At 56.9% G+C, this 56,387-nt stretch carries 55 protein-coding genes (2 of these 55 cut by a window edge); 17 read left to right on the top strand and 38 right to left on the bottom strand.

The window, feature by feature from the left end:
- On the top strand, positions 1–567 hold the 3' portion of the coding sequence (gene pdxY, locus P346_RS17900) for a pyridoxal kinase PdxY (RefSeq protein ID WP_032657728.1). Its footprint begins 294 nt before the window's first position; the window shows 567 of its 861 coding nt (coding positions 295–861); its start codon lies off the left edge, out of view; it ends in the stop codon at positions 565–567.
- 60 nt (positions 568–627) lie between these two features.
- Here pdxY and gstA read toward each other — a convergent pair whose 3' ends face one another.
- The 12 genes from gstA to blr all read right to left on the bottom strand — a co-directional run bounded on the left by gstA (position 628) and on the right by blr (position 10,809).
- Positions 628–1,233, bottom strand: a complete 606-nt coding sequence (gstA, locus tag P346_RS17905; protein WP_032657725.1) for a glutathione transferase GstA — start codon at positions 1,231–1,233, stop codon at positions 628–630.
- 100 nt (positions 1,234–1,333) lie between these two features.
- A complete protein-coding gene (dtpA, locus tag P346_RS17910; RefSeq protein ID WP_032657721.1) occupies positions 1,334–2,842 on the bottom strand; it encodes a dipeptide/tripeptide permease DtpA in 1,509 nt (502 codons plus the stop codon).
- A 591-nt stretch (positions 2,843–3,433) separates the two neighbouring features.
- Positions 3,434–4,069, bottom strand: a complete 636-nt coding sequence (nth, locus tag P346_RS17915) for an endonuclease III (protein ID WP_008500570.1) — start codon at positions 4,067–4,069, stop codon at positions 3,434–3,436.
- Complete coding sequence (locus tag P346_RS17920; RefSeq protein ID WP_023617347.1) at positions 4,066–4,752, bottom strand: electron transport complex subunit E; 687 nt, start codon at positions 4,750–4,752, stop codon at positions 4,066–4,068. Before P346_RS17920 ends, nth begins: the two co-directional genes overlap by 4 nt.
- 2 nt (positions 4,753–4,754) lie before the next feature.
- Positions 4,755–5,375: an electron transport complex subunit RsxG gene (rsxG, locus tag P346_RS17925; RefSeq protein ID WP_032657718.1), complete on the bottom strand. Its 621-nt coding sequence runs from the start codon at positions 5,373–5,375 to the stop codon at positions 4,755–4,757.
- Between the two features lie 10 nt (positions 5,376–5,385).
- Positions 5,386–6,438 carry an electron transport complex subunit RsxD gene (rsxD, locus tag P346_RS17930; RefSeq protein WP_032651036.1) on the bottom strand — a complete coding sequence of 351 codons (1,053 nt, stop codon included), beginning with the start codon at positions 6,436–6,438 and terminating at the stop codon, positions 5,386–5,388.
- Positions 6,439–8,481, bottom strand: a complete 2,043-nt coding sequence (gene rsxC, locus P346_RS17935) for an electron transport complex subunit RsxC (protein WP_032657715.1) — start codon at positions 8,479–8,481, stop codon at positions 6,439–6,441.
- Positions 8,474–9,052: an electron transport complex subunit RsxB gene (gene rsxB / locus P346_RS17940; protein WP_032657710.1), complete on the bottom strand. Its 579-nt coding sequence runs from the start codon at positions 9,050–9,052 to the stop codon at positions 8,474–8,476. The genes rsxC and rsxB overlap by 8 nt, the downstream gene beginning before the upstream one ends.
- Entirely contained in the window at positions 9,052–9,633 is a 582-nt protein-coding gene (gene rsxA / locus P346_RS17945; protein ID WP_032657707.1) for an electron transport complex subunit RsxA, read from the bottom strand. Before rsxA ends, rsxB begins: the two co-directional genes overlap by 1 nt.
- Positions 9,634–9,709: 76 nt before the next feature.
- Positions 9,710–10,150, bottom strand: a complete 441-nt coding sequence (locus tag P346_RS17950; protein WP_029740310.1) for a DUF2569 domain-containing protein — start codon at positions 10,148–10,150, stop codon at positions 9,710–9,712.
- 86 nt (positions 10,151–10,236) lie between these two features.
- The gene (gene ydgT, locus P346_RS17955) at positions 10,237–10,452 is read right to left on the bottom strand and encodes a transcription modulator YdgT (RefSeq protein WP_013096896.1); all 216 of its coding nucleotides are present in this window, start codon (positions 10,450–10,452) and stop codon (positions 10,237–10,239) included.
- Positions 10,453–10,683: 231 nt separating this feature from the next.
- Positions 10,684–10,809 carry a division septum protein Blr gene (gene blr, locus P346_RS0121440; protein WP_168112406.1) on the bottom strand — a complete coding sequence of 42 codons (126 nt, stop codon included), beginning with the start codon at positions 10,807–10,809 and terminating at the stop codon, positions 10,684–10,686.
- Positions 10,810–11,052: 243 nt separating this feature from the next.
- Here blr and P346_RS17960 point away from each other — a divergent pair, with 243 nt between their 5' ends.
- Positions 11,053–12,093, top strand: coding sequence for an oxidoreductase (locus P346_RS17960; RefSeq protein ID WP_032657704.1), 1,041 nt, complete (start codon positions 11,053–11,055; stop codon positions 12,091–12,093).
- A 50-nt stretch (positions 12,094–12,143) separates the two neighbouring features.
- Here P346_RS17960 and add read toward each other — a convergent pair whose 3' ends face one another.
- The 3 genes from add to malX all read right to left on the bottom strand — a co-directional run bounded on the left by add (position 12,144) and on the right by malX (position 16,055).
- The gene (add, locus tag P346_RS17965; RefSeq protein ID WP_032657701.1) at positions 12,144–13,145 is read right to left on the bottom strand and encodes an adenosine deaminase; all 1,002 of its coding nucleotides are present in this window, start codon (positions 13,143–13,145) and stop codon (positions 12,144–12,146) included.
- Positions 13,146–13,241: 96 nt separating this feature from the next.
- A complete protein-coding gene (locus P346_RS17970) occupies positions 13,242–14,414 on the bottom strand; it encodes a MalY/PatB family protein (protein WP_032657700.1) in 1,173 nt (390 codons plus the stop codon).
- A 48-nt stretch (positions 14,415–14,462) separates the two neighbouring features.
- A complete protein-coding gene (gene malX, locus P346_RS17975) occupies positions 14,463–16,055 on the bottom strand; it encodes a maltose/glucose-specific PTS transporter subunit IIBC (RefSeq protein WP_032657698.1) in 1,593 nt (530 codons plus the stop codon).
- A gap of 177 nt (positions 16,056–16,232) precedes the next feature.
- Here malX and P346_RS17980 point away from each other — a divergent pair, with 177 nt between their 5' ends.
- Entirely contained in the window at positions 16,233–17,261 is a 1,029-nt protein-coding gene (locus P346_RS17980; protein WP_032657695.1) for a Mal regulon transcriptional regulator MalI, read from the top strand.
- Between the two features lie 125 nt (positions 17,262–17,386).
- Here P346_RS17980 and P346_RS17985 read toward each other — a convergent pair whose 3' ends face one another.
- Together P346_RS17985 and manA are read right to left on the bottom strand one after the other, a co-directional pair.
- The gene (locus P346_RS17985; protein WP_032657692.1) at positions 17,387–18,919 is read right to left on the bottom strand and encodes a YdgA family protein; all 1,533 of its coding nucleotides are present in this window, start codon (positions 18,917–18,919) and stop codon (positions 17,387–17,389) included.
- 282 nt (positions 18,920–19,201) lie between these two features.
- Entirely contained in the window at positions 19,202–20,386 is a 1,185-nt protein-coding gene (gene manA / locus P346_RS17990) for a mannose-6-phosphate isomerase (RefSeq protein ID WP_032657690.1), read from the bottom strand.
- 199 nt (positions 20,387–20,585) lie between these two features.
- On the opposite strand from manA, the gene fumA reads away from it, so the two are divergent.
- Positions 20,586–22,232: a class I fumarate hydratase FumA gene (gene fumA, locus P346_RS17995; protein ID WP_032657687.1), complete on the top strand. Its 1,647-nt coding sequence runs from the start codon at positions 20,586–20,588 to the stop codon at positions 22,230–22,232.
- A 182-nt stretch (positions 22,233–22,414) separates the two neighbouring features.
- A complete protein-coding gene (fumC, locus tag P346_RS18000; RefSeq protein WP_032657685.1) occupies positions 22,415–23,809 on the top strand; it encodes a class II fumarate hydratase in 1,395 nt (464 codons plus the stop codon).
- Here the strand turns inward: fumC and tus are convergent, their stop codons facing one another.
- From tus to rstA, 4 genes are all read right to left on the bottom strand, one after another.
- On the bottom strand, positions 23,810–24,739 hold the full coding sequence (gene tus / locus P346_RS18005) for a DNA replication terminus site-binding protein (RefSeq protein ID WP_032657682.1): 930 nt from the start codon (positions 24,737–24,739) through the stop codon (positions 23,810–23,812). It abuts the gene before it with no gap.
- A 73-nt stretch (positions 24,740–24,812) separates the two neighbouring features.
- Positions 24,813–26,111, bottom strand: coding sequence for a two-component system sensor histidine kinase RstB (gene rstB / locus P346_RS18010; RefSeq protein ID WP_032657679.1), 1,299 nt, complete (start codon positions 26,109–26,111; stop codon positions 24,813–24,815).
- Complete coding sequence (locus P346_RS0121435; protein ID WP_443112208.1) at positions 26,108–26,446, bottom strand: hypothetical protein; 339 nt, start codon at positions 26,444–26,446, stop codon at positions 26,108–26,110. Before P346_RS0121435 ends, rstB begins: the two co-directional genes overlap by 4 nt.
- Positions 26,447–26,696: 250 nt before the next feature.
- Complete coding sequence (rstA, locus tag P346_RS18015) at positions 26,697–27,413, bottom strand: two-component system response regulator RstA (protein ID WP_021241154.1); 717 nt, start codon at positions 27,411–27,413, stop codon at positions 26,697–26,699.
- 128 nt (positions 27,414–27,541) lie between these two features.
- Between rstA and P346_RS18020 the strand changes: the two genes are divergently transcribed.
- Positions 27,542–27,877, top strand: a complete 336-nt coding sequence (locus P346_RS18020; protein WP_032657676.1) for a GlpM family protein — start codon at positions 27,542–27,544, stop codon at positions 27,875–27,877.
- On the opposite strand, the gene folM is transcribed toward P346_RS18020, so the two are convergent.
- The 3 genes from folM to ydgH form a co-directional block, all read right to left on the bottom strand.
- Entirely contained in the window at positions 27,874–28,596 is a 723-nt protein-coding gene (gene folM, locus P346_RS18025; RefSeq protein ID WP_032657672.1) for a dihydromonapterin reductase, read from the bottom strand. The two genes, P346_RS18020 and folM, sit on opposite strands and share 4 nt — an antisense overlap.
- A 39-nt stretch (positions 28,597–28,635) precedes the next feature.
- Positions 28,636–30,018, bottom strand: a complete 1,383-nt coding sequence (locus P346_RS18030; protein ID WP_032657670.1) for an amino acid permease — start codon at positions 30,016–30,018, stop codon at positions 28,636–28,638.
- Between the two features lie 185 nt (positions 30,019–30,203).
- The gene (ydgH, locus tag P346_RS18035; RefSeq protein WP_024909331.1) at positions 30,204–31,148 is read right to left on the bottom strand and encodes a DUF1471 family protein YdgH; all 945 of its coding nucleotides are present in this window, start codon (positions 31,146–31,148) and stop codon (positions 30,204–30,206) included.
- A gap of 534 nt (positions 31,149–31,682) precedes the next feature.
- Here ydgH and pntA point away from each other — a divergent pair.
- Both pntA and pntB read left to right on the top strand, forming a co-directional pair.
- Positions 31,683–33,212: a Re/Si-specific NAD(P)(+) transhydrogenase subunit alpha gene (gene pntA, locus P346_RS18040; protein ID WP_032657668.1), complete on the top strand. Its 1,530-nt coding sequence runs from the start codon at positions 31,683–31,685 to the stop codon at positions 33,210–33,212.
- A 10-nt stretch (positions 33,213–33,222) separates the two neighbouring features.
- Positions 33,223–34,611: a Re/Si-specific NAD(P)(+) transhydrogenase subunit beta gene (gene pntB, locus P346_RS18045; RefSeq protein WP_024909329.1), complete on the top strand. Its 1,389-nt coding sequence runs from the start codon at positions 33,223–33,225 to the stop codon at positions 34,609–34,611.
- Positions 34,612–34,733: 122 nt separating this feature from the next.
- On the opposite strand, the gene uspE is transcribed toward pntB, so the two are convergent.
- The 7 genes from uspE to P346_RS18080 all read right to left on the bottom strand — a co-directional run bounded on the left by uspE (position 34,734) and on the right by P346_RS18080 (position 41,908).
- Positions 34,734–35,684: a universal stress protein UspE gene (gene uspE, locus P346_RS18050; RefSeq protein ID WP_023335478.1), complete on the bottom strand. Its 951-nt coding sequence runs from the start codon at positions 35,682–35,684 to the stop codon at positions 34,734–34,736.
- Between the two features lie 109 nt (positions 35,685–35,793).
- The gene (locus tag P346_RS18055; RefSeq protein WP_014883604.1) at positions 35,794–35,976 is read right to left on the bottom strand and encodes a hypothetical protein; all 183 of its coding nucleotides are present in this window, start codon (positions 35,974–35,976) and stop codon (positions 35,794–35,796) included.
- A gap of 146 nt (positions 35,977–36,122) precedes the next feature.
- The gene (fnr, locus tag P346_RS18060; protein ID WP_006174991.1) at positions 36,123–36,875 is read right to left on the bottom strand and encodes a fumarate/nitrate reduction transcriptional regulator Fnr; all 753 of its coding nucleotides are present in this window, start codon (positions 36,873–36,875) and stop codon (positions 36,123–36,125) included.
- 183 nt (positions 36,876–37,058) lie between these two features.
- On the bottom strand, positions 37,059–37,574 hold the full coding sequence (ogt, locus tag P346_RS18065; protein ID WP_023311477.1) for a methylated-DNA--[protein]-cysteine S-methyltransferase: 516 nt from the start codon (positions 37,572–37,574) through the stop codon (positions 37,059–37,061).
- Positions 37,575–37,584: 10 nt separating this feature from the next.
- Complete coding sequence (gene abgT / locus P346_RS18070; protein WP_032657666.1) at positions 37,585–39,111, bottom strand: p-aminobenzoyl-glutamate transporter; 1,527 nt, start codon at positions 39,109–39,111, stop codon at positions 37,585–37,587.
- Between the two features lie 41 nt (positions 39,112–39,152).
- On the bottom strand, positions 39,153–40,598 hold the full coding sequence (locus P346_RS18075) for a M20 family metallopeptidase (RefSeq protein ID WP_032657663.1): 1,446 nt from the start codon (positions 40,596–40,598) through the stop codon (positions 39,153–39,155).
- Positions 40,598–41,908 (bottom strand): M20 family metallo-hydrolase, encoded by a 1,311-nt coding sequence (locus tag P346_RS18080; protein WP_032657661.1) that lies wholly within the window; start codon positions 41,906–41,908, stop codon positions 40,598–40,600. The genes P346_RS18075 and P346_RS18080 overlap by 1 nt, the downstream gene beginning before the upstream one ends.
- Before the next feature lie 175 nt (positions 41,909–42,083).
- Between P346_RS18080 and P346_RS18085 the strand changes: the two genes are divergently transcribed.
- Together P346_RS18085 and smrA are read left to right on the top strand one after the other, a co-directional pair.
- Positions 42,084–42,995 (top strand): LysR family transcriptional regulator, encoded by a 912-nt coding sequence (locus P346_RS18085; RefSeq protein ID WP_032657659.1) that lies wholly within the window; start codon positions 42,084–42,086, stop codon positions 42,993–42,995.
- Positions 42,996–43,349: 354 nt separating this feature from the next.
- Entirely contained in the window at positions 43,350–43,913 is a 564-nt protein-coding gene (gene smrA, locus P346_RS18090; RefSeq protein ID WP_032657658.1) for a DNA endonuclease SmrA, read from the top strand.
- A gap of 27 nt (positions 43,914–43,940) precedes the next feature.
- Here smrA and tcp read toward each other — a convergent pair whose 3' ends face one another.
- A complete protein-coding gene (tcp, locus tag P346_RS18095; protein WP_032657656.1) occupies positions 43,941–45,602 on the bottom strand; it encodes a methyl-accepting chemotaxis citrate transducer in 1,662 nt (553 codons plus the stop codon).
- A gap of 143 nt (positions 45,603–45,745) precedes the next feature.
- Here tcp and P346_RS18100 point away from each other — a divergent pair, with 143 nt between their 5' ends.
- Positions 45,746–46,612 (top strand): aldo/keto reductase family oxidoreductase, encoded by an 867-nt coding sequence (locus P346_RS18100; RefSeq protein WP_032657654.1) that lies wholly within the window; start codon positions 45,746–45,748, stop codon positions 46,610–46,612.
- Positions 46,613–46,657: 45 nt separating this feature from the next.
- Here the strand turns inward: P346_RS18100 and P346_RS18105 are convergent, their stop codons facing one another.
- Entirely contained in the window at positions 46,658–46,858 is a 201-nt protein-coding gene (locus P346_RS18105; RefSeq protein WP_032657653.1) for a hypothetical protein, read from the bottom strand.
- Positions 46,859–47,190: 332 nt separating this feature from the next.
- Between P346_RS18105 and umuD the strand changes: the two genes are divergently transcribed.
- Together umuD and umuC are read left to right on the top strand one after the other, a co-directional pair.
- Complete coding sequence (gene umuD / locus P346_RS18110; RefSeq protein ID WP_032657651.1) at positions 47,191–47,625, top strand: translesion error-prone DNA polymerase V autoproteolytic subunit; 435 nt, start codon at positions 47,191–47,193, stop codon at positions 47,623–47,625.
- The gene (umuC, locus tag P346_RS18115; protein WP_032657649.1) at positions 47,609–48,871 is read left to right on the top strand and encodes a translesion error-prone DNA polymerase V subunit UmuC; all 1,263 of its coding nucleotides are present in this window, start codon (positions 47,609–47,611) and stop codon (positions 48,869–48,871) included. The genes umuD and umuC overlap by 17 nt, the downstream gene beginning before the upstream one ends.
- Before the next feature lie 12 nt (positions 48,872–48,883).
- Here the strand turns inward: umuC and P346_RS18120 are convergent, their stop codons facing one another.
- Positions 48,884–49,153: a hypothetical protein gene (locus P346_RS18120; protein ID WP_032657646.1), complete on the bottom strand. Its 270-nt coding sequence runs from the start codon at positions 49,151–49,153 to the stop codon at positions 48,884–48,886.
- Positions 49,154–49,235: 82 nt separating this feature from the next.
- Positions 49,236–50,123, bottom strand: a complete 888-nt coding sequence (locus P346_RS18125; protein WP_032657645.1) for a LysR family transcriptional regulator — start codon at positions 50,121–50,123, stop codon at positions 49,236–49,238.
- A gap of 97 nt (positions 50,124–50,220) precedes the next feature.
- Between P346_RS18125 and P346_RS18130 the strand changes: the two genes are divergently transcribed.
- On the top strand, positions 50,221–51,276 hold the full coding sequence (locus P346_RS18130; RefSeq protein ID WP_032657642.1) for an SDR family oxidoreductase: 1,056 nt from the start codon (positions 50,221–50,223) through the stop codon (positions 51,274–51,276).
- 75 nt (positions 51,277–51,351) lie between these two features.
- Entirely contained in the window at positions 51,352–51,798 is a 447-nt protein-coding gene (locus P346_RS18135) for a hypothetical protein (RefSeq protein WP_032657639.1), read from the top strand.
- 65 nt (positions 51,799–51,863) lie between these two features.
- Here the strand turns inward: P346_RS18135 and P346_RS18140 are convergent, their stop codons facing one another.
- Complete coding sequence (locus P346_RS18140) at positions 51,864–52,844, bottom strand: NAD(P)H-dependent flavin oxidoreductase (protein WP_032657637.1); 981 nt, start codon at positions 52,842–52,844, stop codon at positions 51,864–51,866.
- 135 nt (positions 52,845–52,979) lie between these two features.
- On the opposite strand from P346_RS18140, the gene P346_RS18145 reads away from it, so the two are divergent.
- Positions 52,980–53,864 (top strand): LysR family transcriptional regulator, encoded by an 885-nt coding sequence (locus P346_RS18145; protein ID WP_032658317.1) that lies wholly within the window; start codon positions 52,980–52,982, stop codon positions 53,862–53,864.
- Here P346_RS18145 and P346_RS18150 read toward each other — a convergent pair.
- Positions 53,836–55,290, bottom strand: a complete 1,455-nt coding sequence (locus P346_RS18150; protein WP_032657635.1) for an aminotransferase-like domain-containing protein — start codon at positions 55,288–55,290, stop codon at positions 53,836–53,838. The two genes, P346_RS18145 and P346_RS18150, sit on opposite strands and share 29 nt — an antisense overlap.
- 96 nt (positions 55,291–55,386) lie before the next feature.
- Here P346_RS18150 and P346_RS18155 point away from each other — a divergent pair, with 96 nt between their 5' ends.
- Positions 55,387–56,154, top strand: coding sequence for an arylamine N-acetyltransferase family protein (locus P346_RS18155; protein ID WP_032657633.1), 768 nt, complete (start codon positions 55,387–55,389; stop codon positions 56,152–56,154).
- A 23-nt stretch (positions 56,155–56,177) separates the two neighbouring features.
- Here the strand turns inward: P346_RS18155 and P346_RS18160 are convergent, their stop codons facing one another.
- Positions 56,178–56,387: the final stretch of an efflux RND transporter permease subunit gene (locus P346_RS18160; protein ID WP_032657631.1), read on the bottom strand. 2,868 nt of this gene lie beyond the right edge of the window; 210 of the gene's 3,078 nt are visible here — the last part of the coding sequence; the start codon falls outside the window, past its right edge; its stop codon occupies positions 56,178–56,180.

Below are 56,387 nucleotides of genomic sequence, written 5' to 3'. Positions count from 1 at the left end.
GTGAAAGCCGCAAACCCGTCGGCAAAATACTTCTGCGACCCCGTCATGGGCCATCCGGAGAAAGGCTGCATCGTGGCGCCAGGCGTTGCAGAGTTTCACGTCCGCCACGCGCTGCCCGCCAGCGATATCATTGCGCCAAACCTGGTCGAACTCGAAATTCTCTGCGAGCGTCCGGTTAACAGCGTAGAAGAGGCGGTAAGCGCGTCTCGTGAGCTGATCGCTCTGGGGCCTGAAGTTGTGCTGGTAAAACATCTCGCCCGCGCAGGGCTGAGCCAGGACCGTTTTGAGATGCTTCTGGTGACGAAAGATGACGCCTGGCATATCAGCCGTCCGCTGGTGGATTTTGGCCTGCGCCAGCCGGTTGGGGTCGGGGATGTCACCAGCGGTCTGCTGCTGGTGAAATTGCTGCAGGGCGCGACGACGCGCGACGCGCTGGAGCACGTTACCGCGGCGGTGTACGAAATCATGATTGCGACGAAAGAGATGCAGGAATATGAACTGCAGGTGGTAGCGGCACAGGATCGTATCGCGAAGCCGGAGCACTATTTCAGCGCCACCCGGTTATAACCGGCCAAAACGTGTAGGCCGGGTAAGCGTTAGCGCCACCCGGCAACACAGGCCGCTCGGTTAATTCAAACCTTCCGCTTTCAGCGCCGCAGCCACTGCAGGACGCTCAGCCACGCGTTTCATATACGATGCGACATGGTCTAACCCTTCCAGGTTCAGCTTAACCGCGCGCGCCCAGCGCAGCACGGTAAACAGATACGCATCGGCAATCGTGAAGCGCGAACCACAAATCCACTGTTCGTCTTTCAGCGATTCGTTAACGTACTGCAGCTTTTTCTCAAGAAGCGCGCGCAGGGTCGGCTTGAACTCCTCTGGCGTATCCGGGCGGAAGAGCGGCGTAAATCCTTTGTGCAGTTCGGTCGCAATGTAGTTGAGCCATTCCAGCGTTTTATAGCGAGAAATGGTACTGACCGGTGCCAGCAGCTGACGATCGGGTACGCTATCGGCCAGGAACTGCATAATCGCGACGCCTTCGGTCAGCAGAGTACCGTCATCCAGCAAGAGCGCCGGAACTTGTCCCTTGGGGTTAATGGCAAGAAAATCATCGCCATTTTCCAGACGCTTTTTCATGAGATCAACGCCATCCAGCGTGAAATCTTTGCCGCTCTCGCGCAGGGTGATATGGGAAGCAAGAGAGCACGCGCCCGGTTTGTAGAACAGTTTCATCGGTAACTCCTTTTTGCTGAGGTTTCAGCTATGTTAGTGCGCCAACGGACAAAAAAAAAGCCGCTAATATGCATTAGCGGCTCGTCGTTTCTCAATAATCTTACGCGGTAGCGGTTTTGGTCGCTTCAGCCGTCTTGTCGTCGTCCTGAGTCATACGATTCAGTTTCGGCGCGGTCAGCAGCATCAGAACGGCAATAACTGCAGTCGCGATACCAATCTGCATGAACACGGTGCCGTACACGTTCAGGGAAAGCAGTGGGTCAGTCACGTTTTCCGGAACCGCCATCAGGTTCGCAATCTTACCTGCAATGATTGCCGCACCGGCAGTGGTCAGGAACCAGCTACCCATAATGAAGCCCATCAGACGCTGCGGCACCAGCTGTGCAACCATTGCCAGGCCCAGACCGGAGATCATTAGTTCGCCGATAGACTGCAGCGCGTAGCTCAGGATCAGCCAGTTAACGGACACGATACCTGCGTCGGTGGCAAATTTGGTACCCAGCGGCAGCACCAGGAAGGCGCAAGAACACAGCACCATGCCCACGGCGAACTTGTGCGGCATTGGCAGACGGTCGCCCATCTTGTTATAGATAGCGGCCAGAATCGGGGAACCAATCATGATCCAGAACGGGTTCAGAGCCTGGAACTGCTCAGGTTCGAACGCGATACCGAGGATTGAATGCTCAACGTTACGGATAGCGAAGAAGTTCAGGGAAGTTGGCATCTGGCTGTACAGCACGAAGAAGATAATCGCTTCCAGCATCAGGATGAACGCCACAATCATCTTACGACGTGCAGCGCCCTGCATAGCGAAGGCTTCTTTCGCAAAGATGACCACGATACCCAGCGCGACCACGCCCAGAACGGCACGGGCGATACCCTGGTTGTGCAGCAGCCAGGTGGCGATTGCCGCGAGGACAACAACGCCCACGATGGTGGCCAGCAGTTTGCCCATATGCACAGGCTCGAAGTCAGGTTTTGAACCGTAGTCTTTAACCCAGCTGCGGCAGAACAGGAAGTTCACCACGGTGATCAGCATGCCCACGAAGCTCAGCGCGAACGCCACGCTCCAGCCGAACTTAGCTGCGAGCCATGGGGTTGCCAGCATCGAGAAGAACGAACCGATGTTGATGGACATGTAGTACATGGTAAATGCACCGTCCAGGCGCGGATCGTCTTTGTTATAGCAGGTAGAAAGCAGGGAGGACGGGTTCGCTTTGAACAGACCGTTACCGACGGCAATCGTCGCCATACCCATATACACGACAGCGGCATCATGCCCTGACCATGCAACCAGACCATAGCCAATCGCCAGGACAATGGCACCCAGCATGATGACACGTTTAGTCCCGAGGACTTTATCACCCAGCCAGCCGCCAATAGCGACCAGACCGTACACCAGAGCACTAAAGGAAGAGAACAGCGTGATGGAATCGGCTTCGGACATACCCAGCTGTTTTACCAGGTAAACCGCCATGATCCCTTGCAGGCCGTAATAACCAAAACGCTCCCATAACTCAATAGAGAAGATGAGATAGAACGCTTTAGGCTGTTTAAAAGCGTTAAGACTCACGCTTTCATCTGTTGGTTTATTGTTTGCAGTAGACACATATACCTCTTTTTTTACATCCCATATTAACGGGGGTGTTCATAGCGTGATGGCCGTAGTCCATACGCCTTATAGTTATATTGGGAGGAGAAACGGCGGGTAATGTTCACTATCCTGCCCCATCTGGCAATACGTTTGTAATAATCTGTTACATATATCTGAAGTGGTATAATCGTCGGTTCATATAAATGTTATTCAGCGTTAAATTTCATACGATGATTAAAGGTAGTTTTTTCGACTGGCAGTAACCCACTTTGACCGGCCTTTGGCGATATGTTCTGCTATTTACCGCTTCGCGCAGTGATATAGCCCATATTCTGAAAAATAGCTGGTCTTATCTTCGGTGATGGAAGGAGAGTATCTTGTCAGACAAAGGGTTTAGGCAGATTTTGACAACAAAAATTCAACATGAAGTTATCAGGGTGATCGCGATCACAGATGTATAGAAATTTTTGGCTATGAAAAAACTATTAACCTGTTTGAGCGTTAAACAACCGAACAAGTGACAGGTCAGGGGGAATGAAAGACGGACAAATAACGGCCAAAAGAAGGGTGCCTGGTAGCCCTTCTTTTGGTAAGGGATTGTGACGATCAGGGATACACTTTTTCTTTGTATTCGCAGAGATCTTCAATAATGCAGGAGCCGCAGCGAGGTTTACGGGCAATGCAGGTATAGCGGCCGTGCAGAATCAGCCAGTGATGGCAATCAACCTTAAATTCGGCCGGAACCACTTTTAACAGCTTCTCTTCGACCTGCTCAACATTTTTCCCCGGCGCGAAGTTAGTCCGGTTAGAGACGCGGAAAATATGCGTATCCACGGCGATGGTCGGCCAGCCAAACGCGGTGTTGAGCACCACGTTTGCAGTCTTACGCCCCACGCCCGGTAAGGCTTCCAGCGCGGCGCGGTCCTCCGGCACTTCGCCCCCGTGCTGTTCCAGCAGGATCCGGCAGGTCTTAATCACATTTTCAGCTTTGCTGTTAAACAGGCCGATGGTTTTGATATAGGACTTCACGCCTTCCACGCCCAGCTCCAGCATGGCTTTCGGCGTATTGGCGACCGGATAGAGCAGGGCAGTGGCTTTATTGACGCTCACATCGGTCGCCTGCGCGGAGAGCAACACGGCGATCAGCAGCTCAAACGGGGAGGTAAAATTCAGCTCCGTCGTCGGGTGCGGGTTCTCGTCCCGCAGACGGGTCAGGATCGCAATGCGCTTTTCTTTATTCATGAAGCCTTCTCGGGTGTCCCTTCCAGAACGCTACGCTCAGCCGCGCGGCGCTTACGTTTCTCATCAATCAGGTATTTTATCGCCAGCATCATGCCAAGGCCAATAAACGCGCCAGGGGGCAGCATTGCCAGCAGGAATGGCGTATCGGTGTGGAACACTTCAACGCGCAGCGCTTTGGCCCAGCCGCCCAGCAGCGCATCTGCGCCGTCAAACAGCGTACCGTTACCGAGGATCTCGCGCAGCGAGCCCAGCACGAACATGGCACAGGTGGCGCCCATTCCAATGGAAAAACCATCCAGCGCCGACATGGCGGGGCTGTTTTTCACCGCGAACGCTTCCGCACGGCCAACGACGATACAGTTGGTGACGATAAGGGGAATAAAGATCCCGAGCGACTGGTACAGGCCAAACGCGTAGGCGTTAATCAGCATCTGGACGATACTGACCACCGACGCAATGATCATGACGTAAATCGGAATACGTATTTCCGACGGCGTCCAGCGGCGCAGGGCGGAGATGGAGAGGTTGGTCAGAGTCAGCACCAGCGTGGTTGCCAGACCCAGACCGAGCGCGTTGGTGGCGGTGGACGTTACCGCCAGCAGGGGGCACATCCCCAGAAGCTGGACCAGCGCGGAGTTGTTCTTCCACAATCCCTGGACGATAACTTCTTTAACCTGGCTCATGATTACTCCCCACAGGCCGGAAGATTGTTGATTTGCGCGGGCAGCGTTTCGGCATACAGCCCGGCTCGTTTTACGGCGTTCACCACGGCGCGCGGCGTGATGGTCGCGCCGGTGAACTGGTCGAAATCGCCGCCGTCTTTCTTCACCGCAAACGCGGTGTCATCTTCGCCATGGATAACTTTACCGGCAAAGTGCAAAATCCAGTCGCTCAGACGGGTTTCAATTTTATCGCCCAGTCCCGGCGTTTCATGATGTTCCGTCACGCGGGTGCCCAGTATCGTGCCGGAGAAATCGCTGCCGACAAGCAGCTGAATGGCGCCGGAATAGCCGTCGGGCGCCGTCGCTTCCATCACTGCGCCTACCGGTTTATCCCCTTTGCGGGCAATAAAGAGGCGGTGCGGGCCTTTCCCAAGCTGCGGCGCGTCTACCACAAAGCAGCTATTTTGCAGGTCATTATCGTAGAAATCTGACGGGATCACCTGATCGAACAGCGCCTTTTGCTGCTTTGAAGCCTGCTCTTCGATGGTCGTTTTGGTTAACCCATTGACCAGGGCCGTCAGCCCGGTCAGGACCGCGGCGAAGACAGCCAGCGTGACGCCGTGTTTTTGCATCGTTTTTAACATGGCGAAACCCTTAGCGATGGCCGTACACGCGCGGACGCGTGTAGTAGTCGATGAGCGGAACGGTAATATTGGCGAGCAGGACGGCGAACGCGACGCCGTCCGGGTAACCGCCAAAGCTGCGGATGAGCCATACCAGCAGGCCCGCCAGCGCGCCGAAGATCAGGCGGCCGCGGTTAGTCGTTGACGCCGTAACCGGATCCGTCAGGATAAAGAAGGCACCCAGCATGGTCGCACCGGAGAGCAAATGCATCTGCGGGCTGGCGAGTGATTCAGGAGAGAAGACCCATCCCAACGTCGCGCAAACTGCCAGCGTAACGAGGAAGCTGACCGGAATATGCCAGCGAATAGCTTTCTGCTGCAGCAGGAACAGGCCGCCCAGCAGATACGCCAGGTTGACCCACTGCCAGCCTGCACCCGCCAGCATGCCGCTATAAATCGCGGATTTCATGATCTGCTCAACGCTGTGCCCGGCGTGCAGGGACGTTTTAAAGGTATCGAGAGGCGTCGCCTGGCTGATACCGTCCACGCCCATGCGCAGCGCGTTCATATCAGCGCCGAGCGCCGTATGGCCGGTAAAGATCACGTGCAGGGCATCCATAAAGCCGGGAACCGTGGCCGCAATCTCATGCGGAGGCAGCCAGCTGGTCATCTGCACCGGGAAGGAGATCAGCAGCACCACGTAGCCAATCATCGCCGGGTTAAAAGGGTTATGGCCGAGCCCACCGTACAGCTGTTTGGCAATGATCACCGCAAACACGGTACCAAGGACCACCATCCACCATGGGGCGAACGGTGGGATACTGATGGCCAGCAACAGGCCGGTCAGCAGCGCGGAGTTGTCGGCAAGAATGCGGGAGACAGCCGCCTTGCGCAGCTTAAGCACAAGGGCTTCCGCCGCCAGGGCGCTGGCACAGCCCAGGATTATCTGGAACAGGGTTCCCCAGCCGAAAAACCAGCACTGAACGGCAATGCCCGGCAGCGCGGCCAGGCAGACCAGCATCATGATACGCGATGTCTGGCGCTGGTTGTGGGTGTAAGGGGAGCTTGCGATTCTGAAAACCATTTAATCCTCGTTAACTGCTTGCTGTGCGGCTTTCTTCGCCTGAACGCGCGCAATGGCGGCGGCGACGGCTGCCTTGCGCGGGTCATCGTTGGCGGCCTGCGGCTGCTCTTCCTGCTGCGCCACCTTACGGGCTTTGGCGCGAGCAATGGCCGCTTCGACTGCGGCTTTGCGCGGGTCGACCGGTGGTACTTCTGCTTCTGATACTGCCGCTGGTGCCTGCTGCGAAGCCTTACGGGCTTTGGCCCGGGCTATCGCCGCTTCAACGGCGGCTTTACGCGGGTCGACCGGTGGTGCTTCTGCTTCTGATACTGCCTCTGGTGCCTGCTGCGCAGCCTTACGGGCTTTGGCCCGGGCTATCGCAGCTTCAACGGCCGCTTTGCGCGGGTCGACCTCATTATCTGCCTGAACCGTTTGCGCTTTTTCCGCCTGACGGGCGCGCGCTGCGGCCTTACGTGCCTCACGCGCGGCGATGGCTTCGCTGTTATCAGGTTTCTCACCCGCCGGGATCACCACAGGCTGTGCCGCGGTCGCTTTTTTCTCACGAACGCGCGCCAGCGCGGCGTTAATGGCATCCTGATCTTTTTCGGCAGGCTGAACGGCGGCCTGCTTATGGCGTTCCTGACGGGCGATTTTTTCGCGCTCCAGTCGCGCCTGACGCGCTTCGAAACGTGCCTTGGCTTCCGCGGCGCGTTTTTCTTCCATGGAAATGGCATAAATCTCAGCCTTCTCCTGGCGGAAATACTGCACCAGCGGGATGTTGCTTGGGCAGACCCAGGCGCAAGCGCCGCATTCGATGCAGTCGGCCAGGTTATGGGCTGTTGCCTTGTCGTGCAGCTGGCCTTTGCTGTACCAGTACAGCTGCTGCGGCAGCAGATCCGCCGGGCAGGCATCGGCACAGGCGCTGCAGCGGATGCAGCCTTTCTCTTCCTGTTCTTCACCCATTTCGGTTGGCGAAGGGGCGAGCAGACAGTTGGTGATTTTCACTACCGGAACATCCAGCCACGGCAGGGTAAAGCCCATCAGCGGGCCGCCCATGATCACCATCTGGTCGCTTCCCGAGCAAAACTCAGCCTGTTCCAGCAGATGGCGCACCGGGGTACCCAGACGCGCCCAGACGTTGCCCGGACGGGAAACCGACTCGCCGGTCAGCGTCACCACGCGCTCGGTCAACGGCTCGCCGTCAATCACCGCGCGTTTCACCGCATAGGCGGTGCCGACGTTTTGCATCAGCACGCCGATATCCGAAGAGCGTCCGCCGTGCGGCACCTGCTTGCCGGTGAGAATTTGCGTCAGCTGTTTTGCGCCGCCAGAAGGGTACTTGGTCGGGATAACGCGCAGGCTAATATCGTGACTGCCCGCCAGCACGGCGCGCAGCATCGAGATGGCCTGCGGTTTATTGTCTTCGATACCAATCAGCACTTCCCGCGGCTGCAGAATGTGCGCCAGGATGCGGATACCTTCCACCACCTGGGCGGCACAGTCCTGCATCAGACGATCGTCTGCGGTGATATACGGCTCGCACTCGGCGGCATTGATAATCAACGTCTGGATGTTATCGCCACCGCCGCGCAGCTTGACGCCGGTCGGGAAACCCGCGCCGCCCAGCCCGGCGACGCCGAACTGATGAATACGTTCGATAAGCGCTTCGCGGCTCTGGCTGCGGTAGTCGCTCCAGCCGTCACGATCGATCCAGCGGTCTTCGCCGTCGGCTTCAATGATCACGCTCAGCTCCGACAGCGCGGACGGATGAGCCACCGTATGAGGAGCAATCGCCACCACTTTACCGGAGGTGGGGGCGTGTATCGGCAGCATACGTCCACGGCCAAAGGTTAGCGGCTGACCGCGCAGAACCGTATCGCCTTCTTTCACGCACAGCTCGCCCTCAGCGCCAATATGCTGCTTGAGCGGCATGACGTAACGCGTCGCCAGCGGAATTTGACGCAGCGGCGTGCCGTTGGACTGGGTTTTCATCTCTGGCGGATGGATACCGCCGTCAAAGTCCCAGATCTTCTCTTTTCTGAAAGCAGAAAATAACTTAAGCATGTTGTTCCACAGGAATATTGCGAACCGGAATGGTTTGAAGATCCCACTTCCAGCTTTCGGTAGTCGTTTCAACCGGGCGCAGCTCGATACATTGCGTCGGGCAGGGGGCCACGCAGAGGTTACAGCCGGTGCACAGATCCGCCACAACGGTATGCATAGCGCGGGTTGCGCCGACAATGGCGTCAACCGGGCAGGCCTGAATACATTTGGTGCAGCCGATGCAGTTGGCTTCGTCGATCACGGCCAGGGCACGGACCGGCTCCTGCACGTCCGCATCGCCGTCAACGGGCTGCGGATCAACGTTGAGCAGGGTCGCGATTTTCAGCATCACCGCTTCGCCGCCGGGGGCGCAGCGGTTAATTTTTTCACCCTGAATCCCTACCGCTTCGGCATAGGGGCGGCAGCCGGGATAGCCGCACTGCCCGCACTGGCTTTGCGGCAGAAGCTCATCAATTTTCTCAACAACAGGATCGTCCTCTACCGCGAAACGGCGGGAGGCGTAACCCAGGATAAGGCCAAACACCAACCCCAGAACGCTGATAGAGGCGATGGCAATCCAGATAGCATTCATTACAACTTCACCAGACCACTAAAGCCCATAAAGGCCAGAGACATTAAACCTGCGGTCACCAGCGCAATCGCGTTACCGCGGAAGGGCGCAGGAATATCCGCTGCTGCCAGGCGCTCGCGAATGGAGGCGAACAGCACCATTACCAGGGAAAAACCGACTGCCGCAGAGAAACCATACAGCGCCGACTGCATAAAGTTATGGCCAAGGTTGATGTTCAGCAGCGCTACGCCGAGAACGGCGCAGTTGGTGGTGATCAGCGGCAGGAAGATGCCCAGCAGGCGATAAAGCGCCGGGCTGGTTTTGCGCACCACCATTTCGGTAAATTGCACAACAACCGCAATGACCAGAATAAAAGCCAGCGTACGAAGATAGATTAACCCCAGCGGGATGAGGATCCAGGTATCAATCAACCACGCGCAGATGGACGCCAGCGTCATGACGAAGGTCGTCGCCAGCCCCATGCCCATCGCTGTTTCCAGCTTTTTGGACACGCCCATAAACGGGCACAGGCCAAGGAACTTCACCAGAACGAAGTTGTTAACCAGCACGGTGCCGACAAAGAGCAGTAAGTAATCGGTCATTATTTAGCCTGAAATAAAAAAGCCGCCTATTATCGGATAAACCAACGCAGGCGACAACAGGTTATCTGTAGGGTTATTACGGGTTCACGAAGGTGTTTTTCACCCGCGTCGAACGCTTGAAATAGGGTACCAGCAGCGCCGCGGCCAGCAACGGGAAAAGCAGCTGACGGACGGCCAGAGCGTCTGAGACGGGCGAAAAAGCAAAGGCTTTCACCGCCAGCAGGACCGAAATCAGCAGCCAGATAATGTAGTGTTTAGGTACACTTTTGCGGCGCTTAAAGAAGGCGATGGTCAACCACAGGGTGTAGTACCACATTCCAATTGCGAAAACGAACGACACAAACCACATCGCAATATTCAGCACGCTTTGCGACATCAGGGTCTGGATGGCGTGAGGGGTAATCAGTGCGGTGGTATACAGCAGCAGCGCAAGCGATGCGCTTAATAAGGCAACCAGCAGCCATGCCAGTGGGGCGATTAACCAGCCTCCAATGCGATCTCCAGGCGTTGCGGTCATGAACTCTCCCATAATCTGCGCGAAATGTTGTACAGCCAGTTTGCAGGGCGGAGAGTATATAACATTTCGCGCGGATGGCTACTTTCTTATAAAACGTAACGCCATACGGACTTAGGCACTTCACCCACGTTGAACAAACGACCTCCGGAAACCAGCTCCGCACGGCGATGGTCAGCGGCGCGATACATATTAATGATGTCCTGATTATCCGACAGGGTGTAGTTCAGATGGTCAAACAGTTTTTCCAGGCTCTCAAGCGAATTGATCTTGCGAAATTTTAATAAATAGTCCTGAACTGTCATATTAATAAGTTTCCATATAAAAGTGAGTAATACCAGTTAAGGTAATTCGTTCGAATAATAAACGGATTAATAAAGACGTAAACAGCCCACTCAGGTAACGCGACGAAATTAGGAGTTTTCTTTGCTGAAATTCAGGCATCAGACGATGCCTGGAAGAGAAGGTTAACCGTGTTCACCAGGGCTGGCAATAAGTAACTGACATATTATGTCACTCTTTATTGCAGTAACCGGTTACTTAGGTTGGGCGACTGTGACAGGCTCCGGCGGCTGGTAGTTATCGATATGGCTGGCAACGCCCAGCAAAATGACCGAAACCCCAAGGACAATCCATCCCGCTAATTCAATGATTCGATTAATAATTGACGTCATGATTCGTAGTTGTACTTTATCCATAAATACAGGTCGCAAATGTTACAGCGACGTTTCCCCGACGGCAAGCGCTTTGGGAACGGTTCCCTTAAACAAAATCAGTGGGTTAATACTATGTAACAAAAACAACCCGTACAACCTGCTATTTTAAGTCATATGGCACATTATTAATCTGTGGTAATGCCAGGCTAGCCAGTGTGAAATAAGAACGTCATAAAAGAGGATGGCACTATGAGTGATAATATCCGCGTTGGGCTTATCGGCTACGGGTATGCAAGCAAAACGTTTCATGCGCCTCTGATAGCCGGAACGCCGGGGATGACCCTGGCTGCGGTATCCAGCAGCGATGCCGCTAAAGTCCACGCCGACTGGCCCTCCGTACCGGTTGTCTCTGAACCTAAACACCTTTTCAACGATCCGAATATTGATTTAATTGTTATCCCCACCCCGAACGATACCCACTTCCCACTGGCAAAAGCCGCGCTGGAAGCCGGTAAGCACGTGGTTGTCGATAAGCCCTTTACCGTCACGCTGTCTCAGGCTCGCGAGCTGGATGCGCTGGCAAAGAGCCTGGGCAGGCTGCTGTCGGTGTTCCATAACCGCCGCTGGGACAGCGATTTTCTGACGGTAAAAAGGCTTCTCAGCGAGGGCACGCTGGGGGAGATCCTCTTTTTTGAATCGCACTTTGACCGCTTCCGTCCGCAGGTAAGAAACCGCTGGCGCGAGCAGGCCGGTCCGGGCAGCGGTATCTGGTACGATTTAGCCCCGCATCTGCTGGATCAGGCCGTCAATCTTTTTGGTCTGCCGGTGAGCATGACGGTCGATCTGGCCCAGCTCCGGCCCGGAGCGCAGACGACCGATTACTTCCACGCGGTGCTCAGCTACCCGCAGCGGCGGATTGTGCTTCACGGCACGATGGTCGCGGCCGCGGAATCGGCCCGCTACATTATTCACGGCACGCGCGGGAGCTACGTGAAGTTTGGTCTCGATCCGCAGGAGGACCGGCTGAAAAGCGGTGAACGTTTGCCGCAGGAAGACTGGGGCTATGATATGCGCGACGGCGTGGTAACGCGGGTGGAAGGTGAGGAACTGGTAGAGGAAACCCTGCTGACGATCCCGGGCAACTATCCGGCCTATTATGCGGGCATCCGCGATGCGCTGAACGGCACGGGCGAGAATCCGGTTCCGGCCAGCCAGGCGATTCAGATTATGGAGCTGATTGAGCTGGGAATTGAATCTGCCAAACATCGCGCCACGCTCTGTCTGGCATAAGTTCAAACGTTTGTAGGCCGGGTAAGCGTCAGCGCCACCCGGCGACGGTGTTAACCGCGAGCCACTTTATCTTTCAGCGCCTGCTTCTCTTCAGGCGTCAGGAAGGCGATCTCCAGCCCGTTGATCTGCGCCTGACGGATCTGCTCGCGGCTCAGACCCGCCTGCGGTGCGGCGATGTTGTATTCGTGGATGATATCCACGCCCTGTACCGCCGGATCGTCAGTATTCAGCGAGGCCAGCACGCCATGCTCGAGGAACGTTTTCAGCGGATGATGGGCCAGCGTTGCGACGGTGCTGGTCTGAATGTTAGACGTCAGGCACGACTCAATCCCGATACGCTGCTCCGCCAGGAAATCCATCAGGGCGCGATCTTCTACCGCCTTCACGCCGTGACCTATACGCTCGGCGCCCAGCTCGCGGATGGCCTGCCAGATGCTTTCCGGGCCAGCTGCTTCACCCGCATGCACGGTAATGTGCCAGCCGGCATCGCGCGCGCGGTTGAAGTGGGAGAGGAACAGACTGCCCGGGAAGCCCAGCTCGTCACCGGCGAGGTCGACGGCGGTGATGTCATCGCGATGGGCCAGCAGCGCTTCCAGCTCCTGCAGGCAGGCAGCTTCGCCGAACGTACGGCTCATAATGCCAATCAGACGGGCCTGAACGTCGAAGGTTTTACATCCTTCGTGGACGCCTTCAATCACGGCTTCCACCACGCCTGCAACGGGCAGGCTGTGGGTCATCGCCATGTAGCCCGGCGAGAAGCGCAGCTCGACGTAATGCAGGCCGTTACGGGCCGCATCTTCAATGTTCTCAAACGCCACGCGGCGGCAGGCATCCAGCGAGGCCAGCATCTTCACGCCCCAGTCGAGCTTGCTCAGGAAGCTGACCAGGTCCGGTTCATTGGAAGTCACCTGTACGTGGGGGATCAGCGACTCAAGCGTCTGCGCAGGAAGCATTAAATTGAACTGGCGGCCAAGATCGAGGATGGTTTGGGCACGAATGTTACCGTCAAGGTGACGATGAATATCAGTTAAAGGCAGGCGTGTATCAATCATGGTCGCACTCTTTTCTGGTTAAAGTGCGCCATATTATAAAAACAAAACGGGGTAAAAAGCTATTTGCGCAAGGGAATATTCCGTTGCGCAAATTGATTACAGGAGCGTGTTAATCCCGGCAATGAGGCGTTGCACCCCCTGTTCAAGCTTGCTGCGCGGACAGCCAGCGTTCAGGCGAACAAAGCCGTTTCCCTCTTTGCCGTAGGTATATCCCGGCATGATGGCGATTTTTTGCTGCTCGATCAGCACTTTTTGCAGCGCACGATCGTCAATGTTCAGCGGGCGCAGGTCAATCCAGGCCAGGTAGGTCGCTTCGGGCGGCTGCCAGTTCAGCTTCGGAAAGGCGCGGTTTACTTCCTGCGCGATATACAACAGGTTCTCTTCCAGATAACTCCGCAGGGCATCCAGCCACGGCGCTCCCTGCTGATAGGCGGCGATATGCGCCGTTAGCGCCAGCACGGAAGGAGAAGAGAGGCCGTCCCGGCCTTTTAGCGCGCTGAGATAACCGTTACGGCTCGCTTCATCGCCGATCAGGCCGTAAGCGCCCGTCAGCGCCGGAATATTAAAGCTTTTCGAGCCGGAGGTGAGAAGCGCCCATTTGCCGCGCGCCACCGCGCTCCACGGCGTGTGACGATGCTCTCCCCACACCATATCCATATGAATTTCATCGCTGATAACCGCCACGTCATAGCGTGCGCAGAGTTCAGCCATCTGCGTCAGCTCATCCCGCGTCCAGACCTTGCCGGTTGGGTTTTGCGGGCTGCACAGCAGTAAAATTTTGTTTTCAGGTTTCGCCAGGGCCGCTTCCAGCGCAGCCATATTTCCCTGCCAGCCTGCGGCATGCTTTTCCATCTCCACGGGCACCACGTGACGCGAATTGCCTTCGATGGCTTTGTAAAACGCGTCGTATGCCGGGGTGTGAACCACTACGCCGTCGCCGGGGTGTGACCAGAGACGAATCAGCTCTGACACCATGTAGATAACGGAAGGACCATAAACGACGGTTTCCGTATCAATCGTGCTGTTAAAGCGCTGCTGGAACCAGTGCGCGACGGCGGCGAGAAACTCATCGTTCTTCCAGCGGCTGTAGCCCAGCACGCCGTGATTGATGCGCTGATGCAGCGCGTCGGTAATGCAGGGCGCGGTGGCGAAATCCATATCCGAGATGGTGAAGGGCAGCAGGTCGGCCGCGCCAAAGCGGTCAGCGACGTAGTCCCACTGCGTACACCAGGTGCCGTGTCGATCCACGACGGTAGAAAAATCAAACATGACGTGAGTCCTTAAAGTAAAACCCCCTCATGAGAGGGGGCTGAGGCATCAGGCTTCAACTGTTCGCATCAGGGTGGCCAGCTCATCCTTCACCGACTGGACCTGCGGGCCGATAACCACCTGCAAATTGTGCTGATTTAACTGTACCACGCCGATGGCCCGGTTGGCTTTCAGGGCGTTGGTATCCACTTTTGACATATCCGCCACCGACAGACGCAGGCGGGTGATGCAGTTATCCAGCGAGGTGATGTTATCCGCGCCGCCCAGCGCCGCCAGAATGGCCGGTGTGTTGTAGCCGGATTTGCCCACGGTCCCGGCAACCGCCTGTTCAACGCTGCTCGCCGTATCGGTATCGCGGCCAGGCGTTTTCAGGTTAAAGCGGGTGATGGCGAAGCGGAAGATACCGTAGTAAACCGCAAACCAGATAGCCGCCACGACCGGCACCAGGTACCACTTGGTGGACAGGCCGTGCAGGATCCCGAACACCACGAAGTCGATCACGTTGCCGTCGGTGTTGCCGATGGTCACGCCCAGCACCGCCATCACGGTAAAGCCCAGACCGGTCAGCACCGCGTGGATGAGGTACAGCACCGGTGCGACGAACAGGAACAGGAATTCGATTGGTTCGGTGGTACCGCCCACGACGCAGGCGATCACGCCGGAAATCAGCAGGCCTTTAATTTTATGACGGTTTTCCGGGCGAGCGCAGTGGTACATCGCCAGCGCGGCACCCGGCAGGCCGCCGAGGAAGGCAGGCATTTTACCCTGAGACAGGAAGCGGGTGGCGCTTTCGGAGAAGCCGTGGGTAGTCGGGCAGCTCAGCTGCGCCTGGAAGATGGTCAGCGCGCCGCTCACGTCGTGACCGCACACCTCCATCGTACCGCCCGCTTCGGTGAAGCGAATCAGGGCCACCAGGATATGCTGCAGGCCAAACGGCAGGAGCAGACGCTCGCCGGTGCCGAAGATCATCGGACCGAAATCTCCCGCGCCGTTGATGATGCGGCCAATGCCGTTGATGCCCATCGCGAAGACCGGCCAGATCAGCGGAATGATCAGACCAAACAGGCCCATCACCACCAGGGTGATAATCGGCACGAAGCGGGTACCGCCGAAGAAGGCCAGGGCATCCGGCAGCCGGATATTATGGAAGCGCTCGTGCAGCATCCAGATAATCACACCCGCGATCACTGCACCGAGGATCCCGGTATCAATAGACTGGATGCCGATCACGCTCTGAATGTTGTTGGCTTTCAGCACGGCGGCGTCGGTGGTCGGCAGAATGCCTTTCGCGGTCAGCCAGAAGTTAACCGCCAGGTTCATCACCGCGTAGCCCACAAACCCGGCAAACGCCGCGACGCCTTTGTTCTCACGGGCCAGACCCAGCGGGATAGCGATACAGAACATGACGGGCAGGAAGCTAAACGCAAAGGAGCCGACTTTACTCATCCAGATGAAGATCGCCTGCAGCACCGGGGTACCGAGGAACGGGATCAGCGTGATGACGTCTTTACTGCTCAGCGAGCTGCCGATCCCGAGCATGATCCCGCAGAACGAGAGGAGTGCCACGGGCAGCATAAAGGTTTTACCCAGTTGCTGGAAAAATTCCCACGGCGATATTTTTTGTGCTGCTTTCGCCGTCATAAAACGACTCCTTTATTGTTAAAATCAGTTTGTCTGCTTCAATGCTGCGAGAAGATAAAACGTTTTATCAAAGTTTAGTGCGCGCTAAATCACATTCTCAGGCTTTGACTGGTAGTATAAAGATAACGTATTGATAAAACGTTTTACCGATCTCATTTCAGGGAGTCACGCCAACACATGGCTGTAGCGAAAAAAATCACCATCAACGATGTCGCGCTGGCGGCGGGCGTTTCCGTCAGCACCGTTTCTCTGGTGCTAAGCGGAAAAGGGCGCATCTCTCCTGCGACCGGTCAGCGGGTGAACGAGGCGGTTGAACAGCTGGGTTTTGTGCGTAATCGCCAGGCGTCGGCGCTGCGCGGTGGGCAAAGCGGAGTGATTGGCCTGATTGTTCGCGACCTGACGTCACCTTTTTATGCGGAGCTGACCGCCGGGCTAACCGAAGCGCTTGAAGCACAGGGGCGGATGGTCTTTCTGCTTCACGGCGGTCGCGAGGCCGATCAGCTTCTCTCCCGGCTCGATATGCTGCTTAACCAGGGGGTGGACGGGGTGATCGTCGCCGGAGCGTCGGGCGTGGGCAGCGAGCTGTGCGAGCGCGCCGCCGAAAAAGGCGTGCCGCTGGTGTTTGCTTCGCGCGCCAGCTACCTGGACGAGGCCGACACGCTGCGCCCGGATAACATGCAGGCCGCACAAATGTTGACCGAGCATCTTATTCGTCGCGGGCATCAGCGCATCGCCTGGCTGGGTGGGAAAAGCTCGTCCCTGACCCGCGCCGAGCGGGTCGGCGGCTACTGCGCGACGCTGATTAAATACGGCCTGCCGTTCCACAGCGAATGGGTCGTGGAGTGTGAATCCAGCCAGAAGAAAGCGGCGGAAGCGATAGGCGCGCTGCTGCGAAGCAGTCCGACGATCAGCGCCGTGATTTGCTACAACGACGTGATTGCCATGGGCGCCTGGTTTGGCCTGATCCGCGCCGGGCGTCAGAGCGGCGAGGGCGGGGTGGAAACCTTCTTCGGCCACCAGGTGGCGCTCGGGGCGTTCGCCGACGTCGGTGAAAACGCGCTCGACGACCTGCCGATCGTCTGGGCCACCACCCCTGCGCGGGAGATGGGCTACACCCTGGCGGACAGGATCATGCAGCGCATTGACAATACGGATGTCCAGGCCGGGCACCAGATTGTGGCGGCGCGGCTGGTGAGGGTGAAGTAATCTCCGCTGCACATCGCCCGGCGGCGCTTCGCTTGCACGGGCCTATAAAGGCTCGGGATCGTAGGCTGGGTAAGCGTCAGCGCCACCCGGCAATAAAAAACCCCTCATGCGAGGGGTTTTGACGTTTACTGCTGCGGTGCCGCCGGTTCGGCTGGCGCTGCCGGTTCAGCCGGTTCCGGCATCCCCAGCGTCGGCATACCAAACATGCCGACAAAGTCTTCCAGCGGCATCTTGTCGCCGTTAAGCGTTACCTGGCCGTTGGCGTACTGCAGGCTGGTGGAAATCGTGTTGTTTTCCACTTTGGTGATGCGGAACATCTGGCCCATGGCCGCCAGACCTTTCACCTGCTGGTTCGCCAGCTTGCCGGCGTCTTCATCGCCGTAGCCTTCCAGCTTCGCAATCTGGGTCATAAACTCGGTCGCCATATCCATCGGGATGGTCAGCTTGCTGTCGAGCGACTTCACGCTGCGATCCACTTCCTGCGCCAGCGTCTGCGGTTCACCCGTTGCGGCTGCCGGATCTTTCAGGAACAGAGACAGGTTAAAGCTGGTTTCGCCTTTGCTGTTTTTCCAGCTCAGCGGCGCAACGGTAACCACCGGCTCGCCTTTCAGCAGGATAGGCAGGTTGTTGAACAGTACTGCCATCGCCTGCTGCTGGTACACCTCAGGGTTCTGCTGCAGCGCGGCATCGGTCAGCAGCGCCTGGCTCTCTTTGCTGTATTTCTGGCTAAACTGGTGCCACGCCTGGCCGTCGATATTGCCGATCTTCAGCGACAGTTTGCCGGTGCCCAGATCCTGATTCTGCACCTTCAGGCTCTTCAGCGTGTAATCCAGTTGGGTGTTGATGCTCTTACCGTCTTTAGAAACGTCGGATTTGCCGTTGACGTCCATACCTTCAAGCACGGCCATCTCTTTGCCTTCAACCGCAATGGCGACTTTATCGAGAGACAGTTTCTGATCGCCGATACGCTCCTGGAAATCGGTCATTCGGCTGTTGCCGTCGGCTTTCAGGTTGTTGAAGGTGAGCTGAACCTTTTGGTTATATTCGTTCACCGCATTGACCAGGCCGCTTTCCGCTTCACCCGTCAGGGAGAACACATTTCCGTCTCGGTCAGCGTCAAGTTTGAAGTGGCCGCCGCTGAAGGCGACTTTCTCATTCTCTTTCTCGTAGTTCAGCGCTTTCAGGGCAATATCGGAGCTCGTGTCACCGGCATAGCTAATTCGGGTATTAATGTCGAAAGGCGATTCATTCTTCGCCAGGTCAAACAGCGGTTTGGTGACGTCGTTATTCACCAGCACGGTATGAACAGAAGCCATCGACGGGATCAGGTTAAAGGACTTCAGCTGCGCCAGCGGCAGCGGACCGTGGCTCACCACCTCGTCCAGCACCACGCTCTGGCCCGGTTTCAGCCAGCCATTTTCAGCACCGGCCACCGGCTTCACCACCAGCTGCATACGGCTGGTAAACACGCCGCGATGATAGTTCTGGTAGCTCAGCTCAAGGCCCGCCTCCGGCGCGCTGCGCTTAATCTCTCCGTTAGCCTGCGCCACCATCTCAGCCAGACGGCCTTCCAGCTGTTTCCCGGTAAACCAGGAGGCACCCGTCCAGACCACGCCTAATGCTACAATCACTCCAACCGCTACGACCGATTTTTTCATTGCGACTATCCCTAAAATGAAACCAGGCGGTAAAAACCGCCTGGAGATATTAAGCCTGCAACTAGCTTAGCAAGAGTTGTTAAAAAAATCAGTAAGTCCCTAATACCCGTCATACTTCAAGTTGCCTGTGCGTTGGCTTGACTCGGCCTGTGGCCTCGCCCCTTCGGGGCCAGCGCAAGCGCTGTTCAAACTGGCAAAGCCAGTTTGTCCTCGCTCACCCCAGTCACGTACTTATGTACGCTCCTGGGGATTCGCTGCGTCGCCGCCTTCATGCAACTCGAATTATTTAGGGTATAGCTTATTGAAAACGCGCGCCAGGCGACCGGTGCCGCTTACGCTGACCGGAGATTCATTGGCTGCAACGAATGCTGACTCACCGGGCTTAAGCACCAGACGCTGTTCACCTTTGCGTAGCGTCGCTTCGCCCTCCACGCAGAACAGAATCGCCGCGCTCTCCTGCGCGATGGCGGTTTCGGCCTGGCTCAGGTCGTGCAGGGAAAAAGCAAAATCTTCAACCGGAATCGGGAAGTCCAGCTCTGCGCCGTGTTTCACCGGCTGAGTCAGCAGCTCCGCGGCAGGTTTTGCTACAAACTTCACGTTGGCAACCAGCTCAGGAATATCGATGTATTTCGGCGTCAGGCCCGCGCGCAGCACGTTATCGGAGTTGGCCATTACCTCCAGCGCCACGCCCTGCAGGTAGGCGTGCGGGGTTTCGGCAAACAGAAACATCGCTTCGCCCGGGTTGAGCTTCACCACGTTCAGCAGCAGAGGAGAGAACAGGCCGCTGTCGTCCGGGTAGAATTCGGAGATCAGACGGATGGTCTCCCAGGGCTCACCCTGCTGGCTGCCCAGGGCCGCTTTCAGCACCGCCAGCGCGTGAGATTTCTCTTCACCCTGCATATTCAGCAGGCTGGCAAACAGCTGGCTCAGCGCGTTCGCGTTCGGGTTTTCAAGGAAGTGGGCGATAGCCTTGTGGGCACCCGCGACCGGTTGCAGCAGGGAAACGATCTCTGAAAACTCGCGGAACGCGTTCATCGCCAGGAACGGGGTCAGCGCAAAGACCAGCTCCGGCTTGTGGTTAGGATCTTTGTAGTTACGCTCGGCGGCGTCTAACGGAATACCCGCCGCGTTCTCTTTAGCAAAGCCGATTTCAGAGGCTTTCTTGTTCGGGTGAACCTGGATGGAGAGCGGCTGGTCGGCGCACAGCACCTTAAACAGGAACGGCAGTTCGCCGAAGCGGTGAGCGACTTTGTCGCCCAACAGCGCGGCTTTATCGGCATCAATCACGTCACGCAGGCTGCGTACCTGGCCGCTGGCGTCTTCAATTTTTGAGCTGCTCTTCGGGTGCGCCCCCATCCACAGTTCTGCCATCGGCAGGTTGTTCGGGTTCGCGATACCGTAGAGATCCGTTAACGCAGTTTTACTTCCCCAGGCGTAGTTTTGCACTGAGTTAATGAGTTTTTGCATTATCAAGCCCTGATTCAATTGTGGAATTAACTCCGGGTATTAAAGCAATAAACCTCATGGAAGTAACCTGTGGATGTAAAAAGTCGTACTAGTCTCAGTTTTTGTTAAAAAATTGTGTAGGATAAGCTGACTCGCTTTTAAGCCGGGCAGCGGAACATCTGCCCTGAATAAACAGACCGAAGCAGTAAGTGAGAGACCAATGTCGAATAAACCCTTCCATTATCAGGATCCTTTCCCCCTCAGTAAGGATCACACCGAGTATTACCTGTTAACCCGCGATCACGTCTCCGTCTCTGAGTTTGAAGGACAAGAGATCCTCAAGGTTGATCCGCAGGCGCTGACGCTGCTGGCGCAGCACGCTTTCCACGACGCCTCGTTTATGCTCCGCCCGGCGCATCAGCAGCAGGTTGCCGATATCCTGAGCGACCCGCAGGCCAGCGAAAACGATAAATACGTTGCCCTGCAGTTCCTGCGTAACTCAGACATCGCGGCGAAAGGTGTTCTGCCAACCTGTCAGGATACCGGTACGGCGATCATCGTCGGTAAAAAAGGCCAGCGCGTCTGGACCGGCGGCGGTGACGAAGCGGCCCTGGCGCACGGCGTCTACAACACGTACACCGAAGATAACCTGCGCTATTCGCAAAACGCGGCGCTGGATATGTATAAAGAGGTCAATACCGGCACCAACCTGCCTGCACAGATCGATCTCTACAGCGTCGACGGTGACGAGTACAAATTCCTCTGTATCGCCAAGGGCGGCGGTTCCGCCAACAAAACCTACCTCTACCAGGAAACCAAAGCGCTGCTCACCCCGGGCAAGCTGAAGAACTACCTGGTTGAGAAGATGCGCACTCTCGGCACCGCGGCGTGCCCGCCGTACCATATCGCGTTTGTGATTGGCGGTACGTCGGCGGAAAGCACGCTGAAAACCGTCAAGCTGGCCTCAACCAAATACTACGACGGCCTGCCTACCGAAGGTAACGAGCACGGCCAGGCGTTCCGCGACGTGCAGCTTGAGCAGGAACTGCTGGAAGAGGCGCGCAATCTGGGCCTCGGGGCTCAGTTTGGCGGCAAATACTTTGCCCACGACGTGCGCGTGATCCGTTTGCCGCGTCACGGTGCCTCCTGTCCGGTCGGGATGGGCGTGTCCTGCTCTGCGGATCGCAACATCAAGGCGAAGATCAACCGCGAAGGCGTGTGGATCGAAAAACTGGAAAACAATCCGGGCAAATACATCCCGGAAGAGCTGCGTAAAGCGGGTGAGGGTGAAGCGATTCGCGTCGACCTGAACCGTCCGATGAAAGAGATTCTGGCGCAGCTTTCGCAGTACCCGGTCTCGACCCGTCTCTCGCTGAACGGCACGATTATCGTGGGCCGCGACATCGCGCACGCGAAGCTGAAAGAGCGTCTGGACAATGGCGAAGGGCTGCCGCAGTACATTAAAGATCATCCGATCTACTACGCCGGCCCGGCGAAAACGCCGGAAGGCTACGCGTCCGGCTCGTTAGGCCCGACCACGGCGGGCCGCATGGACTCGTACGTTGACCAGCTGCAGGCCAACGGCGGCAGCATGATCATGCTGGCGAAAGGCAACCGCAGCCAGCAGGTGACGGACGCCTGCCACAAGCACGGCGGCTTCTACCTCGGCAGCATCGGCGGCCCGGCAGCGGTGCTGGCACAGGGCAGCATCAAGAGCCTGGAGTGCGTGGAATACCCGGAACTGGGTATGGAGGCGATCTGGAAAATTGAAGTGGAAGACTTCCCGGCGTTCATCCTCGTGGATGACAAAGGTAACGACTTCTTCAAGCAGATTCAGTCGTCCCAGTGTTCGGCGTGTGTGAAGTAATTCTGTAAATTGCCGGGTGGCGCTGACGCTTACCCGGCCTACATTCTCGTAGGTCGGGTAAGGCGAAGCCGCCACCCGACACCAAAAAGAGCGCACAAAGCGCCATATCGTTTCCCAGAAGTCATCAATACTTATCCCTTAAGCATGTGAGCAATCCCTCTTTTGTTATCAAGGAGAAAGTAATGACCACGGTACGCCATGAGAAAGATTCGATGGGCGCCATCGACGTTCCGGCCGACAAGCTATGGGGCGCGCAAACCCAGCGTTCGCTGGAGCATTTCCGTATCTCGACTGAAAAAATGCCCGTCTCGCTGATTCAGGCGCTGGCGCTCACCAAACGCGCAGCCGCGAAAGTGAACCAGGATTTAGGCCTGCTGACGGCAGACAAAGCGACCGCCATCATCAACGCCGCCGACGAAGTGCTGGCGGGTAAGCATCCCGATGAATTCCCCCTCGCCATCTGGCAGACCGGTTCCGGCACCCAGAGCAACATGAACATGAATGAAGTGCTGGCAAACCGGGCCAGCGAACTGCTGGGCGGCGTACGCGGCATGGAGCGTAAGGTCCATCCGAACGATGACGTCAACAAAAGCCAGAGTTCTAACGACGTCTTCCCGACGGCGATGCACGTGGCGGCGGTAATTGCTATCCGCGAACAGCTTATCCCGCAGCTTAACGTCCTGAAATCCACGCTTAACGAGAAAGCGCAGGCCTTCCGCGACATCGTCAAAATTGGCCGTACGCACCTGCAGGACGCCACGCCGCTGACGCTCGGCCAGGAGATTTCCGGCTGGGTGGCGATGCTGGAACATAACCTGAAGCATATTGAGTACAGCATGCCGCACCTGGCGGAGCTGGCGCTCGGCGGGACGGCGGTCGGGACCGGGTTAAACACCCATCCAGAATACGCGGTACGCGTGGCGGAGGAGCTGGCAAACATCACCGGACAGCCGTTCGTTACGGCGCCCAATAAGTTTGAAGCGCTGGCGACCTGCGATGCGCTGGTCCACACCCACGGCGCGCTGAAAGGGCTGGCGGCCTCGCTGATGAAAATTGCCAACGATGTGCGCTGGCTGGCCTCGGGCCCGCGCTGCGGCATCGGTGAAATCAGCATCCCGGAAAACGAGCCGGGCAGCTCCATCATGCCGGGTAAAGTGAACCCGACCCAGTGCGAAGCCATGACCATGCTCTGCTGCCAGGTGTTGGGCAACGACGTGGCCGTCAACCTGGGCGGTGCGTCCGGCAACTTCGAGCTGAACGTCTATCGCCCGATGGTGATCCACAACGTTCTGCAATCGATTCGTCTGCTGGCGGACGGGATGGAGAGCTTTAACGAGCACTGCGCGGTAGGGATTGAGCCGAATCGCGAACGTATCAGCCAGTTGCTCAATGAATCCCTGATGCTGGTGACGGCGCTGAATACCCATATCGGCTACGACAAGGCCGCCGAGATCGCTAAAAAAGCGCATAAAGAGGGGCTGACGCTGAAAGCCTCCGCCCTGGCGCTGGGCTATCTCACGGAGGCAGAGTTCGACGCCTGGGTTCGTCCGGAGGCGATGGTCGGCAGCCTGAAATAGTTACCCCGCCACGTACAGGTGCAGCCGCGGAATAATCAGCTGCAGCGGCTGCGCCTGAGGCCGGTAACGGTGCTGGACATTGTCCGCATCGTAATTCAAAAGCTCACCAATATCCGGCACGATGGCCCCCCGATCGGTATCATAAAGCGCAATCAGCGGCGTAGGGCAGGCATACTGAACCTGTTTTTGCTGTCCGGAATACCAGACGCGGGCGATAGGCTGCACCTTCACCGGACGCTTTATCTTGAGGCGCGCGTCCGCCGGAAGCGAGGCGATGCTGTGGTACTCCTGCTCCAGGCGCTCAATCCACTGCTCGCGTGACCACGGTGCGACGGTGCGCGGCGTCTTCAGGCTTTTTTCCAGCTGCGCCAGAATCTCATCCCGGGTGAAGTTTTTAATGATGTGCTTATTCGCCCAGCCGAAGCGCAGCGTGGCGGGGTGACGCAGTACCGTCAGCGTGCGATAGGCGTTCAGGGTAATCAGCCCCGGAAGCTGACGGTGCACCCATTCAAACCGGGCGGCTGGGGCGAGGCCGGACTCTTCGGTGATGATCTTTTCAAAGGCCGCTTTCAGGGTGTTGATATGGGTAATCTTACTTTCCAGCGCGTCGCGCGTTGTCCCATCGGTTTGCAGGCAGATCACGCCGGGCAGACGCACGGCCGCCTTACTGCTGCGGTTTTCTGACTGCTGCTGGATAAACAGGCGGCGATAGTGCTTCAGCGCCAGCTCAAGGGCGGCGCTGCCGATGTGCTGTTCAACCTGGATGGCGTCCAGCGGGTCGTGCTCGGCCCCTTTAGCCACCTCGGGCAGGGTAAAGACGCGTGCGGCCAGCAGGCGGCAGGTCTGCAAACGTTCGGTCAGGGTCAGGAGCTCGTGTTCTATTTCCCGAAACGTGCTGTTCAGCCGTTCGAGGAGATCGTAGGTCGCCATAAGCACTCTCGTTAGTTACAACATACTTATGATATAGCACAGCACGCCGGGTCAGGCCAGCGTGCGGTTGAGGTCAGGCAGGGACGGGAAGGGCGATGTTATGGTATACCGGCCAGCTAAAGCAGAAGCGCGCGCCGCCGAGCTCGCTCTCTTCGCAATGCACCGTGCCGCCCATCGCCTGCGCGATAGAGTAAACAATCGCCAGCCCCAGGCCGCATCCGCCAGTGGCGCGATCGCGGCTGGGGTCGAGGCGGACAAACGGTTCAAACACGGTTTCTCGCGCTTCCGGGGCAATCCCCGGACCGTCATCCTCCACCGTCAGGCTGGCCTGATTGCCCTGCAAATCCAGCCCAATCTGTAGCGTACTTTCGCTGTAGCGCATGGCGTTGTTCATCAGATTGTCCAGCACGCGCTCCATCAGTCGCATATCGAGCGCGCCGTAATCACCCGGCGTGACGCGCGTTAACAGCGTGCGCTGCGGGTTCACGCTCTGAACGTCATCGATGTGGGTTTGCAGCCAGGCGGGAAGGTCCGGCGTGCTGAGGTTCAGCTCGTTTTGCGGGCGATCGAGGCGCGCGTAGGTTAGCAGCTCCTCAATCAGCCCTTCAAGCTGGCCAATATCGCGGTTAAGCGCCTGAGACTCCGCGTCCGTCAGATTCTCGCTCATCTCCAGACGATAGCGCAGGCGAACCAGCGGCGTGCGCAGCTCGTGCGCTATTCCGTCGATCAGCTGCTTTTTACTGGCGATCAGGGCATTAATGTTATCGGCCATCTGGTTAAAGGCCACGCCCAGGCGTTCAAAGCTGGAACCGCTGTCGAAGTGAATGCGTTCGGTAAAATGTCCCTCGCCAAAACGCTGCGCGGCGGATTCCAGCTTCAGCATGTCCTGCCAGTGCGGGCGCATCCAGATAAAGACCGGAAACGCGAGCGAAATGGCGATAAAGGCCATCAGCGCCATGTCCAGCAGACGCATCTGGTGCAGATAATAGAGATAGGGCACCGGCCCGACGGCCAGCACGTAATGGCTGCGCGGAATACGCTGGATAAAGGTGTATTTCTCATCCAGCGCGACGATGTCCCCGTCGCGCAGGCGCTGCATGGCGGGCGGATCCAGCTCAAAATCTTTTAACGGCTCGATGCGTAAATCGAACGACAGGTTCAGATCCAGCTCTTTGAGGGTTTTCGCCCAGTCGTGCGGCGGGATCTCTCTCAGCTCGCTGCGCATCAGATAGAGCGAGCTTTTCATCAGATCGTCCAGCGACTGCCTGCCCGCACGTTCGGCGGTGAATTTATAGACCAGCCCGACCAGCATGGTCATGACCAGGAAGCAGACAAACAGCAAAAGATAAAACTGCACAAACAGCTTTTTCATTGGATCTCACCGAGGAAACGCATTGTGCAGAATATACATGAAAACCCGTCGATATTTTCATGTCTGTGAAGCGTATTACGTGGCTTTCGCGCTGTTTTTACCTTGGCGATGAGTGTTTCCGTTAAGGCCAGTCCTTCCGCAATGTGCATATCAATCACATCGGTCCCAAATTCGTTAATTAAATCCAGGAGAATTTCGTAAGACTGGATGAGTTCAAGGAGATCAAAGAGCGCTTTCCGATCGGCGCGTGAGGGGGAGGAATGGCTAAGCGCTGCCTGATTAACAATCCATTCAAGATTGGTTTTGATGGCTTCTACCTGACTGTAGCTATACATATTTCATGGGCTTAAATCCTCATATCAAGATTTTATGGGAGAGGTATCGTGAGAGCTTCACGGTAAAAATGAGTAAAACGGTCGCAAGAGCGGGGCGAGCTGAAAAAAGGAGAGTCGAGAAGGTAATTATGGAATAGTTTGCGTGCTTAGCAAGTCAATTGTTGCGCAAACGTAAAAATAAACGCGCGAAAGAAGGGCATCGTCGCGCAACGCCTTCATTTCGCACGGGTTGTCTTATCGGGAGACGCGATCAGGTTTCCCAGGCGTGCGGGGCAAACAGGTAACCCTTATTACGCACGGTTTTAATGCGGTAGGGCTCGGTAGCGTTATCCTGCAGCTTTTTGCGCAGGCGCGAAATTGCCACGTCAACGCTGCGGTCCATTCCGTCATAGCTCACGCCGCGCAGGTTTTTCAGCAGCGCGTCTCGGTCCATGATTTGCCCGGCGTGCGTTGCCAGCTCCCACAGCAGGTCAAAATCTGCGGTGGAGAGGGCGATAAGCTCGCCAGAGAGCAGTACCTGGCGGTTAATGGGGTCAATAGACAGCGTACCGAAGCGCATCGCTTTGTGCGGCGTCAGCGACGGCGCGGGCGCTTCGCGCTCGATGCTGGCGTGCTGGCGCAAATGCAGGCGCAGGCGTGCAAGCAGGACGGCAGGCGGTGTGGTTTTCAGAATGTAGTCATTGGCGCCCATCTCCAGCGACAAAATGTGGTTCATATCGCTGTCCAGAGAGGTGAGCAGGACGATAGGCCCCTCCCACCGGGCGCGCAGGTCACGGCAGAGCGTCATGCCGTCTTTGCCTGGCAACATGATATCCAGCAGTACCAGATCCGGGTTTTCACGGACGACCACCTCTTCGGCGCGATCGCCGCGAGGTTCAACAATGACGTCCATATCATGTTTACCCAGATAGGCGGCGATCAGTTGCCCGACCTCGGGTTCGTCTTCAACATAAACAATCTTATTCATACAGCGTCTGTTTTCGTGAAAAAAGCCAACATACACCGCGAAACCTTAACCTTCCATTAATCTTTCAAAATTAACGCCGGTTCCGTTATTCTGGCTCATATTGTGAGTTGATTATTCCAGGGAAAAATATGGGGCTGGCGATCAAAGCCGCGCTGGGCGCGCTGGTGGTGTTACTGATTGGCGTTCTGGCAAAAACGAAAAACTATTATATTGCCGGGCTAATCCCGCTGTTTCCGACCTTTGCGCTAATTGCCCACTATATCGTGGCTTCTGAGCGGGGCACGGAAGCATTACGCACGACCATCGTGTTTGGCATGTGGTCTATCATTCCGTATTTTCTCTACCTGCTTTCGCTGTGGTATTTCACCGGTTTTCTGCGTCTTCCCCTGGCGCTGAGCGGGGCGGTGGCCTGCTGGGGACTCAGCGCCTGGGTGTTAATTTTCTTCTGGAGCCGCTTTCACTAGCGCAGCGGTCGGCCGCCGTCCACGGCAAAGGTTCTGCCGGTGACGTAGCAGCTGGTGAGCAGGTAATCCACAAGGTCGATGACCTCTTTCTCGCCCGGGGCGATTTTCATGAGCGACTTATTCAGCGCCTGCTGGCGATACTCCGCATCATCGTTTTCGTTAAACAAAATCATCGCCGGAGCGATGGCGTTCACCTTCACCTCGGGCGCGAGCTTGCGGGCAAACGAGCGCGTCATGTTATCCAGCGCGGCTTTGCTGGCCGCGTAGGCGATGTGCTTGTCGCTTCCGCGCTCCACCACATAATCGGTGAAGTGAATAATGTCGCCCGCAGCGTGCCCGTGGCCGCGCAGCAGGTCCTGCAGAGCGTGGTTAAGCAGATAAGGCGCATTGACGTGGATCTGCAGCATGGCGGAGAGCGTTTCGCTGAGTGACGTACCGGGTTTTTCGGCACGCCATGCGCTGGCGTTATGGATCACGGCGCGCAGCCCCGTCGTGGTGGATTTCACCTCTTCCGCGAAAGCCAGAATGCCTTCATCGGTTGAAAAATCAGCCTGAATGCAGACCGCCCCGGCTTTGCGTAACCCTTCAATCGACGGATATTCCGTACGGTAGCTGACAATGACCGGATGGCGAATGTTGAGAAAGTGATGGGCGAGGGCGAGGCCGATACGGCGACCTCCGCCGGTAATCAGTATTGGGCGAAGCGGTGCATTTCCCATCGTATTCTCCTTTACAGTTCAACAATGGGAAAGGCGATGCTATCCCATTAACATCCAGGTTGCCGGCAGGGCAGCAACCAGTAACAGTCCAATTAATGCCATCTCACGGCGTTTCAGCGCGTTCTCCAGCTGATGCGTGCGGCGGGCATAGATAAACACCAGCAGACCCGGTGCGTACAGCACCACCGACAGCAGCAGATGCATAGGCCCGGAAGCATACAACAACCACAGGCCGTAAATACAGGCTCCGACACCCACGACATAATGCGCCGGGCGTGTGGCAATTTTTAACAGATACGCACCCACTAAGAAATAGGGTACCAGAATCATCTCCGAGGCGATGGTCAGCAGGGTGTTATAGTCTGAACCTGTGAGCCAGATCAGCACCAGACAGACCTGAACGCTGATGTTGGTCAGCCAGAGCGATGCCGACGGCGCGCTGTTTTGGTTTTGACGGGCGAACAGGCGTGGAAACGCCTTGTGCGTCGCGGCCAGGAACGGCACTTCAGCCGCCATGATGGTCCAGCTCAGGTAAGCGCCGCAGACGGAGACGATCAGCCCTGCGGCAATCACCACGTCGCCCCAGGGGCCGAGCATTTTCACCATCAGGCCAGCCATTGACGGGTTACGCATTTCAGCCAGCTCAGGACGCGCTACCACGCCCAGCGACAGCAGCGTCACCAGCAGATAGACCCCGAGCGCAGCCAGTACGGCCAGCAGCGTGGCGCGGCCTACATCGCGTTTATTCCGGGCCCGGGCAGAAACCACGACCGCGCCTTCAACGCCGATGAATACCCACAGGGTAATCAGCATCGTGTTTTTCACCTGCTCCCAGACGGGAACGCCCAGCGCAACGCCGCTGAAATCAAGCTTGAATACGTCCAGACGGAACGCAATAAAGGCCAGAACGATAAACAGGCCGAGCGGAACCAGTTTCGCCAGCGTCGCCACCAGGTTGATGCTGGCGGCCGTTTGTACGCCACGCAACACCAGCCAGTGGACGAACCACAGCAACACCGAGGCGCCCACAATAGACTGCCAGGTATTTCCGTCGCCAAAGAAGCGCAGCTCAGGCGTATCGGTAAAGAAACTGAGCGCCGAGAAGACAATAACCAGATAGGAGACGTTGGCGATAACCGCACACAGCCAGTATCCCCACGCGGAACAGAAGCCAATCAGCTCGCCGAAACCTTCACGCGCATAGGTGAAAATGCCGCCGTCCAGGTCCGGGCGAATGCGGGTGAGCAGCAGCATGGCGAAGGCCAGCAGCAGTATTCCGACACCCGTAATGCCCCAGCCAATCATGAGCGCGGAAGGGCTGGCGACGGCCGCCATATTTTGCGGCAAACTGAATACGCCCGCACCCAGCATTGAGCTTAAAACGAGTGCAGTCAGAGCACTCAGGCCAAGTTTCTTTTCCATTGGCTTCCTGTTATGAAAGGTCAAAATCCAGAATAATTATTTCGCTCAGGCGCATAAAAATGGTGGATCACACTAAGGCGCGGGATTTTACGGAGTGTAACGAATGCATGCAATGACGTGAGGCAGAAATTCAAAAAAAGTAACAAAAAAAGGCGGCATTGCGCCGCCTTTCGTAAACGATGTTGTTACTTGTACAGATCGGCGCTGATGGTCACGTTGTTACCACGTTCCTGCCACTGGCGGGTGATGTGGTAGTACTTCGCCCCTTTCTTCGCCGCACGCTTCGCGACCTGGTAAGAGACTTCCGTCATGTTGCCGTAGTTGCCGGTAAACTTGATGCTGTCGAACGGCACCATCTGCGCTGCAGTGGCGTTGTTCAACTCTTCAATTTTGGTACCGTCCGGCAGCGTAACGGAATAACGGCCACCTTTTGTAGACTGCGTTTCGAAGAAACGGCCCACTTCAGCGCTTGGGGCAGCCGTTGTTGCTACGCCTGGAATTTCAACTTTCTTCGCTTCTTCGCCGCCTTTAGCTATCGCCGCGCGACCTGCTTCTGAATTCGCCGGGATGGCATCCGGGCTCTGCAGAACACGTTTTTTCGCATCTTTTTTATAGATGAACGCGGTAATACGCTGGTTGCCACCCTGGTTAGCATCGACCTGACGCACGATGAAGAAAGAGTAGGCCCCTTTCTCTTTCGCGGCTTTGGTGATGGCATCGTTCACTTCAGGCTGGCTGCGATAGAAGCCCTGAACGGTGACGGTGTCGTAAGGTTCCAGCTCAATCGCCTGATCTTTCGGCAGTTCAACAACACCGTTGATCACGCGGTTTTTTGGCGCGTCAGCTTTTGGCGCATTGTCTTTGAACAGCGCAATGGTCACGCGCTGGTTACCGCTGTTGCCGTAATCGGACTGGTCAACGACATAAAACGAGGCCGCCCCGTTTTTATCTGCGGCTTTTGATGCAGCGGCGACGGCGTCGCCAATAGAATTATAACGACCCACAATGACCGTATGGTCAAAAGGTTTTAACGCTGCCGCTTGCTCCGGCGTTAACTCTGTTGCGGCATTCGCAGACAGGGCGGTCGCGGAAAGAAGTGCGGACGCCAGGAGTGTGTTCTTAAGCTTCATAAAAATGATCCTTCGCCTTGCGCAAACCATGTACTGGTATTGTTGTTAATTTGAGACGGTCCCGATTATTGCATTTAAAACCCGTCGCTGTCTGCGCCATTTTTCACTGCCTGTGCTTACTGAATCACCGAATTCGATAACATTTAGTGATATGTTGAAAAAACACGCGTTTGACAAGTAAAACTGATAAAGCATATGACTTTTACAAGTTAATTTAATGTTAACAAGTTGTTCTCTTATGGCGCTATATCATGTTTTTACCGCTTCGCTTGCGCGTTTTATCGGTTCTGGCAGTGAATTTAAGGTAAATATCACTGTCAGTGACGCCGATCGCTTATTTTTCACAGATAAAGTAAGAAATAGTGTTTTCTGGCGGTAGATCGCGGGCGCTATTTTCAGTAGGTTATAGACAGTTTGTTACTGTTTTATTTTCCGGGGTTAATCATCTCTCGTCGCTTGCGCGATGGCGAAAATTGATACAAACCGCGGGCATTATCGATAAACCATCATCAAAAACCGATGGAAGGGAAAACTATGCGTATTGGGGTACCAAAAGAACGGTTAGCCAATGAAACCCGCGTAGCGGCAACACCGAAAACGGTGGAGCAACTGCTTAAGCTGGGTTTTACGGTCGCGGTTGAAAGCGGCGCGGGCAAACTGGCGAGTTTCGATGACGAGGCCTTTATCCAGGCCGGCGCGGAAGTGGTCGACGGTGCTAACGTCTGGCAGTCGCCGGTGATTCTGAAGGTCAACGCACCGGAAGAGAATGAGATTGCGCTGCTGAATCCGGGAACGACCCTGGTGAGCTTCATCTGGCCTGCGCAAAACCCGGAGCTGATGGAGAAGCTGGCGGCCTGCGGCGTGACCGTGATGGCGATGGACTCCGTGCCGCGCATTTCGCGCGCGCAGTCGCTGGATGCCTTAAGCTCCATGGCAAACATTGCCGGCTATCGCGCCATTGTTGAAGCTGCCCACGAATTTGGTCGCTTCTTTACCGGTCAAATCACCGCCGCGGGTAAAGTCCCTCCGGCGAAAGTAATGGTGATTGGCGCGGGCGTGGCGGGCCTTGCCGCAATCGGTGCGGCAAACAGCCTGGGCGCTATCGTACGCGCCTTTGACACCCGTCCTGAAGTAAAGGAACAGGTCCAGAGCATGGGCGCCGAATTCCTTGAGCTGGATTTCAAGGAAGAGGCAGGCAGCGGCGATGGTTACGCGAAGGTGATGTCCGAAGCCTTTATCAAAGCCGAAATGGAACTCTTCGCCGCCCAGGCGAAAGATGTCGACATTATTGTCACTACCGCGCTTATCCCGGGTAAACCGGCGCCGAAGCTGATTACCCGTGAGATGGTTGACTCCATGAAGCCGGGCAGCGTGATTGTCGACCTGGCCGCCCAAAACGGCGGCAACTGTGAATATACCGTTCCAAATCAGGTAACCACGACCGCGAACGGCGTGAAGGTGATCGGCTATACCGATCTGCCGGGCCGTTTGCCAACGCAGTCTTCTCAGCTCTACGGCACTAACCTGGTCAACCTGCTGAAGCTGCTCTGCAAAGAGAAAGACGGCAACGTCACCGTTGATTTCGACGATGTTGTTGTGCGCGGCGTCACGGTGGTCCGTGAAGGTGAAATTACCTGGCCTGCGCCGCCTATTCAGGTTTCTGCTCAGCCTCAGGCGGCAACGAAAGCGGCACCTGAGCCAAAAGAACCCGCCAAACCGGCTTCTCCGTGGCGCAAATACGCGATCATGGCGCTGGTGATTATTCTGTTCGGCTGGCTGGCTGACGTCGCACCAAAAGAGTTCCTCGGCCACTTTACCGTCTTCGCGCTCTCCTGCGTCGTGGGCTACTACGTGGTGTGGAACGTCTCTCATGCGCTGCATACGCCGCTGATGTCGGTAACCAACGCCATTTCCGGGATCATCGTGGTGGGGGCGTTACTGCAGATTGGTCACGGCGGCTGGATCAGCTTCCTGAGCTTCATCGCGGTGCTGATCGCCAGTATCAATATTTTCGGTGGTTTCACCGTGACTCAGCGCATGCTGAAAATGTTTCGTAAAGGCTAAGGGGTAGCATATGTCTGGAGGATTAGTGACAGCCGCATACATTGTTGCTGCAATCCTGTTTATTTTCAGTCTGGCGGGGCTTTCCAAACACGAAACGTCTCAGCAGGGGAATAACTTTGGTATCGCCGGGATGGCGATTGCGCTGATTGCCACCATCTTCGGGCCGGATACCGGCAACGTGGCGTGGATCCTGGTGGCGATGATCATCGGCGGCGCGATTGGTATTCGCCTGGCAAAACGCGTTGAAATGACCGAGATGCCGGAGCTGGTTGCCATTCTGCACAGCTTCGTGGGTCTGGCGGCAGTGCTGGTGGGCTTCAACAGCTACCTGTATCACGAACCGGGCCTGGAACCGATTCTGGTGAACATCCACCTGACGGAAGTGTTCCTCGGTATCTTCATCGGTGCGGTGACTTTCACCGGCTCTATTGTGGCGTTCGGCAAGCTGCGCGGGAAGATCTCCTCTAAACCGCTGATGCTGCCAAACCGTCACAAGCTGAACCTGGCGGCGCTGGTGGTGTCGTTTGTACTGCTGGTGGTCTTCGTGCGTACCGAAAGCGTGGGCCTGCAGGTGCTGGCGTTGCTGGTAATGACCATCATCGCGCTGGCGTTCGGCTGGCACCTGGTGGCGTCCATCGGCGGTGCGGATATGCCGGTAGTTGTCTCGATGCTGAACTCCTACTCCGGTTGGGCGGCAGCGGCGGCAGGCTTTATGCTGAGCAACGACCTGCTGATCGTCACCGGTGCGCTGGTGGGTTCTTCCGGTGCGATCCTGTCTTACATCATGTGTAAGGCGATGAACCGCTCGTTCATCAGCGTTATCGCCGGTGGTTTCGGGACCGACGGGTCTTCTTCCAGTGCGGATGAAGAAGTGGGTGAGCACCGTGAAATTTCTGCGGAAGATACCGCAGACATGCTGAAAAACTCGCATTCCGTGATCATCACCCCGGGCTACGGCATGGCGGTGGCACAGGCGCAGTATCCGGTTGCGGAAATCACCGAGAAGCTGCGCGCGCGGGGCATCAAGGTTCGCTTTGGTATTCACCCGGTGGCAGGGCGACTGCCGGGTCACATGAACGTGCTGCTGGCGGAAGCGAAAGTGCCTTACGACATCGTGCTGGAAATGGATGAGATCAACGATGATTTCGCCGACACCGACACCGTGCTGGTCATTGGCGCCAACGATACCGTTAACCCTGCGGCGCAGGACGATCCGGGTAGCCCAATCGCCGGTATGCCTGTTCTGGAAGTGTGGAAGGCGCAGAACGTGATTGTGTTTAAACGCTCCATGAATACCGGCTATGCCGGGGTTCAGAACCCGCTGTTCTTCAAAGAGAACACCCACATGCTGTTTGGCGATGCCAAAGCCAGCGTGGATGCGATTCTGAAATCACTCTGACAGGGTAAAGCCCGGTGGCGCAAGCTTACCGGGCCTACCAAACCCGTAGGCCGGGTAAGGCGAAGCCGCCACCCGGCAAAAAAAACCGCCGGTTCCCCGACGGTTTTTTTTCATCTTACTGGTTAATCGTCTTCCGGATCGTCCAGCTCAACCGGCGTCTGGTACTCATCCGGCTTAATGACCAGCAGGTCGCAGCGCAGATGGTCGATCACCTGTTCGGCGGTATTGCCGAGGAACGCGGCAGAAATACCGGTTCGGCCAATGGTGCCCAGCACCACAATCCCCGCCTGCAGGTGTTCCGCCAGGTCCGGGATCACCTCTTCAGGCAGCCCTTTTTCCACGTGGGTCATTTTCTCATCGATGCTGAATTTCTGACGCAGCGCTTTCATGGCCAGCAGATGCTGACCGCGGATCGCGTCGTTGTACACGCTCGGGTCAAATTCAGGCAGCTCAATGGCAATGTTAATCGGAGTGACCGGATAGGCGCCAACCAGATGCACTTCGGTATGATTCACCTGATCGGCAAGCTGGATGGTCTCCTTCACCAGCTTCTCGTTCAGCGAATTGTGGTAATCCTCTTCGCTTGCAAGGTTTACCGCCACAACGGCTTTACCGCCCTCAGGCCACGGCTGGTCTTTCACCATCCAGACCGGGCAAGGGCATTTGCGCAGCAGGTGCCAGTCGGTCGGGGTGAAAATCACGGATTCCAGCTTGTCGTGCTGGTGTGCCATCTTCAGCAGCAGATCGTGCCCACCGGCGACAATTTCCTGGATGATGGCTTCGAAAGGTCGGTTATGCCAGACCACTTTAATATCAATGGGCACGCCCGCTTCCAGGTAATACTTCGCCTGTTCACGGATCCACGCGGTACGCTGGCTGATGACGCCCTGACGCATAGCGGTGCGCTCGTCAGGCGACAGAAGGGTGGTCATCTCATACGAGAAGTCATAGATCGGCAAAAACGCTTTGATTTTGCCACCAATCCGTTGATGCAAATACACAGCACGTCGTAATGCCGGCTGATCGTCCTGATTCGGATCGATAGCTACCAGCATGTTTTGATACTTGGCCATACAGGTCTCCTTACTACTGTCACCACAGTCTGTAATTAAAAGAGTAACCTATATATCCTGAATGAAACAGAGGGGAGGTTTTGCCAGATCAATAATTCATGAAAATTTATCAGAGGAAAAGTACCGTCGTCGTCACCGCGATAAACGCAATAAACAGCAGCACCATCACCGCTATCGCAAAGGTCGTGGAGTCCTGGACGTAGGTTTTTTCTTCCCCCTTCATCGGGCCGACAAGCATGATCCAGATGAAGATAAAGGTCACAGAGGCAATCACGACTGAAACGAAAAACAAACTTTCTCTCAATTCATAACCTCAACGAGAACCTTTCGGGCGCTGTGTGGGGACGTGCTGCGGTGAAAATATCTTGAAACGGAAGTGATTATACCAGACCAATAAATCACAAGAATTTATCAGTCTGGTCATCAACATGCGGAGAGTTACGCCACGTTGCGGGCGTGCCCGGCAAGAACGGCAAGCGCTTCACCGTTTTCGATAGTGATGTATTTACCCTTAACGGCCAGCATCCCGCTTTTCTGGAAACGGCCCAGCAGACGGCTGATGGTTTCCACGGTCAGACCAAGGTAGTTACCGATATCGCCGCGCGTCATCGTCAGACGGAATTCACGCGGCGAGAAGCCACGCTCGGCGAAACGGCGGGAGAGGTTGTAGATAAACGCGGCCAGGCGCTCTTCTGCGTTCTTTTTAGAAAGCAGCAGAATCATGTCCTGATCGCCTTTGATCTCACCGCTCATCAGACGCATCATCTGCTGACGCAGGTTAGGCATCTTACCGGACAGATCGTCCAGGGTTTCAAACGGGATTTCGCAAACCATTGAGGTTTCGAGCGCCTGAGCAAAGCTCGGGTGATGGCCCGTGCCGATGGCATCAAAGCCCACCAGGTCACCCGCCAGATGGAAGCCGGTGATCTGCTCATCACCCTGTTCGGTGATGGTATAGCTTTTGATGGTGCCAGAACGGATAGCATAGAGCGATTTCAGTTCGTCTCCCGCTTTAAACAGCGTCTGCCCTTTCTGAATAGGCTTTTTGCGCTCGATGATATTATCAAGCTGATCGAGTTCATGCTCATTCAGGGTAAACGGGATACAGAGCTGGCTGATGCTGCAATCCTGGCAATGGATAGCACAACCGCCAGACTGAATGCGTCGTATAATTCGCTTTTCCGGGATCATAGGTTTGCTCAAGCCTTAATTGATATTGGTCAATTTTAACATCTTTTTGGTAAGTACGTAAGCCTGACAAACCCTCAATAAGGACAAGAGACGGCAACGTGTCGCCATCTTCTTGAAATTCCACAGCTTGATTATGGATTTTTAGCCTAACCGGAAGAAAATTAAGCACAAAAAGCCTGGAAGCTAGAGCAGGAGATACCCTTCGTGACGCAGCAACCACTCTTTGCGCTGCACGCCGCCGGCATAGCCCGTCATGGTGCCGTTGCGGCCAATGACGCGATGGCACGGCACCACGATGCTGACCGGGTTAGAGCCGTTAGCGGCACCCACCGCGCGTGCGGCGCCTGCGCGGCCTAGCTGCTCCGCGAGCTGGCCGTAATGCATGACCTGCCCACAGGGAATGGACCGCAGCGCCTGCCACACTTCGCGCTGAAAAGGCGTGCCTGCCGTGGCGGTCGGCAGAGTATCAATGATGCTGAGATCGCCTTCGAAGTAGGCCGCAAGCTTGTCGCTCAGCCCGCCCGGGTTGGTGGCGCGGATACGTTCATACCCCTGCGAGCGGTAGTGAACATGGAGCAGTTCTTCCATGCGGTCGCTGTGCTCTTCCCATTCGACGGCGCGCAGGCAGAACTGCTCGTCCGCGATCACCCACAGCGGCCCGAGCGGCGTCGCAATCTTATCTTCGAGTAATCTCAGCATCCTCATTCCTTTAGTTCAGCCTCGGGTATATCCCCGGCCCAATCGGCAGGCCGACAAGATACCATGCGACCAGCATCACCAGCCATACCCCTAAAAAGATAAGCGGGTAGGGTAAAACCAGCGAATAGTAGGTACCCAGTTTGGCCTCGGGTTTATAGCGCTGCAGGAAGCCTAAGAACAGCGGAACAAACGGCGAAACCGGCGCCAGCGGAATCACCGAGGAGTCCGCGATGCGGAAAAGGATCTGGGCAAACGCCGGGTGGAACCCCAGCATCATAAACATCGGCACGAAGATCGGGGCCAGAATCGACCAGATGGCAGACCCGCTGGCGATAAACATGCACAGCAGGGATGACAGCAGCGCCAGACCGACAAACGCCGGTACGCCGCTTAATCCGGCCGCCTCTAGCGCGTCGGTCAGGCCCACGGCCATAAACTTGCCCATGTTGCTCCAGTTAAACATCGCCACAAACTGCGCCAGCGGGAACACCATCACGATAAAGCCCGCCATCTCCTTCATCGGCTCGATCATCAGCTGCGGCAGATCGCCCTGACGGCGGATTTTGCCGGTCGCGATACCGTAGGCGAGCGAAACGACAAAGAAGAAGAGGATAATCAGCGGCACGATGCCCTGAATAAACGGTGACGGCAGGACGGTATGTTTAACCGGATCGCGCAATATGCCGTTTTCCGGCACCACCATCAGCGCCACCAGCGCGATAAAGGCCAGCGAGACCACGCCAGCCACGCGCAGGCCGAAGCGCTGCTCTTTGCTCAGGGTGTCCAGCTTTTCATCGCTACGGCCTTCCCATTTACCCAGGCGCGGCTCGATGATCTTGTCGGTAATCAGCCCGCCGACAATCGTCAGGACAATCACCGAGCTTGCCATAAAGTACCAGTTGTCGATCACGCTGACGTGCATTGCCGCATCGATGGTCTTCGCCGCCTCGGTGCTGATGCCCGAGAGCAGCACGTCGGTGGTGACGATCAGCAGGTTGGCGGTGAATCCACAGCCCACGCCCGCAATCGCCGACAGCAGGCCCGCCACGGGATGACGCCCGACGGCGAGGAAAATCAGCGCCCCCATCGGCGGCATGATCACCAGCGCGGCGTCGGAGGAGATATGGCTGAAGAAGGCGATAAACAGCACCATATAGCTGGCGTAACGCGCGCTGACGTGGGAAGCCATCTTCACCATTAGTGCAGGCAGCAAGCCCACGCGTTCCGCCAGCCCGGCGCCCAGCACCAGTGCCAGAATGGCGCCCAGCGGGGCGAAGCCGCTGAAGTTCTTAATCACGTTGGGTAAAAACCAGTGCAGCCCGTCAACGCTGAGCAGGTTCTTTACCGCCACCAGGCTGCCGTCAGCCGGGCTACGCACGCTCACGTCAAAGGCGGATAGCACGGCGGTGGCGACCATCAAAATCACAATCAGATAGATAAACAGCAGGAAAGGGTGCGGCACTTTATTGCCGATCCTTTCAACCCAGCCATAGAGCTTACCGGATGGGGAATGCGAAGGTATGGATGACATACTCATGGGCGTTCCTCGGGAGTGTTGTGTTGTTGTGTTGTGTTTTTTTATTTTAAAGGTGACGGTGTCACGCCCTGTGGGATCGGACACGCGTACGGTTTTTCTTGTAATTGTTGTTCGAACTCTTCACGGCATTTTTTCAGCAGCGCTGCGTCCTGCAGCAGGTTGAGCGCGGTTGCCCCCATCACTTTTCCGGCCAGCAGCATGCCTTTATGGGCAATGGAGGTACGCCCCTGCGCCACCAGCTGCCAGGTGTGCAGCGGCGTGCCGACGGTAAAGCAGGGGCTAAAGCACTGGGCGACCGGCATTTTCCAGCTGACGTCGCCCACGTCGGTTGAACCCGCCAGCACGTTGTCGGTGATGGCATAGGGCGCGACTTCATCCACCAGCAGCGTCTCCTGATGACGACGGGCAAAGGCTTTACCCGCGTCACCCCCCGTTGCGGCAATATTTTTCAGGCTGTTTTGCAGATCGTTGGGCGTCAGGGTGGCGCGGATCTCGCGGGCGAAGGCGCGTTCTTCGGCGGTCCATTCTGGCGTACCGTAGTGCTGCAGGGCGCGATACATCGCCGCCTCGAGCGTGCGGTTCGGCAGGTAGCTGGAGCAGGCTTTATCAAAGCGACACTCGACGGTGGTTTCGGTCATCATCGCCGCGCCCTGGGCGATTTTCTCGATGCGTTCGTAGATCTGCTGCGCATCGGCCATCTCCGGGGCGCGGATCAGGTACAGCACCTCAGCCTGCGCCTGCACCACGTTGGGTGAAATCCCGCCGGTATCGGTAATGGCATAATGGACGCGCGCTTTCTCAATGATGTGTTCGTTGAGGAAGTTGGTGCCGGTGGTCATCAGCGTCACGGCGTCGAGCGCGCTGCGTCCCAGATGGGGGGAGTTGGCCGCGTGTGCCGCCACGCCGTGAAAACGCCAGGCAGCCTGAATATTCGCCAGGGTGCTGACGTTAAACATCCCGGCGAAGGCTTCCGGGTGCCAGGTGACGGCGGCATCGACGTCATCAAACAGGCCTTCGCGCACCATAAAGGTTTTCCCGGAGCCACCTTCCTCGCCGGGACAGCCATAAAAACGCACCGTTCCGCTGCCGCCGTGCTGCTCCAGCCAGCTTTTCACCGCCACCGCGCCCGCCAGCGCCGCGGTGCCTAAGAGGTTATGCCCGCAGCCGTGGCCGTTGGCTCCCGGCGTGGCGGATTGCGCCGTTGCGCAGTGCGCCTGCTGGCTTAACCCGGCCAGCGCGTCGTATTCACCCAGCAGGGCAATGACCGGTTTCCCGCTGCCGAAGCTGGCGACAAAGGCGTTGGGGATGCCGCCAGCCTCGCGCGTCAGCGTGAATCCTTCTGACTCTAGCTCGCTGGCGAGCCGTTCGGCGGACCAGAACTCTTCAAAGCGGGTTTCAGGACGATCCCAGATCGCGTCGGCAATATCGGTTAACGTCCGACATCGCGTGTCGATCGCATCGGCAATAAAAGCGTAGTTCTCCTGCATTACACACCTCGCGTCCACGGGAAATTGAGCGCAGTTCGCGCCAGCGTTTCAATGGCGATGGTCATGACCTGCTCATCGAAGTCGAATTTTTCGTTGTGATGTCCGGCGCTCAAATCCGTGCCGAACACCATATAGGACGCCATGCCGCCGTTCTCCTGCACGCGGGTCATCATCAGCGTGGCGTCTTCGGAGCCCGCTGGCGCCTTCACCTTATCGATGGCGTGAACAACCCCGGAAACCTGGCTCGCCTGTTCGCGCAGATAATCCACCCACGCCGGCGTCGGCGCGCTGGAGGTCGCGGCACCCATCAGGCGCATCTCGGCGCTCACGCCGTAGAGTGTCGCTGCGCCGGTAATAACCGCCTGCGCGCGTTCAAAGACGTACTGATTAATCGCTTCGGTTTCGCCGCGGGTTTCAACCTTTATCAGGGCATTCGCGGGCACCACGTTGCGTCCGCTGCCCGCCTGCATCACCCCGACGTTCACCCGGGAGGCGCCGTCGCTGTGCGGGGCGATGCTGTGCAGGGCGAGGGCGGCCTGCGCGGCGGCGAGCAGGGCGTTACGTCCGTCCTCCGGCTTACCGCCCGCGTGTGCGGCAACGCCGGTAAAATTCACGTCGAACTTGGTGGTGGCCATAAAGTTATCGCTGCCGCAAATCACCGTTCCGGCAGGGACGCCGGTACCAATATGGATGGCCGTGAAATAGTCCACGCCGTCCAGCGCCCCGGCGGCAACCATGGCGCGCGCGCCGCGGGTACCTTCTTCGGCAGGCTGGAAGATCAGCTTGAGGATGCCGTTGAGCTGCGCTTCATTCTGCTTAAGCACCCGCGCCAGTCCCAGACCAATCGTGGTGTGGCCGTCGTGCGCGCAGGCATGCATCATCCCTGCGTTGCAGGAGGCAAAACCGTCGCGAAACGGGCGATGGCTTTCATCAAGCGCTTCGCTTAAGTCAAGAGCATCCATGTCGACGCGAAACGCCAGCGTCGGTCCGGGACGCCCGGTATTGAGGGTCGCCACAATGCCGGTAAACCCGCCCTCAAACGGCGCCAGCCATTTCTCAGGCGCGCCCTGCGCCCGCGCGCGGGCAAACTCTTGCGCCAGGGTAGCGGCATCGGGCAACCCCATCCGGCTTTCGGCATCCACCACGTCGCGACCCATCGCCAGTTCGTAACCCAGCGAGTCGAGGATTTCCGCGACTTTCGCGGCGGTACGAAACTCTACCCAGCCGGATTCCGCAAAATGGTGAAAATCACGACGCCATGCGCTCAGCTGCGGGGATAACGTCTGGATGTACTGCGCCAGTGTGTCCATATCTGTTCCTGTCATCATTAAAATATGTGAACTGCTTCACGCTGTGATAGTTTTTACTTATCACTAACCGATTTTTCACAGTTTTAACCGTTCAGGAATTACCCTCGCACATCCCTTTCCATTAAAGTAGATGACAGTTTCTTTACTCTGATAAACAACGGTTATCGGTCGGGCTATGACATTCCAGATTAAATTCCATCAAATCCGGGCGTTTGTTGAGGTTGCGCGTCAGGGCAGCATTCGCGGTGCCAGCAGGACGCTGAATCTTTCCCAGCCGGCGCTGACCAAATCCATCAAAGAGCTGGAGGAGGGCATGGCGGCGCAGCTTTTCGTGCGCAGGAGTAAGGGCGTCGCGTTGACCGAATGCGGCGAGGGCTTTTACCAGCGCGCCAGGTTGATTCTGGAAGAGCTGCGTGCGGCGCAGGATGACATCCGTCAGCGGCAGGGTGAGCTGGCCGGACAGATCAACATCGGAATGGGGGCCAGCGTTTCACGCACGCTGATGCCCGCCGTTATCACCCGCTTTCATGCGCAGCATCCGCAGGTCAAGGTGCGGATTATGGAAGGGCAGCTGGTGTCGATGATCAATGAATTACGCCAGGGCGAACTGGACTTCACCATCAACACCTATTATCAGGGACCTTACGACCAGGAATTTACGTTTGAAAAGCTCTTCGAAAAACCGTTTGCGGTATTTTGTCGGGAAGGTCACCCGGCAATGGGAGCAAAGTCAATTAATGAACTTCTGCATTATAACTGGACAATGCCGACGCCGCGTGGAAGTTATTATAAGCAATTAGAAGAGGTATTTAGCGATCGTTCACAAATACCGCGAATTGGTGTGGTTTGCGAAACATTTTCTTCCTGTATTAGCCTGGTCGCGCAAAGTGATTTTTTAAGCATATTGCCGCAGGAGCTAGGCTGTGACCCGCTGCTGGCGCACCGTCTGGTTATGCTGCCGGTTGTCGAATCGCTTCCTAAAGCGGCCTATTATTTAATTCAGCGCCGTGATTCACGTCAGACGCCCCTGGCGGAATCATTAATTACGCAATTCAGAAGGGAAGCGAGAAAATTAATCGGCGCGTGAAATGCCTGTTAAAAAAACAGGATCTGCCCGACATCAGACAGACCCTATAGTACACACAGCAGTGCGTCCTTTCGCCAATCCTGGGTATTATTTCCATGGGGCAGGTATATTTAGGTATAACACTTTTCCCGAAAAATGAAAGGCGGGCGAGTGATTGATTTCACGAAATTTTAACATAAATCACGTATTTTACCTTTGCTGAAATTTTAGTTAAGTCTGATTTAAATCTATTTAATAATTACTATATATATTCATCAGGTTAATATTATTGCCGCGCATCGCCCTGTAACGGTGATTGAGGCCGGTCTCTGGCGCAGGTATAGTACAATCCTCAGATGTAGCCGGAGGATGTCCATGAACCCTGACGACAAATCATTTTTTCTTGACGCCATGGAAGATGTCCAGCCCCTGAAGCGCTGCGCGGATATTCACTGGCAGCCCAGCCGCAATACGCGGGCGCGCGAGGAGGTGGATAGCGAACAGCTGGATAACTTCCTGACGCTGGATTTTCTTGACGTGCTTCCCCTGGAGGAACCGCTGGCGTTCCAGCGCGAAGGGGTACAGCAGGGCGTTATTGATAAGCTGCGCTCGGGTAAATACGCCCGCCAGGCCAGCTTAAACCTCCTGCGTCAGCCCGCCGAACGCTGCCGTCAGATGCTCTATTCTTTTATTCGCCAGGCCGGACGCGACGGGTTACGCAATCTGATTATCATTCACGGGAAAGGGCGTGAGCAAAACTCGCATCCCAATGTGGTGCGCAGCTATCTGGCGCGCTGGTTAACCGAGTTTGAGGAAGTGCAGGCCTTCTGCGTGGCGCTGCCGCATCACGGCGGCAGCGGGGCATGCTATGTTTCACTGCGAAAATCGGATGAGGCAAAACAGGAAAACTGGGAGCGGCACGCCAAGCGCAGCCGCTAGCGGGCGATCTCCTCGCCCGCCGGTGACTCAGAACGTTTCCCAGTTGCTGTCGGTAGAGGCGGTAGTCGTCGCCGGGCGCAGCAGCTGTGGCGTTTTTAGACTGGCCGGGCGCGGGGCGACCGCTTTTTCTTTGCCGTTCAGGCGAAACGCCGCTACCGCCTGGCGCAGCTGCTCGGACTGATCTTCCAGTGCCGCAGCCGCCGTGGCGGACTCCTGCACCAGCGCGGCGTTTTGCTGCGTCACGCTGTCCATCTGCGAAACGGCCAGTCTCACCTGCTCAATACCGCGGCTCTGCTCGTCAGAGGCTGATGAAATCTCACCCATGATATCGGTCACGCGGGTGACGGCGGCGACAATTTCCTTCATGGTGGTGCCAGCCTCGCTGACCTGCTCAGAACCGGTATTCACCCGGCTGACGGAGTTCTCGATAAGCCCTTTGATCTCTTTTGCCGCCTGCGCGCTGCGGCTCGCCAGCGTACGGACTTCGCCTGCAACAACCGCAAAACCACGGCCCTGTTCCCCGGCGCGCGCCGCTTCCACCGCTGCGTTAAGCGCCAGAATGTTGGTCTGGAACGCGATGCTGTCAATCACGCCGGTAATATGCGCAATTTGCTGCGAACTGTCGGCGATTTCGTTCATGGTGCGAACCACGTTATCCACGACGTGACCGCCGCGCGCGGCCGTTTCAGAGGCGTTTTTCGCCAGCAGCGTGGCCTGACGGGCGTTATCGGAGTTCTGTTTAACCGTCGCGGTCAGCTCTTCCATGCTGGCGGCGGTCTCTTCCAGCGAGGCGGCCTGCTGCTCGGTGCGGGCGGAAAGATCGTTGCTTCCTGCGGCAATTTCGCCTGCGCCGGTGTAGATGGAATCCGTACTTCCCCGTACGGCGCTGACGGTAGTTACTAGCGACTGCTGCATCTCATGCAGGCCGGCGGCCAGCTGCCCCATCTCGTTGCGACCAGAGATGGCGATATCCTGCGTCAGGTCGCCCCCTGCAATGGCGCGAATATGGTTCATAATGGAGTGGAGGGGTTTTAACAGCAGGTGCTGTAAACCCTGCCAGATGACCACCAGAACCGCGATAACGGCCAGCAGAATAGCCGCCAGCGTCCACTGCATCTGCGTGAAGCTGCTCTGGTTCTCTTCGGTTGCGGCCTTCAGCAGGGTGTTGTTTTCGGCGCGCCAGCGGTTATAGACCGCTTCCATCTCGTCCTGCGCCTGCTGCGCGTCCAGATCGCCATAGGCCTGGTAGTTGTCGGCACGCAGATACTCAATCGATAAGCGCATCACTTCGTGCATCTGGTTCCAGGATTTTTGCATCTCGTCGGTTAATGCTGCCTCCTGGCCGTTAACCTGCGGCAGCGTCTGCCACTCTTTGTTATAGGCTTCGGCTTTTGCCAGCGAGTCGGCTGCGGTGCCAAGCAGTTTATTGATCGCCGCAAGGGAAGCCGGGTCGCGCTGGTTTTTCAGGTAGCGGATCGCCACGCGGGTGACGGTAACGCGCGTTTTCACCAGCGTGTTCACGCTGTCGCTCAGGCTTTCCTGCTGGGCATTGAGCACGCCGGAATTCTGGAAGTTATGGCGATCGTTGCTGACGGCAGAGTAGAACAACCCTCCCGTGACAACTTGCAGCAGACAGAATATGGTGAGGGCAAAGATAATACCGGTAATCACGTGCAGGTTTTTCAGCATAGCGGTCGTCCGTTAGAGAAGATGCAGGGTTACTTCATTACTATCGTCGTAGAGAATTTAAACTTTAATTAACTCGCGCTTAACTAAAGGTTCTTTGAGGGAACCTGTTGTAAATCCGGATCATTTTTATGAGGAAGGTTAACATGAGCAGCATTGATAAAAGCGGGACGTACGCGCTCGGGACGCGGACGGTTAAACGACTGGGCTACGGTGCGATGCAGCTCGCCGGGCCGGGCGTCTTTGGTCCACCGAAGGATAAGCAGGCCGCGCTGGACGTGCTGCGCGAAGCGGTGGCGGCGGGGGTGAACCACATTGATACCAGTGATTTTTATGGTCCTCATGTCACTAACCAGCTGATCCGCGAGGCGCTTCACCCTTACCGGGACGATCTGACGCTCGTCACCAAGATTGGTGCCCGCCGCAACGATAAAGGCGCCTGGCTGCCGGCCTTTTCCGCGCAGGAACTGACTCAGGCGGTGCATGACAACCTGCGTAATCTGCAGCTGGACGTGCTGGACGTGGTGAATCTGCGGATCATGTTTAGTGCACACGGGCCGGCGGAAGGGTCGATTGCTGAACCGCTCTCCACCCTGGCCGAATTACAGCAGCAGGGTCTGGTGCGTCATATTGGCCTGAGCAACGTTACGGCCACCCAGGTTGCGGAAGCGCAGAAGATGGTGCCGGTGGTGTGCGTGCAGAACATGTACAACATTGTGAACCGGGGTGACGACGCGCTGGTGGATCTGCTGGCGCAGCAGGGGATCGCGTATGTGCCGTTCTTCCCATTGGGAGGCTTTACGCCTCTGCAATCTTCCGGGCTGCAGGCCGTCGCGGATTCACTGGGCGCAACGCCAATGCAGGTAGCGCTGGCATGGCTGCTGCAGCGTTCCCCGAATATTCTGCTGATCCCTGGCACCTCTTCCGTGGCGCATCTGCGGCAAAACCTCGCGGCAGCGGATCTGCAGTTACCGCCTGAAGCACTGGAAACGCTGAATTCGCTGATGGATTAAAGGTAACACGCGCAAAGCCTGAAGGGTGCTTCCGGCTTTGCGCGCTTAGGGTCCTGTCTGACTTTTCTGTCTGTGGAGCGCTAACGCTTCCGCCACTATCTCTTGCTTACTCTTACGCGTCTCAAAGGCGGTGGTTCTGATGTACTCCATCAGGTCGGGATCGATGCGGGCGCTCAACATCCTGAGATCGGCCTCTTTTGCCAGACCGCGTGCAACACGCTTGTCTGGATAGTCACGGGCTGGCATTGAAAATATTCTCCAGTAAGTCTTGTTAATTCGTGCTGTAAAATATGCTTTTATCTGGCTTTAAAGTCAATATGCAGTGATTGAAAAGTGATTTGATTTTTATATCAGTCATCGTGAAGTTATTTGTTATATGACTTTTACATGACTTATATTGGCGCGTCTCTTAACGCCTTCCAGGGGAGAACCGTAGGGCAGGTTATCGGCGGGCAACGTTGCTAAATTAAAACCGCTCAAACTTCAACGCGTTTGGGTTCGCCTCCGGAAATGACCTTGATCCTTGTCCATAATCCGTAATACTGTATTTATATACAGTATCTGGCGAGAAAGGCATTATGGACACTCTCTTTTCTTATCAATCAAAACAAGTCATTGAATTACCTTTATTTTTAGAACGTGTTGCCTGTGGGTTTCCCAGCCCGGCGCAGGATTATGTGGAGGATCGTCTCGATCTTAACCGGCTGGCAGTAAGGCACCCCAGTGCGACCTATTTTATCAAGGTGAGTGGAGACTCCATGATTGGGGCGGGGATCGGCGACGGCGATCTGCTGGTGGTCGATCGTTCGTTAAATGCCGAACATGGGGATATCGTCGTGGCGTCGGTCGCCGGTGAGTTTACGGTGAAAGAGCTACAGACTCGTCCGGCTCTGAGACTTCTGCCGCATAATGCCCGCTATCAGCCGATTACCTTTCATTCCGAAGAGGAGCTGCAGATCTTCGGCGTCGTCACCCACACGCTCAAAACGCATAAACATGTTCGCGCTGGTTGATGTGAATAGCTTCTATGCCTCCTGCGAGCGGGTATTCCGCCCCGATCTGGAGGGGAAACCCATCGTGGTGGTGTCCAATAACGACGGCTGCATCATTTCACTGTCGCGGGAGGCAAAGCAGTTCGGCATAAAAATGGGTGAGCCGTATTTTAAATTCAAAGAAAAGCTATATCCGTCAAAAGTTTACGTCTTTAGCTCGAACTATGCGCTGTATGCCGATCTCAGCAGTCGGGTAATGCAGACGCTGACCGATCTCGCCCCGGCAATAGAGATCTACTCCATCGATGAGGCGTTCGTGAACGTTTCAGGGGTCAGCCACTACCTGTCGCTGGAAGCGTTCGGTCACCAGATGCGCACAGAGGTCTTAAAAAATACGGGCTTAACCGTCGGCGTCGGTATTGCCCCGACCAAAACGCTGGCTAAGCTGGCCAACTATGCGGCGAAACGCTGGACCAGCACGGGCGGCGTGGTCGATCTCTCAGGCCGCGAGCGGCAGCGTAAGCTGCTGGAAAAGGTTCCGGTAGAGGAGGTGTGGGGAGTAGGGCGGCGCATCACGAAAAAGCTCAACGCTATGGGCATCACCACGGCGCTGGAGCTGGCGGAAGCGTCGTCCTGGGTCATTCGCAAACATTTCAACGTGGTACTGGAGCGGACGGCCCGCGAGCTTCGCGATGAGCCCTGTCTTGATCTGGAAGAGTTCACCCCCACGAAGCAGCAAATCATCTGTAGCCGTTCGTTTGGACACCGTATTACGCAGTATGAGGAGATGCACCAGGCCATTTGCGCCTACGCGGAACGCGCTGCGGAAAAACTGCGCGGCGAGCATCAATACTGTCGTTTTATCAGCGTGTTTGTGCGCACCAGCCCGCACGCGGACAACGAAATTTATTACGGCAATCAGGCTTCTGTCACCCTGATGACGCCCACTAATGACTCGCGGGATATCATCCGCGCCGCCACGGAGGCGCTGGGGCGTATATGGCTCGACGGATATCGCTATATGAAAGCCGGGGTCATGCTGGCGGACTTTTTCAGCAGCGGCGTCGCCCAGCTTAACTTGTTTGACGATAATCGTCTGCGCGCCAACAGCGCGGCGCTGATGGAGATGATGGACAGCGTAAATCATTCCGGCAAAGGGAAGATTTGGTTCGCCGGGCAGGGTATTGAGAAATCGTGGGCGATGAAGCGTGAGATGCTGTCACCGGCCTATACGACGCGGTACGCCGATTTGCCGGTGGCGAAGTAGAAGATGGCTGCGTTATTTCTTTTGCACCAACCAGGTTGCCGCAGCCGCCAACGCGCCGATCAGCGGCATTTCGCCCGCACCGGCCAGGAAGTTATGGCGATCGATCTCATTATTTTTACGGATATCCGCAAGGCGGGTAAGCGCCTCTTTTTCATCCGCAGCGCCGATCTCCTCAAACTGTTTTTCAAACCCCTGAGCGATGAGCTGAGCGGCCGCATCGGTGTTTGCACTCTCAATCGCAATGAGGTTCGGGCCTTTTTGGAAAAAACGGTACTCCGGCATACGTGCTCCAGAAAGAGGGGATACGGTAAAAACACTCTATTCCTTGCGGTTAAAAAATGCACGTGATTTACGGCGGAAACAATCAGTTTTTCTTTATTATTTCAGGCAGTAATTGCTCAATCACGCTGACGACCTTTCTGACGCGCTGCGGAATAAAGCGGGCGTCAGGATAAACGGCATAGAGGAAGCGATCGGGTAACCGCCAGTCGGGCAGCACCGGTACCAGCGTGCCCGCCTGCAGCGCCCTGGCCACGAGCGGTCGCTGCATGCCGCCGATACCGATGCCGGACTCCAGCGCCTGCAGCAGCGCGTCGCTGGTGTTGGCACGGAAAACGGTATTCACGTTGACCTCGACCGTTTCCTCGTCAGCAATCAGGCGCAGTGGGGCATCCAGCGGAATACCACTGAACCGTACGTGTGGCAGCGTGGTCAGTTCGCTGACGGCATGTACCGCCTGAAAGCCGGGAGCGGCAAACAGCGCGGCTTCAATTCGCGCCAGCACGCGAGCCGCGTGCGCCTGCGGAGGCTCACTGCCCAGCCGTATCGCAACATCCACGCCCTCCGTCACCAGATCGGCAAGGCGGTCATCCAGGGAAATCATCAGCTGCAGTTCGGGATGCAGGTGCTGTAGCGCCAGCAGATGCGGCAAAACGATCTGCCCCAGGCCGCTCGGTAGCTGGACGTGGACGCGTCCCTGAATGCTATGGTCAACAGGATGCAGACGCCTCTCCGCTTCCCCCATTGCGTCCAGCACAAGCTGCATATCACGCCGGTAACGTTCACCCTGTTCGGTCAGCTTCATCGTACGCGTCGTACGGTGCAGCAGCACCACGCCAAGCTCATCCTCAAGTGCCGCGATCTGTTGACTGACGGCGGACTGCTTAATGCCGGTCTGACGGGCGGCCGCCGAAAACGAGCCCGCTTCAGCGACGCGTAGAAAGGTAGAAATGGCAGTGAGCTTATTATTCATTTAATGATTCTGCTTATAAGTGCCATCGGTTTCAGGGGATATCTCCAGAAAAAATAATATATCACACTGCGTCTGTCACCCTTTCCGGAGAAACACCATGAATAAGATGCAGCAACACAACGTCGCCCTGGTCGCGGGCGCCAGTGGCATTGTCGGCAGACAGCTGGTCAACACGCTTCTGCACCATCAGTGGGAGGTGATCGGCCTCAGTCGCCACGCGGTAACCCATCCGGACGGCATTCCCGTGGTGAACGTCGATTTACTGGATGCGCAGGATACCGCACGGGCGCTGCACGCCCTGAACGGTGTCACCCACATCTTTTACAGCGCCTGGGCGAACGCGGCGAACTGGACGGATATGGTTGAGCCGAACGTCACCATGCTGCGTAATCTGGTCAGCACCCTCGAAAAAACGGCGCCTTTGCAGACGGTAAGCCTGATGCAGGGATACAAAGTCTATGGTGCGCATCTGGGGCCGTTTAAAACGCCGGCGCGGGAAAGCGATCCCGGCGTGCCGGGCGCCGAGTTTAACGCCGCACAGCTCACGTGGCTCAGCCAGTTTCAGCGGGGGAAAGGCTGGCACTGGAATGCCATCAGGCCGGGCGTGGTGGGAAGTGCGGTACCGGGTAATGCCATGAACCTTGCGCTGAGCATCGCCCTGTACGCCTCCCTGTGCAAGGCGCTGGGGCTACCGCTGCGTTTCCCCGGTTCGGAACAGGCCTGGCACAGCATCGTTGACCATACCGACGCCGGGCTGCTGGCCGAGGCCACGGTGTGGGCCGCCGCGTCACCTGCGGCACAGAATCAGGCGTTCAACGTGAACAATGGCGATATCTGGCGCTGGAGCGAGCTGTGGCCGCGCATCGCACGCTGGTTTGAACTGGACTCTGCGCCGCCGGTGAGGCTGTCATTTCATCAGCTGTTTAACGACTATCGCGGCGTATGGCGCGAGCTTGCCGAAGAGGGGCTGGCGGAAGCGGATATTTTGCAGCTGAGCGACGGGCATTTTGCCGATTTTGTCTTTAGCTGGGATTACGACATGTTTGGTGACGGGAGCAAACTCCGGCGGTCGGGCTTCACGCAAATGCAGGCGACCGATGAGATGTTTTTCAGCCTGTTCGCGCAGATGAGAGCCGCGCGGATTATTCCCTGATCGTAAGGGTTGTTGTCATAAACGATCGGCGCGTTATACTCACGCGCTGAGAATAATAGATGGTGGGGCAGGGATATGCACGAGAATCTAAAAATGATATCAGTCGCGCTGCCCCTGATTGCGCTTTTCATCCTGTCAGGATTTTTTGTCAGACGCATTCGCCAGGCAAAACGCATCATTACAGACCGCAACGGGATGAAAAAGATATCTGCCAACCCGTCGATATTTGGCGGGAATGCAGGTAAAACCTGGTTTTATGATGACCAGTTTTTATATGAAGTTAAAAACAACGTCACCCGTAAGATTGCGCTGGCTAATATTATTAAGATCGGGCCGGGAAATACCGAGATAAACAGCAGACGGGTCTGGATTGTTATTTACCGTGACGGTGCTAATGAAAAGCAGGTGCAGTTTTATAACAATCTCACCCTCTGGAATCATAATTTCACGGCTTTTCTGGCAGCGATAAAAAGAGCCAATCCTGACGCTGTTGTTAAAGAACGCTTAATCCTCAATGTGTGAAAAGGGCCGCAGACGGTTTGCGGACGCCGCTCCTGGGCAGCGTCCACAGCATCAGGGTTAAGGGCTTACTCAACCGTTAACGCATTCACAACCTCGGCCACGCTTTTCACGCTGCGGATGTTCCCAATTCCCGTGCCGAGCGCGATATAGCCCTCATCGGTATTATCTTCCAGCATGCCAAGACGCAGGCCCCGTAATCCCCCCATCGCCTTGCCCAGCGCTTCGTTGCTTGCGCCTGCTTTATCCATCGACGCCAGTTTTTCCGCCAGCTTGCCGGGAAGAGAGCGGTAGTAATGGGGCACGGTGCGGAAAAGCAGCAAGTCGAGGCCGTTGGCGGCAACAATTTTCTCTTTGACGCTCTGCGGCACGCGGCTTTCTTCCGTGCTGATAAACACTGAACCGGCAAACACGCCTTCCGCGCCCAATGCATGCGCCGCTCTGGCGGTGCGATTATCGGTAATTCCGCCCGCGGCCATCACCGGGACGTGCTTCACGGCATCGGCAATCAGCGGCACGATGGAAAAGGTGCCAAGCGCCGTTGCGGGTAACGTTCCGCCCTCATCAAAACCGGTGGCGACGATAATATCAGCCCCCATTTCTTCTGCGAGGCGGGTGTTCTCAGGCGTTGGGTTGATGTCCCGGTAGATAATGGCGATCCCCGCCTCTTTTAACTCGCTGAACAGGGCGGGAATAATGCTGCCTTCCCCATAGCCCGTATACACCACGGCCCTGACGCCTTCGTCTTTCACCACCTGAAGAATAGGCCCTGTCCAGACGTCATTAACGGCCGTAGGGATCAGGTTCACGCCAAACGGTTTTTCGGTCAGCCGTTTGGTTTTACGAATCTCCTCGCGCATTTTTTCGGCGGTCTCTTCCGGCGTGGAGACCGCTGTGTCGGCGGTTAAACCGGCATTGGGCCCCAGCACGCCGAGCCCTCCGGCATTGCTGACCGCAGCGACCAGGCGGGCATCCGTGAGCCAGGATAACGGCCCCTGAATAACAGGTTTTTCGATGCCCAGGATCTGACAAATACGGTTATTTTTCATAGCAGACTCTTCCTTACGTTTGAATGGGGAAGAGTGTAGGGCGCAGAATTGTTAGGAAAAATAGCCAAAAAGATTCATCACTGTTATAAAATTAATAACAATCATTTTATCCTGCTCGCGGCAAAAGCGTCCCTTATGCAAATAAACCTCTTTGAAGCTATTCGAATTTTTATTGAAATTGTCGAGTCAGGCAGTCTTACCCAGGCGGCGGAGAATCTGCAGGTCCATCGTCCGGCGGTCACCAAAGCGTTACAGCTTCTGGAGCAGCACAGCGGCACGCGGCTACTGCAGCGCACAACGCGTCGGATTAGCCTGACGCCGGATGGGGAAGCATTTTACCGCCGGAGTAAACCCCTGCTGGCGCAGGCGGACGAATTACTGGAGTCGTTTGGTACGGACCGGGCAATACACGGCCAGCTGCGTGTGGATATGCCGGTCTCTTTTGCCACGCTGCGGGTGATACCCAATCTGCCTGATTTTTATCGTCAGCATCCTGAGATCGACATCATTCTGAGCAGCTCTGACCGCCGTCGGGATATGCTGCGGGATGGCCTGGACTGCGTGCTGCGGGTGGGAGAGCTGGAGGACGGCGAGTATATCGCGCGTAAAATCGGGAACATCAAAATCACGACCTGCGCCAGCCCGGCCTGGCTGGCACAACACGGTACGCCAGAAACGCCGGATGATTTACGCAAACATCAGGCCATCAACTGGATTAATAACCGCAGCCGACAAATTCATCCGTGGACGTTTACCACGCCAGAAGGCATCGCGGAGATTACCCTGCCCGGTAAGCTTGTCGTGGATAACTCCGAGGCCTACATCGCGGCAGGCCTGGCCGGGCTGGGGTTAATGCAGGGGATGAATCTCTTTCTCCAGCCTTACATTGACCGCGGCCTTCTGGTTGAAGTCCTGCCGGACTATCGTTCGCCGGACCGCAAGCTGTCACTGCTCTATCCACACCGTCACCTCTCCCGCAAGGTGCGGGTCTTTACCGAGTGGCTGGAGAGTCTGGTGTGAAAGCAGCCAGCTCGTGACACAGCGCGCCAATCTGCTCCACGGCGTTCAGCAGGCGGGGCGTGGGTTCGTTTGCACAGTTCAGCCGCAGAAAGTGCGTTAACTCCGCGGCCGGAGAAAACAGGGGGCCAGGGCTGACGCCAATGCCCAGCGCCAGCGCGCGACGGTGCACCTCCAGCGCGTTGACCCGCTGAGGCAGTTCTACCCACAGCAGGAAACCGGCTGCGGGTACGTTAACGCGCGTACCGGGTGGAAAGCTCGCCTTGACCTGCGCCACGACGGCGTGAACGCCCTCTGCAATCCGGCGCTTCAGCCGCCGCAGATGGCGATCGTAGTCCCCGCTCGCCAGAACCTCGCTCGTCGCCGCTTCCAGCAGCGGGGCGCCAGCCCAGTCTCCGGCCATGCGGGCCTGTAAGACCTGCGGGGAGTAGCGTCCGGCGGCGATCCAGCCGATTCGCCATCCGGGCGCAAGCGTTTTAGACAGGGAGCTGCAGTAAATCACATTCCCGCTCTGGTCGAACGCCTTGCAGGCCGGAGGACGTTGCCCCTCGCCGACCAGGTCACCGTAAACATCGTCCTCAATCAAAGGAATTCCCGCCTCTTCAAGCAGGGCAACCAGTTCCTGCTTGCGCGCGACGGGCATGCTGGCACCCAGCGGGTTTTGCACGGTGGGCGAGGCCAGAACGGCCGCGGGGCGGTGGCAGCGAATGGCGTCCGCCAGCGGTTCCAGCAGCAGGCCTTCCACAGGGTCGGTGGGGATAGCTAAAGCCTTAAGGCCTAAATCCTCCAGCAGCAGAAGCGTACCAAAATAGGCTGGCTGCTCAATCGCCACGACGTCACCCGGCTGGCACACGGCCCGAAGGGCCAGGCGCAGCGCCTGCGTCGCGCCTGCGGTAATAATGAGATCGTCCGCGCCGAACCGGGCTCCCCACTGGGCAGAGCTCGCGGCAATCTTACTGCGCAAATCCCGCCTTCCCGGGGGCAGGCTGTAGCTTTGTCCATGCGCGTCCAGACGACGGCCCGCAGAGTGCAACGCCCGCTGCAGGGCATCTCCCGGCAGCCACGCGGGATCGGGCAGGGCGGCGCCCAGCGGGATCAGCCGGGCTTCTGCACTGCTGAACAGCGACCGGGCCACGGCGGACATGGTGACGGGGACCGGGCCCGGCGTGGAGCGAGCGGGCTCCGCACGCGGAGGCTGGCTGGTCTGGCGGATGTAATAGCCTGAACGCGGGCGCGCAACGATCAGCCCTTCAGCCTCGAGGCAGCGAAGGGCCTCCAGCGCCGTCGGAAGGCTAACGCGCTCGCGTTCGGCCAGTTTGCGCGCGGAGATCATCCTGTCACCGGCGCGCAGCGCGCCGGACGTAATGGTAAGACGCAGCATATCCGCAATACGGCGATAGTGGGGAGAGGGCTGGGACGGGGCAGACATGGGTAACTGTTCAGGCTAATTTTCGATAAAACTGACTATACAGCCATTGATGCGCGCCATCTATAGTGTCCGGCATGTTCAGGACAAGGAGGCATTATGCACAGCGATAACTTCAACATTTCCACCTATTTCAACCGCATAAACTATACCGGACCGGCGGCTGCCGATACGGCCACCCTGCATGCGCTGATGCGTCATCAGCTCTTTTCCGTTCCCTTTGAGAATCTGGACGTGCAGGCGGGCAAAATTGTCTCGCTGGCGCCAGACGATATCGCCGATAAGGTGTTAACGCAGGGGCGCGGCGGCTACTGCTATGAGGTAAACGGGCTTTTTGCCATGGCGCTGGCGGCGTTAGGGATACCTTACCGCTTCGTGGCGGCGCGCCCGATGTTCTACCCCGCGCGGCGGCCGAAAACCCACATGGCGATCGTCGCTGAGGTAGATAGCCGACAGTGGCTTTGCGACCTCGGTTTCGGCAGCTACGGCATTCGTGCGCCGATGGCGCTGGACGCGCTTGATGTGGATATCACGCAGGATTTCGACACGTTCCGGCTAAGCCGCAGCGCGGAGGGTGAGTATCTGCTTGAGGCGAAGGTGGAGGGAGAGTGGGCCCGGCAGTACGGCTTTGATCTCACCCCTCAGGAATGGATTGACTTCGTTCCGGCCAACTACCTTAACTCCACGCACCCTGATGCCATCTTTGTGCAGAAGCGGGTGGTGGTGCAGCACAGCCCGGAGGGACGCCAGATTTTACTGGGCGATATGCTGAAAACCATCACGGCGAACGGCACTGAAACGCGGCAGCTGGCGGAGGATGAAATCCGCCATGTCCTGAAAGACCGTTTTGCGCTGACCGCCGCATAATCGGCCGGGGAACGAGGGGGGCCTCAGCGCAGTCCGTCTTCTGTGGCGTTGCGCTGAGCGCCCCACTGTAGCAGCAGGCTAAACGACGCGGGTAACACTGTCAGCGTCACCAGCGTCGCGACCAGCAGCCCGCCGATAATCGCATAGGCCATTGGCCCCCAGAAGACCTGATGAGAGATCGGGATCATGCCCAGAATGGCGGCGCAGGCTGTCAGGCAGATGGGTCTGGCCCG

The organism is Enterobacter sp. DC1 (assembly GCF_000568075.1).
GTDB classification, from domain to species: domain Bacteria; phylum Pseudomonadota; class Gammaproteobacteria; order Enterobacterales; family Enterobacteriaceae; genus Enterobacter; species Enterobacter asburiae.
Note: the sequence above shows the minus strand (reverse complement) of the source record. Positions and strands in the feature narration are given on the sequence as shown.

Excerpts from the sequence above, each read along its gene's own strand:
- gstA (WP_032657725.1), bottom strand. The coding sequence starts at position 1,233 with ATGAAACTGTTCTACAAACCGGGCGCGTGCTCTCTTGCTTCCCATATC.
- nth (WP_008500570.1), bottom strand. The coding sequence starts at position 4,069 with ATGAATAAAGAAAAGCGCATTGCGATCCTGACCCGTCTGCGGGACGAG.
- P346_RS17920 (WP_023617347.1), bottom strand. The coding sequence starts at position 4,752 with ATGAGCCAGGTTAAAGAAGTTATCGTCCAGGGATTGTGGAAGAACAAC.
- rsxG (WP_032657718.1), bottom strand. The coding sequence starts at position 5,375 with ATGTTAAAAACGATGCAAAAACACGGCGTCACGCTGGCTGTCTTCGCC.
- rsxD (WP_032651036.1), bottom strand. The coding sequence starts at position 6,438 with ATGGTTTTCAGAATCGCAAGCTCCCCTTACACCCACAACCAGCGCCAG.
- rsxC (WP_032657715.1), bottom strand. The coding sequence starts at position 8,481 with ATGCTTAAGTTATTTTCTGCTTTCAGAAAAGAGAAGATCTGGGACTTT.
- rsxB (WP_032657710.1), bottom strand. The coding sequence starts at position 9,052 with ATGAATGCTATCTGGATTGCCATCGCCTCTATCAGCGTTCTGGGGTTG.
- rsxA (WP_032657707.1), bottom strand. The coding sequence starts at position 9,633 with ATGACCGATTACTTACTGCTCTTTGTCGGCACCGTGCTGGTTAACAAC.
- P346_RS17950 (WP_029740310.1), bottom strand. The coding sequence starts at position 10,150 with ATGACCGCAACGCCTGGAGATCGCATTGGAGGCTGGTTAATCGCCCCA.
- ydgT (WP_013096896.1), bottom strand. The coding sequence starts at position 10,452 with ATGACAGTTCAGGACTATTTATTAAAATTTCGCAAGATCAATTCGCTT.
- P346_RS17960 (WP_032657704.1), top strand. The coding sequence starts at position 11,053 with ATGAGTGATAATATCCGCGTTGGGCTTATCGGCTACGGGTATGCAAGC.
- add (WP_032657701.1), bottom strand. The coding sequence starts at position 13,145 with ATGATTGATACACGCCTGCCTTTAACTGATATTCATCGTCACCTTGAC.
- P346_RS17970 (WP_032657700.1), bottom strand. The coding sequence starts at position 14,414 with ATGTTTGATTTTTCTACCGTCGTGGATCGACACGGCACCTGGTGTACG.
- malX (WP_032657698.1), bottom strand. The coding sequence starts at position 16,055 with ATGACGGCGAAAGCAGCACAAAAAATATCGCCGTGGGAATTTTTCCAG.
- P346_RS17980 (WP_032657695.1), top strand. The coding sequence starts at position 16,233 with ATGGCTGTAGCGAAAAAAATCACCATCAACGATGTCGCGCTGGCGGCG.
- P346_RS17985 (WP_032657692.1), bottom strand. The coding sequence starts at position 18,919 with ATGAAAAAATCGGTCGTAGCGGTTGGAGTGATTGTAGCATTAGGCGTG.
- manA (WP_032657690.1), bottom strand. The coding sequence starts at position 20,386 with ATGCAAAAACTCATTAACTCAGTGCAAAACTACGCCTGGGGAAGTAAA.
- fumA (WP_032657687.1), top strand. The coding sequence starts at position 20,586 with ATGTCGAATAAACCCTTCCATTATCAGGATCCTTTCCCCCTCAGTAAG.
- fumC (WP_032657685.1), top strand. The coding sequence starts at position 22,415 with ATGACCACGGTACGCCATGAGAAAGATTCGATGGGCGCCATCGACGTT.
- tus (WP_032657682.1), bottom strand. The coding sequence starts at position 24,739 with ATGGCGACCTACGATCTCCTCGAACGGCTGAACAGCACGTTTCGGGAA.
- rstB (WP_032657679.1), bottom strand. The coding sequence starts at position 26,111 with ATGAAAAAGCTGTTTGTGCAGTTTTATCTTTTGCTGTTTGTCTGCTTC.
- P346_RS0121435 (WP_443112208.1), bottom strand. The coding sequence starts at position 26,446 with ATGTATAGCTACAGTCAGGTAGAAGCCATCAAAACCAATCTTGAATGG.
- rstA (WP_021241154.1), bottom strand. The coding sequence starts at position 27,413 with ATGAATAAGATTGTTTATGTTGAAGACGAACCCGAGGTCGGGCAACTG.
- P346_RS18020 (WP_032657676.1), top strand. The coding sequence starts at position 27,542 with ATGGGGCTGGCGATCAAAGCCGCGCTGGGCGCGCTGGTGGTGTTACTG.
- folM (WP_032657672.1), bottom strand. The coding sequence starts at position 28,596 with ATGGGAAATGCACCGCTTCGCCCAATACTGATTACCGGCGGAGGTCGC.
- P346_RS18030 (WP_032657670.1), bottom strand. The coding sequence starts at position 30,018 with ATGGAAAAGAAACTTGGCCTGAGTGCTCTGACTGCACTCGTTTTAAGC.
- ydgH (WP_024909331.1), bottom strand. The coding sequence starts at position 31,148 with ATGAAGCTTAAGAACACACTCCTGGCGTCCGCACTTCTTTCCGCGACC.
- pntA (WP_032657668.1), top strand. The coding sequence starts at position 31,683 with ATGCGTATTGGGGTACCAAAAGAACGGTTAGCCAATGAAACCCGCGTA.
- pntB (WP_024909329.1), top strand. The coding sequence starts at position 33,223 with ATGTCTGGAGGATTAGTGACAGCCGCATACATTGTTGCTGCAATCCTG.
- uspE (WP_023335478.1), bottom strand. The coding sequence starts at position 35,684 with ATGGCCAAGTATCAAAACATGCTGGTAGCTATCGATCCGAATCAGGAC.
- fnr (WP_006174991.1), bottom strand. The coding sequence starts at position 36,875 with ATGATCCCGGAAAAGCGAATTATACGACGCATTCAGTCTGGCGGTTGT.
- ogt (WP_023311477.1), bottom strand. The coding sequence starts at position 37,574 with ATGCTGAGATTACTCGAAGATAAGATTGCGACGCCGCTCGGGCCGCTG.
- abgT (WP_032657666.1), bottom strand. The coding sequence starts at position 39,111 with ATGAGTATGTCATCCATACCTTCGCATTCCCCATCCGGTAAGCTCTAT.
- P346_RS18075 (WP_032657663.1), bottom strand. The coding sequence starts at position 40,598 with ATGCAGGAGAACTACGCTTTTATTGCCGATGCGATCGACACGCGATGT.
- P346_RS18080 (WP_032657661.1), bottom strand. The coding sequence starts at position 41,908 with ATGGACACACTGGCGCAGTACATCCAGACGTTATCCCCGCAGCTGAGC.
- P346_RS18085 (WP_032657659.1), top strand. The coding sequence starts at position 42,084 with ATGACATTCCAGATTAAATTCCATCAAATCCGGGCGTTTGTTGAGGTT.
- smrA (WP_032657658.1), top strand. The coding sequence starts at position 43,350 with ATGAACCCTGACGACAAATCATTTTTTCTTGACGCCATGGAAGATGTC.
- tcp (WP_032657656.1), bottom strand. The coding sequence starts at position 45,602 with ATGCTGAAAAACCTGCACGTGATTACCGGTATTATCTTTGCCCTCACC.
- P346_RS18100 (WP_032657654.1), top strand. The coding sequence starts at position 45,746 with ATGAGCAGCATTGATAAAAGCGGGACGTACGCGCTCGGGACGCGGACG.
- P346_RS18105 (WP_032657653.1), bottom strand. The coding sequence starts at position 46,858 with ATGCCAGCCCGTGACTATCCAGACAAGCGTGTTGCACGCGGTCTGGCA.
- umuD (WP_032657651.1), top strand. The coding sequence starts at position 47,191 with ATGGACACTCTCTTTTCTTATCAATCAAAACAAGTCATTGAATTACCT.
- umuC (WP_032657649.1), top strand. The coding sequence starts at position 47,609 with ATGTTCGCGCTGGTTGATGTGAATAGCTTCTATGCCTCCTGCGAGCGG.
- P346_RS18120 (WP_032657646.1), bottom strand. The coding sequence starts at position 49,153 with ATGCCGGAGTACCGTTTTTTCCAAAAAGGCCCGAACCTCATTGCGATT.
- P346_RS18125 (WP_032657645.1), bottom strand. The coding sequence starts at position 50,123 with ATGAATAATAAGCTCACTGCCATTTCTACCTTTCTACGCGTCGCTGAA.
- P346_RS18130 (WP_032657642.1), top strand. The coding sequence starts at position 50,221 with ATGAATAAGATGCAGCAACACAACGTCGCCCTGGTCGCGGGCGCCAGT.
- P346_RS18135 (WP_032657639.1), top strand. The coding sequence starts at position 51,352 with ATGCACGAGAATCTAAAAATGATATCAGTCGCGCTGCCCCTGATTGCG.
- P346_RS18140 (WP_032657637.1), bottom strand. The coding sequence starts at position 52,844 with ATGAAAAATAACCGTATTTGTCAGATCCTGGGCATCGAAAAACCTGTT.
- P346_RS18145 (WP_032658317.1), top strand. The coding sequence starts at position 52,980 with ATGCAAATAAACCTCTTTGAAGCTATTCGAATTTTTATTGAAATTGTC.
- P346_RS18150 (WP_032657635.1), bottom strand. The coding sequence starts at position 55,290 with ATGTCTGCCCCGTCCCAGCCCTCTCCCCACTATCGCCGTATTGCGGAT.
- P346_RS18155 (WP_032657633.1), top strand. The coding sequence starts at position 55,387 with ATGCACAGCGATAACTTCAACATTTCCACCTATTTCAACCGCATAAAC.